Consider the following 57209-nt stretch of genomic DNA (forward strand, 5'->3'; position numbering starts at 1 on the left):
CCGCGCCGGCGTTTTACATCAGCGTGGTGCCGGACATGGTCGGTGGCCGCTTGAGCAGCCACGACCGTGACCTGCTGGGCCTGGCCCATCAACTGGCCGGCAAGGACGGCGCAGTGCTGGCCGTGGTGTTCGGCGAACACAAGGAAAACGCCTTCGCCACGGCAGGCGTCGACCGCCTGTTGGTGCTGGAAGGCGAAGAATTCAGCGGTTATGCACCGGAACAACGGGTCCAGGGGCTGCGGGCTGTGGATAACCAGTTCAGTCCGCGTCACTGGTTGCTGCCGGACAGCCGCAGCGGTGGTGGCGAACTTGGTCGCCGCTTTGCCGCCGCACTGGGCGAACGCCCGGCCACGCGGGTTTGGCAGGTCAAGGATCAGGAATGCATCGGCCGCGCCGGTGCTGGTTTGCAGGATCTTGCACGTCCGCTGGCGCGATTGATTCTGGCGGCTGTCGAGTGCGCCGAACCGGTCAGTGAAACCCGTCACGAAGCCTTGCCCGTGGAGTTATCCACAACCGTGGCGCGCAGCCTGTCGCGGATCGAAGATCTGGGCGCGGTGGCCGTCGATCCGGCGGCAATTCCCATGGCGGAAGCCGAGTTCATCTTCTCCGGCGGCAACGGGGTCAAGGACTGGGGCCTTTTCCACAGGACCGCCGAAGCCCTCGGCGCGACCGAAGGCGCATCGCGGGTGGCGGTGGACGACGGCTTCATGGCCCGCGACCGCCAAGTCGGCGCATCCGGTACCTGGGTCACCGCACGGGTCTATGTGGCGGTGGGGATTTCCGGGGCGATCCAGCACCTGCAAGGCATTGGTGCCTGCGACAAGGTGGTGGCGATCAACCTCGACCCCGGCTGCGACATGATCAAGCGCGCGGACCTCTCGGTGATCGGCGAGAGCGCGGAGATTCTTCAAGCATTGATCGAGGCGGTAGAGGCTTACCGCAACGACGCAAAGCGCGATGCGGCTTAAGGGAAGGAAAGGGTTATGAGCACGAAAATCATCAGCCTGGTGTCCATCGGTGCCCACCCGACATCCGGTCGGCCGCGTCGCGCGGAGCAGGATGCGCGGGCGGTGGAACTGGGCCTGCAACTGGCTGGGGATAACTTGCAGGTGCTGCATGCCGGCGATATTGCCGAGCCTGCCTTGCGCGCCTACCTGGGCATGGGGCTTGAGCAACTGCATGTGCTGGAGCAACCCCAAGGCGCCGACGCGCTACCGGCGCTGACCGACTATTTGCGTGATGCCGGGGCGCAGGTGGTGTTGACCGGCAGCCAGGCGGAAACCGGTGAAGGCTCGGGCATGTTGCCCTTCCTGCTGGCCGAAAGCCTGGGCTGGCCGCTGGTGGTGGGGCTGGCGCAGGTCGAGTCCATCGATGGCGGTTCGGCGCTGGTGCTGCAAGCCTTGCCCCGTGGTCAACGCCGTCGCCTGAAGGTACGCCTGCCGTTTCTGGCGACGGTGGATAACGCCGCCCCCAAGCCTCGGCAAAGCGCTTACGGCCCGGCTCGACGCGGTGTGCTGCAAGCACAGGACGTCGAGGTCATCGACGATGAACTGCTCGCGGTCGCCACTCTGCAACCGGCCAAGCCACGGCCCAAGCGCCTGAAGGTGATCAAGGCCAAGAGCGGCGCCGACCGCATGAAAGCCGCGACGGCCAAGGCCAGTGGTGGAGGCGGGCAGGTGCTTAAAGGCGTAACGGCCCAGGCCGGTGCCGAGGCCATCCTCAAATTGCTGATTGAAGAAGGTGTGGTCCGCTAACGCTTTCCTTCATGTGGACTGGATAAATCTGGCAGAGAAAAAACAATGGCAGTTGAATTTCGTTCGGCAGTGCGTGCGGACGCGCGCGCGATTGCGCGTCTGTTCCAGATTTCCTCAGAGGGCGCTTCGGATTACATCTGGAGCCAGTTGGCCGAGCCCGGTCAGGATTTGCTGGATGTAGGTGCCATTCGATACGCCCGGGACGACGTGGATTTCTCCTACCAGAACTGCCTGATTGCCGAGGCCGATGGTCAGGTCATTGGCATGATGCACAGCTACGCGATGCGCCACGATCCACTGGCTGTGCCGACGACCGACCCGGTACTGGCGCCTTACGCCGACATGGAGGTACCCGATACCCTGTACATCTCCAGCCTGGTCCTGCATGAAGGCTGGCGCAACCGGGGACTGGGCGTGCAGTTTCTCGCCCATGCTCAAGAACGCGCCGACCAACTGGGGCTCAATGGCCTGAGCCTGATCGACTACGCCGCCAACGCTGGCGCCCGGCGTTTTTACGAGCGGCACGGTTTCGGGATCATCAAGACCTGCCAGATCACCCCTCATCCCATGATCCGCGTCAGCGGTGACGCCTATCTTATGCACAGGCCTTGAGCTTGCTCGAGGGGGCGACCGGCGGCGGTTATCCACAACGCCACGAACCCTTGCTCTCGCTCCACGGGGACGAGGGCAGTGAGCTACAGTTTTCAATGCGCTGATCAGGGGTGCGGTACGCTTTCGGGAGCTTTCAGACATTCAGCGCTGACTCATAAAAACCGGTTTTTATGACTGGCCTGAATATGAAGACTTTCGCTCTTCTGGTGCTCTGTGCATCAGCCATGTGGTTATCCACAGGTGTGATCTCTGCCGCCCAGACAAATGCGCCTGTGGCTGACCAGGATTTTTACCGCTGGATAGACTCCGAACAGGGGCGCAGCGCGTCCCTGGCGCAACTGCGGCAACAGTGCGACAAGGTGCTGGATGCCGATAGACACCTCAGTTGCTCGGTAACTGTCTTCGCCAGATTGCTCGAAGCCAAGGCCGCCAACCAACTCCCTGAATACTACCTCGCGATCAAGGCCAGGCATGCCCGGGCGATTGCCGCCAGCGCCGATCTGAAGCCTCTGTTCTCCACGTTTGGCAGCAAATCACTGGCTATGCTGGCGGCGACTGGCGATTTCACGGTCAAGGGTTCGACGCCGCATGAGGTGCTGCCGCTCTATCCGTATGTCGGCGACTTTTACATCGCTGAACAAGTGCTGCCATTTATCGAGGTCGGCGCGGCCAATGGTGCCTCGGCGCGTTTTGTACTGGACACGGGGGCACCGCAAACCCGGGTCAACATCGACACCGCGAAACAGATGGGCATCAGGTTGTTGCCCGATGCTTTTTATCGCTACAGCACGTTTTATGGCGAAAAAGGCCTGGCTGCGAGGCTGGGCATTCTCCGGTCGCTGAAAGTCGGCACCCGTGAATTCAGGAACGTCCTGGTCTTTGTCAGCGACCGCGATAATCTGTTGGGGCTGGATCTGATCAGCAAGCTGGGGCGCTTGAAGATCACCAGCAGAACACTGGAGCTGAATCCGCCGCCTGCCACACGCTGTGATGCACCGATTGCCATTAGCCGCCTGGATCTCAATCAACGGTTGGTGGTGGCCGCACAGCTGGATCGCCGGGCAACGCAGGCCATCATCGATACGGGAAATGTCGACTACCTGACGGCCTCGTCACCTGGCAGGCAACTCAGCGATGCGCAGGCGCTGACACCGGGAAGCTCGAGCGTTTCCACCAACGACAACAAGCGTTTCCAACGCTTCGACGGCGTATTGGCCCTGCAGGGCAACACCATGGCGGTTACCTACAAATACTACCCGGGCTTTACCATCCCGCCGGCGCTGATAGCAGGGCAATACGTCCCGTCGATATTGCTCGGATGGCGCGCGTTCAAAGACTTTGAATTGAACCTGGACCTGGATTCAGGTCATTCATGCCTCAATAAAGTCTGAACAACTCGGTGTTTACCCACAATCCCTGTTGGTGGTTCTGTGGATAACATGTTCGCCCCTCGCTACACCCCATACAAATCAAGCCTTGCGAGGCGTCGTTCAAAAAACAACCAGCCTTGTTCGTGTTTTTTCCAAGCTTTTTCAAGGGGATAAGTGCTGCTGTGGATGCAAACTTGCCCCCAATCTCTGTTGGTGCTTCTGTGGATAAGATGTTTGCTATCGGCTGTAGGCCTTACAAATAGCGGCTTTCATGGTCGCGATCAAAAAATGATCAATTGACGGTTGTGAGCCGTGGAATTGCACGTAAACGCCGGTTTATTGCGGGTTATGGCAGTTTTCCACAGCGTCTTCGAAGTTAACCCCAAAGTCTGTTGGCGCTTCTGTGGATAAGGTGTTTGCCATCCTCTGAAAGCCTTGTAATACGTGGCTTTCAGGTTGTCGATCAAAAAATGATCAGTCCGTCCGTGGAAGCATGCTTCTGGATAAGTCACGATTTTTCTTTGGATTTTGTGAAGAAAATTTGCGGTCTTTCCACAGTTGTCCCCAATAGCTGTGGGTGGAGATGTGGATAACTTGTTTGCGGAAGGCTGGGAGGTGCGGCGGGCATAGGCCTGAACGAGATAGATCATATTTCGTTCAGTTCTAAATGATCGGGGAAAGTGAGGCCGCTTTCGCGAGCAAGCCCGCTCCCACAATGACCGAGGCGTTCACAGGGTTTGTGTGCGCCACCGATCCACTGTGGGAGCGGGCTTGCTCGCGAAGCTTTTTGCGTTTGATGTTTAGCCGCTAACCGGAACCCCTTTCAGATACGGCGCAGGCTCGGCCCCCAGGTTGCTCAGCAGACGCTCGCTGTACCAGTCCACGAAGTTCACCACGCCAAACTCATAGGTCTTGGAGTATGGCCCAGGCTGGTACGCGGTGGAGTTGATGCCGCGCTGGTTCTCTTCGGCCAGGCGGCGGTCCTGGTCGTTGGTGGCGTCCCAGACCTGGCGCATGCGCTCCACGTCGTAGTCCACGCCTTCGACCGCGTCCTTGTGCACGATCCACTTGGTGGTGACCATGGTTTCCTGGGCGCTGATCGGCCACACGGTGAACACGATGATGTGGTCACCCATGCAGTGGTTCCAGGAGTGCGGCAGGTGCAGGATGCGCATCGAGCCCAGGTCCGGGTTCTTGATGCGGCCCATCAGCTTGGCGCAGCCCTGTTTGCCGTCCATGGTCATCGACACGGTGCCCTTGAGCAGCGGCATGCGCACAATGCGGTTGCGCAGGCCGAAGCTGGCGTGGGCGTAAGGGATCTTCTCGGCTTCCCAGGCAGCGGCGGAGGCGGCGACGTGGTCCTTGAACGCCTGGTCGGCGCGCGGGTCGGTGACGTCGTCCCATTCCAGCAGGGTTTTGAGCAGTTCCGGGTGCGACGCGTTGCAGTGGTAGCACTCGCGGTTGTTTTCCAGCACCAGTTTCCAGTTGGCCTTTTCCATCAAGGTGGTTTGCACCGCCACCTTGGTGTTCTCCATGTCGTACGGTTCCATGTAGTGGTTGAGCGTCGACAGGAAGTCATCGATGGCCGGCGGGTTCTCCGCCAGGCTGATGAAGATGTAGCCGCCGGCGGTCTTCACGTTCACTGGCTTGAGGCCGTACTGGTTCATGTCGAAGTCGGCGCCCATTTCGGTGCCGGCGAACAGCAGGCGGCCGTCCAGTTCGTAGGTCCACTGGTGGTAGTGGCAGACCAGCTTGGCGACCTTGCCCTTGTCGCTGGTGCACAGGCGCGAGCCACGGTGGCGGCAGACGTTGTGGAACGCATGCACCACGCCTTCGGCGCCACGGATCACGATGATCGGGTTCTTGCCGATCTGCAGGGTCAGGTAGTTGCCCTTGGCGGGGATCTCGCAGGTCATGCCCGCGATCAACCACTCTTTCTGAAAGATTTCCTGCATGTCGATATCAAACAGGCGCTCGTCGGAGTAAAACGGCTGCGGCAGCGAGAACGTGCGCTCGCGCTCTTGCAGCATCTGTGCAGTGGCCTTGCGTGCGGGTTCCAGCGGATCGCCCAGGCTGATTTTTGCGGTGACGTCCATCGATTTGATCCTCAAGGCCATTCTGTGTGGCCGGCGAAAGTGACTTGGCTACGGTTTGCTACGCAAGGTGTAAAAGGTTGTGTCTTGGTATGGGGCGAGTGTGGGGCCGGCGCGGGGCAGAACCTTATCCATGGGCGACATGGTGCAATCTGTTCCCGACGCGCAAGCCCCGGTAGCCGGGGGCTGGTCGCGATAAGCATGTCAATGTCGCAGATAGGTAAATGGATGGTTCGCGCTATACGCAGAATCGCCAACATGAAGGCCGGCAGTCGGCCGTGGAGATCAGCATGTCCAATAGTTTCCTGAATCCGGTAACCACCCAGACCTGGGCCAATGGTCGACACATCGTCCGTTGCGTCAAAGTCATCCAGGAAACCTGGGATGTGCGCACCTTTTGCTTCATGGCCGACCAACCGATCATGTTCTTCTTCAAGCCGGGGCAGTTCGTCACCCTTGAGCTGGAGATCGAAGGGCAGCCGATCATGCGCTCGTACACCATTTCCAGCTCGCCGTCGGTGCCGTACAGCTTTTCGGTAACCATCAAGCGCGTGCCGGGTGGCAAGGTGTCCAACTGGTTGCACGACACCCTGCACGAAGGCCAGGAGCTGGCGGTGCACGGGCCGGTCGGGCTGTTCAACGCCATGGACTTCCCGAGCCCGAAAGTCCTGTACCTGAGCGGCGGCGTGGGGATCACCCCGTGCATGTCCATGGCGCGCTGGTTCTATGACACCAACGCCAACGTCGACATGACGTTTATCCACAGCGCCCGCTCGCCCAAAGACATCATCTATCACCGCGAGCTGGAACACATGGCGTCGCGGATCGATAACTTCAGCCTGCACCTGATCTGCGAGAAGCACGGACTGGGCGAGCCATGGGCCGGTTATCGCGGTTACCTCAATCACAAGATGCTGGAACTGATGGTTCCTGACTTCCTCGAGCGCGAAGTGTTCTGCTGCGGCCCGACGCCATACATGAACGCGGTCAAACGCTTGCTCGAAGCCGCTGGCTTCGACATGTCGCGTTACCATGAAGAGTCCTTCGGAGCGACCCCGCCAGAGGCGCGCGCCGACGCCGTGGAGCACGCCGAGCAAGCGGCCGACGCACCGGAACTCGACGCGGCAGACCTGCATCAAGTGGAATTCACCGCCTCCGGCAAGAGCATCCGCGTGGCCCCGGGCGAGACCGTGCATGCGGCAGCGGCCAAGGTCGGCCTGCTGATTCCGAAAGCGTGCGGCATGGGGATTTGCGGGACGTGCAAGGTGTTGAAGCTGGGCGGCGAAGTGGAGATGGAGCACAACGGCGGGATCACCGAGGAAGACGAAGCCGAAGGGTTCATCCTGTCGTGCTGCAGCGTGCCGAAGGGGGATGTGCGGATCGAGTTCTAAACAGCGCCGATCTTCGCCCTGTAGGAGCAGCCGAAGGCTGCGATCTTTTGACTTTTTTACAATCAAGATCAAAAGATCGCAGCCTTCGGCAGCTCCTACGGGGCATGTGTAGAAAATCAGTCGACAAACAGATCCGTCATCAGCTTGTCGCTGCTGTCGGGCGCGAACCGATAGTGTTCGAACTCCGTCACACCGTTCTCCCGCAGTATCTCCTCATCAATCAGCAAGCGCCCGGTGATGCTGCGCCCGCTGCTGCCCAGAATCACATGCGCCGCATCCGCCATGATCGCTGGCAGGCGCGCATGCTTGAACGATTCCCTCGACCCCAGCTGAAACTCGATGGCGGCGGTGGCAATCATCGTCTGTGGCCACAGCGAGTTGACGCTGATCCCGTAGTTCTTGAATTCCTCACTCATGCCAAGCGTCAGCATGCTCATGCCGTACTTGGTGACGGTATAGGGGCTGTATTGGGCGAACCACTTGGTGGCCAGGTTCAGCGGAGGGGACAGGTTGAGGATGTGGCCACCGGACTTCTTCAGGTACGGCAACGCAGCCTGGCTGCACAGCAAGACGGCGCGGGTGTTGATCTGGTGCATCAGGTCGAAGCGCTTGAGTTCGAGGTGCTGGACCCCGGTGAGCTTGATCGCCCCGGCGTTGTTGATCAGTGCATCGATACCACCGAAATGTTCGTTGGCCTGGGCCAGGGCCTCACGTACGGCATCCTCCTCCCGCACATCCACTTGCAAGGCCAGCGCCTTGCCGCCTGCGGCTTCCACTTCCTTGGCCACACTGAAAATCGTGCCCGGCAGCTTGGCGTGGGGTTCGGCGCTTTTGGCGGCTATGACGATGTTGGCCCCGTCGCGTGCGGCCCGCAGCGCGATCTCGCGGCCAATGCCGCGGCTGGCGCCGGTGATGAACAGGGTTTTGCCTTGCAATGACATGCTGACGCTCCTGATTGTTGTTATGTGAGCGGTTCGGCTCGACAAACAATGTAGACGAGGAGCAAGCAACAGGGGGAGATGGTGTTGGCTTTTGTGGGAGCGAGCTTGCTCGCGATAGCGGAGTGTCAGTCGACATCAATGTTGGATGTGCTGGCCTCATCGCGAGCAAGCTCGCTCCCACAGGGGAGCGGTGTAAACCAATGTTTTAGTGGGACATGACTTCCCGGATATCCCGCGCCAGTTCCCGCACCCGCTCTTCCTCGGTGTCCCACGAGCACATGAAGCGTGCGCCGCCGTTGCCGATGAAGGTGTAGAAGCGCCAGCCCTTGGCGGTCAGTGCGGCGATGGCCGGTTCCGACAGTTGCAGGAACACGCCGTTGGCCTGTACCGGGAACATCAGCTCAACGCCGGGAATGTCGCTGACCAGTTCGGCGAGCAATTGTGCGCAGTGGTTGGCGTGGTTGGCGTATTTGAGCCAGGCGTCGTTTTCCAGGATCCCGACCCACGGTGCCGACAGGAAGCGCATTTTCGAGGCCAGTTGCCCGGCCTGCTTGCAGCGGTAATCGAAGTCTTCGGCCAGTTTGTGGTTGAAGAACAGTATTGCCTCGCCCACCGCCATGCCGTTTTTCGTGCCGCCAAAGCACAGCACGTCGACACCGGCCTTCCAGGTCAGGTCAGCCGGGGTGCAGCCGAGGAATGCGCAGGCGTTGGAGAAGCGCGCGCCGTCCATGTGCAGGTTCAAGCCAAGCTCTTTGCAGGTGGCGCTGATGGCGCGGATTTCGTCCGGCGTGTAGACGCTGCCGACTTCGGTGGCTTGGGTCAGGGTCACGACGCGGGGTTTCGGGTAATGGATGTCCTGGCGCTTGAGCGCGACCTCGCGGATCGATTCCGGGGTCAGCTTGCCGTTTTCAGTGCGGGCGATCAGCAGTTTGGAGCCGTTGGAGAAGAATTCCGGGGCGCCGCATTCGTCAGTTTCGACGTGGGCGGTTTCCGAGCAGATCACGCTGTGGTAACTCTGGCACAACGACGACAACGCCAGCGAGTTGGCGGCGGTGCCATTGAAGGCGAAAAACACTTCGCAGTCGGTTTCGAACAGCTTGCGGAATCCGTCAGAGGCGCGGGCGGTCCACTCGTCGTCGCCGTATGCGCGTTGGTGGCCGTGGTTGGCCTGTTCCATGGCCGCCCAGGCTTCAGGGCAGATGCCGGAATAGTTGTCGCTGGCGAATTGTTGGCTCTTGTCGGTCATGGCCTGCTTCCGTGGTCGAGATGCCTATGGTGAAGCGTCCCGTGGTCAATGAGGGTGCGCACCGTACCCAAGATCGTCAGGTGGAGCACACTGGATGTCGCTGTCGGGAACATACACAGTCGAAGGGCAATTATGCACGTGACTATGTACAAGAGCATGTACAAGAGCATGCACGAGGCCATGCACTTAAAGCCGCGCGATGGGGCACTGGATCTGCTCAAGTGGCTGGCGCTTTTGAGCATGGTGCTCGATCACCTGCGATATGTCGGTTATTCCGCCGATTTGTTGTATGTGCCGGGGCGCCTGGCGTTTCCGTGGTTCTGCCTGGCGATGGCGGTCAATCTGGCGCGAAAGCCTGTTGTGGTGAACGCCGGGCAATGGCGTTATCTGGGCTGGTTGTTGCTGTTTAGTGCGGTGAGTGAAATTCCTTACCGGATGTACATTCCCAATCCCGACACCTTGAATGTGCTGCCCACCCTTGCCCTGGGCTTGCTGGTGGTTCGTGGCTGGCAGCAGCCGGTGCTTGCGTCGCGCCTGCTGGCGGTGGGCGCGTTGCTGTTGGCAGGTTTTTTCTCCCAGCGATTGATGTTCGGGTTCTTTGGCGTGCTGTTGCCACTGGCGATGTTGCTGGTGCTGCAACGGCCCTGGTATTTCGCGCTGTTGGCGGGGTTGGTATGCCTGGCGGCCAATCAGTGGCAGGTGCTGTATTACGCCGCTCGTCTGGGCAATTTCACGGCGATTCCGGCCATCGTCGCGTGTCTGATTGCGCCATGGCTCGGGCTGTTCTTGTTGCGACATGCAAAGGACGTAAAACCACCACCGATGCGGCGCTGGGCGTATGCGCTCTATCCATTGCATTTCCTGGTGTTGCTTGCAGTGCGTCAGGTTATCGCCTGACCCTGTGGGAGCGGGTTTGCTCGCGAAGCAGGCACTGCGGTATTTCAGACAGACTGCGTTATCGTTCTTCGCGAGCAAGCCCGCTCCCACAGGGGTTGCATGCTGATTTGAGGTTTGTGTTTGGCCCGCCATTTCTCCCCATGTCGTAAACGCACCTTTGCGTGGCGCCCGTAGGCATTTGACCCTTTGAAGCCAGTCATACCATCGCTACCAAAGGGCACTGCCGAAATGCCAGTGCCTTACCGAGACGAATGGCGCAAAGATGCCGCTGGGAGAGACGCGATGTTCAGCAAGCAAGACCAGATCCAGGGTTACGACGATGCACTGCTGGCGGCGATGAATGCCGAGGAGCAACGCCAGGAAGATCACATCGAGCTGATCGCGTCGGAGAACTACACCAGCAAGCGCGTGATGGAAGCGCAAGGCAGCGGTCTGACCAACAAATATGCCGAAGGCTACCCGGGCAAGCGCTACTACGGTGGCTGCGAGCACGTCGACAAGGTTGAGGCGCTGGCCATCGAGCGCGCCAAGCAACTGTTCGGCGCCGATTACGCCAACGTGCAGCCGCACTCCGGTTCCTCGGCCAACAGCGCCGTGTACCTGGCCCTGCTGCAAGCCGGCGACACCATCCTCGGCATGAGCCTGGCCCACGGCGGTCACCTGACCCACGGCGCCAAAGTGTCGTCCTCGGGCAAGCTGTACAACGCCGTGCAGTACGGCATCGACACCAAGACCGGTCTGATCGATTACGACGAAGTCGAGCGCCTGGCCGTCGAGTGCAAGCCGAAGATGATCGTTGCCGGCTTCTCGGCCTACTCCAAGACCCTCGACTTCCCACGCTTCCGCCAGATTGCCGACAAGGTTGGTGCACTGCTGTTCGTCGACATGGCCCACGTGGCCGGTCTGGTCGCTGCCGGCCTGTACCCGAACCCGCTGCCGTACGCCGATGTGGTCACCACCACTACCCACAAGACCCTGCGCGGTCCACGTGGCGGCCTGATCCTGGCCAAGTCCAACGAAGAAATCGAGAAGAAGCTCAACGCGGCAGTTTTCCCGGGTGCCCAGGGCGGCCCGCTGATGCACGTGATCGCCGGTAAGGCGGTGTGCTTCAAGGAAGCGCTGGAGCCTGGCTTCAAGGTTTACCAGCAGCAAGTGATCGACAACGCCCAGGCCATGGCCGGCGTGTTTATCAAACGCGGCTACGATGTAGTGTCCGGCGGTACCGACAACCATCTGTTCCTGGTCAGCCTGATCCGTCAGGGCCTCACCGGTAAAGAGGCAGATGCCGCTCTCGGTCGCGCCCACATCACTGTGAACAAGAACGCTGTCCCGAACGATCCACAGTCGCCGTTCGTGACCTCGGGCCTGCGCATCGGTACCCCGGCGGTCACCACTCGCGGCTTCAAGGTGACCCAGTGCGTCACGCTGGCCGGCTGGATCTGCGACATCCTCGACAACCTCGGCGACGCCGATGTCGAGGCCAATGTCGCCGAGCAAGTGGCAGCCCTGTGCGCGGACTTCCCGGTTTATCGCTGAGTGCGGTTTTGGAGTAAATGACTATGCAACGCTACTCGGGCTTCGGCCTCTTCAAACACTCTCTCAGCCATCATGAAAACTGGCAGAAAATGTGGCGCACGCCGACCCCTAAAAAGGTCTATGACGTGGTCATCGTCGGCGGTGGCGGGCATGGTCTCGCCACGGCCTACTACCTGGCCAAGGAGCACGGCATCACCAACGTGGCCGTGGTCGAGAAAGGCTGGCTGGGCGGTGGTAACACTGCGCGCAACACCACCATCGTTCGCTCCAACTACCTGTGGGACGAGTCGGCGCACCTGTACGAACACGCGATGAAACTGTGGGAAGGCTTGTCCCAGGACCTGAACTACAACGTGATGTTCTCCCAGCGTGGCGTCTACAACCTGTGCCACACCCTGCAGGACATCCGTGATTCCGAGCGTCGGGTCAGCGCCAACCGCCTCAACGGCGTGGACGGTGAGCTGCTCGATGCCAAACAGGTGGCCGACGAGATTCCGTACCTCGACTGCTCCAAGAACACCCGCTACCCGGTGATGGGCGCTACCGTCCAGCGTCGCGGCGGCGTGGCCCGGCACGATGCCGTGGCCTGGGGCTTTGCCCGTGCCGCTGATGCCTTGGGCGTGGACCTGATTCAACAAACCGAAGTGATCGGGTTCCGCAAGGAAAACGGCGTGTGCATCGGCGTTGAAACCAACAAAGGCTTTATCGGCGCCAAGCGCGTCGGCGTAGTGACCGCCGGTAACTCCGGGCACATGGCCAAGCTCGCCGGTTTCCGCCTGCCGATCGAATCGCACCCGCTGCAGGCGCTGGTGTCCGAGCCGATCAAGCCGATTATCGACAGCGTGATCATGTCCAACGCCGTACACGGCTACATCAGTCAGTCCGACAAGGGCGACCTGGTGATCGGCGCCGGTATCGACGGCTACAACGGCTACGGCCAGCGTGGTTCGTACCCGGTGATCGAGCACACCGTCCAGGCCATCGTCGAGATGTTCCCGGTGCTGTCGCGGGTACGCATGAACCGTCAGTGGGGCGGCATCGTCGACACCACGCCGGACGCATGCCCGATCATCTCGAAAACCCCGGTACCGAACATGTTCTTCAACTGCGGTTGGGGCACCGGCGGCTTCAAAGCCACACCTGGTTCGGGCAACGTGTTTGCCGCGAGCCTGGCCAAGGGTGAAATGCACCCACTGGCCGCACCTTTCTCCATCGACCGTTTCCACAACGGTGCGTTGATCGATGAACACGGCGCTGCTGCGGTTGCCCACTAACAGGAGAAATCCCCATGTTGCATATCTTCTGTCCTCACTGCGGCGAGTTGCGCTCCGAAGAGGAATTCCACGCATCCGGCCAGGCGCACATCCCGCGTCCACTGGATCCGAACACCTGCACCGACGAGGAGTGGGGCGACTACATGTTCTTCCGCGATAACCCGCGCGGTCTGCACCACGAGCTGTGGGATCACGTCGCCGGTTGCCGTCAGTACTTCAACGTCACCCGTGACACCGTGACCTACGAGATTCTCGAAACCTACAAGATCGGCGCCAAGCCACAATTCACCGACAAGACCGATAGCCCGAAAGCGGCCAGCACGGCTCTGGGAGAGAAGGTATGAGCCAGATCAATCGCCTGTCCAATGGCGGACGGATCGACCGCAACAAAGTCTTGACCTTCACCTTCAACGGCCAGAACTACAAAGGCTTCGAAGGCGATTCCCTGGCCGCTGCTCTGCTGGCCAACGGCGTCGACATCATCGGTCGCAGCTTCAAGTATTCCCGTCCGCGCGGCATCTTCGCTGCCGGCGCTGAAGAGCCGAACGCGGTACTGCAGATCGGCGCCACCGAAGCCACGCAGATCCCGAACGTGCGCGCCACGCAACAGGCGCTGTACCAAGGCCTGGTCGCCACCAGCACCAACGGCTGGCCGAGCGTCAACAACGACATGATGGGGATTCTCGGCAAGGTCGGCGGCAAGCTGATGCCACCGGGTTTCTACTACAAAACCTTCATGTACCCGCAATCGTTCTGGATGACTTACGAGAAGTACATTCGTAAGGCTGCCGGTCTTGGCCGCTCGCCGACCGAGAACGATCCGGACACCTACGACTACATGAACCAGCACTGCGACGTGCTGATCGTCGGCGCCGGCCCTGCTGGCCTGGCCGCTGCACTGGCCGCTGCGCGCAGCGGTGCCCGCGTGATCCTCGCCGATGAGCAGGAAGAGTTCGGCGGCAGCCTGCTCGACTCCCGCGAAAGCCTCGACGGCAAACCGGCGATGGAGTGGGTGGCCAGCGTTATCGACGAACTGAAGAACACCCCGGACGTGCTGCTCTTGCCGCGCGCCACCGTAAACGGCTATCACGATCACAACTTCCTGACCATTCACGAGCGTTTGACCGATCACCTCGGCGACCGCGCACCGATTGGCCAGGTGCGTCAGCGCATCCACCGGGTCCGCGCCAATCGCGTGGTACTGGCGACCGGCGCTCACGAGCGTCCACTGGTCTACGGTAACAACGACGTGCCGGGCAACATGCTCGCCGGCGCCATCTCGACTTACGTGCGTCGTTACGGCGTGGCACCGGGCAAGAAGCTGGTGCTGTCGACCAACAACGACCACGCCTACCGCGTTGCCCTGGATTGGCTCGATGCCAGCCTGCAAGTGGTGGCTATCGCCGATGCCCGCAGCAATCCGCGTGGTGCGCTGGTGGAAGAAGCCCGCGCCAAAGGCATCCGCATCCTCACCGGCAGCGCCGTGATCGAGGCCCGTGGCAGCAAGCGCGTGACCGCTGCCCGTGTGGCCGCCATCGACGTCAAAGCCCACACCGTGACCAGCCCGGGCGAATGGCTCGACTGCGATGTGGTCGCCAGCTCCGGTGGCTACAGCCCGGTGGTTCACCTGGCTTCGCACCTGGGCGGCAAGCCGACCTGGCGCGAAGACATCCTCGGTTTCGTACCGGGCGAAGCACCGCAGAAACGCGTGTGTGTCGGTGGCATCAACGGCGTCTACGGCCTTGGCGATTCCCTGGCCGATGGTTTTGAAGGTGGCGTTCGCGCTGCTGCCGAAGCCGGCTTCCAGTCGGTCGAAGGCGTGTTGCCAAAAGCCCTGAGCCGTCTCGAAGAGCCGACCCTGGCGCTGTTCCAGGTGCCCCATGAAAAGAACACCGCCCGGGCGCCGAAGCAATTCGTCGACCTGCAAAACGACGTCACCGCCGCCGCCATCGAACTGGCGACCCGCGAGGGCTTCGAGTCGGTCGAGCACGTCAAGCGCTACACCGCGCTGGGCTTCGGTACCGATCAGGGCAAGCTTGGCAACGTCAACGGCCTCGCCATCGCTGCCCGCTCGCTGAACGTGACCATCCCGCAGATGGGCACCACCATGTTCCGCCCGAACTACACGCCGGTGACTTTCGGCGCCGTGGCCGGTCGTCACTGTGGGCACATCTTCGAGCCGGTGCGTTACACCGCACTGCATCAATGGCACCTGAAAAACGGCGCCGAGTTCGAAGACGTCGGCCAGTGGAAACGTCCTTGGTACTTCCCGAAATCCGGTGAAGACCTGCATGCCGCCGTGAAGCGCGAATGCAAAGCCGTGCGCGACAGCGTCGGCCTGCTGGATGCTTCGACCCTCGGCAAGATCGACATCCAGGGCCCGGATGCGCGTGAGTTCCTCAACCGCGTCTACACCAACGCCTGGACCAAGCTCGATGTGGGCAAGGCGCGTTACGGCCTGATGTGCAAAGAAGACGGCATGGTCTTCGACGACGGAGTGACGGCTTGCCTGGCCGACAACCACTTCGTCATGACCACCACCACCGGCGGCGCGGCTCGTGTTCTGCAGTGGCTGGAGCTGTACCACCAGACCGAATGGCCGGACATGAAGGTGTACTTCACCTCCGTCACCGACCACTGGGCGACCATGACCCTGTCCGGGCCGAACAGCCGCAAGCTGCTCGCTGAAGTCACCGACATCGACCTGAGCAGCGAAGCCTTCCCGTTCATGACCTGGAAAGAAGGCCTGGTGGGTGGTGTGCCGGCGCGGGTATTCCGGATTTCGTTTACCGGTGAGCTGTCGTACGAAGTCAACGTGCAAGCCGACTACGCCATGGGCGTGCTGGAAAAAATCGTCGACGCCGGCAAGAAGTACAACCTGACCCCGTACGGCACTGAAACCATGCACGTGCTGCGGGCGGAGAAGGGCTTCATCATCGTCGGCCAGGACACTGACAGCTCGATGACCCCGGACGACCTGAACATGGGCTGGTGTGTCGGTCGCACCAAACCGTTCTCGTGGATCGGTTGGCGTGGCATGAACCGTGAAGACTGCGTGCGTGATCAGCGCAAGCAACTGGTTGGGCTGAAGCCGATCGATCCGAACAAATGGCTGCCGGAAGGCGCGCAACTGGTGTTCAACACCAAGCAAGCCATCCCGATGACCATGGTGGGTCACGTGACTTCCAGTTACCTGCACAACTCCCTGGGCTATTCGTTCGCCATGGGCGTGGTCAAGGGCGGGTTGCAGCGGATGGGCGAGCGAGTGTTCGCACCGCTGGCCGACGGCAGCGTGATCGAGGCGGAAATCGTTTCTTCGGTGTTCTTTGATCCGAAGGGCGAACGCCAGAACGTTTGATGGCTTCAAGGCTTGTGAGTGGGCATTGACACCGAGTCGGCCCATTCGCGAGCAAGCCCGCTCCCACAGGGGAATGCGGTCAAATGTGGGAGCGGCGGTGCGACGATTCGCCTTGCTCGCGAAGGCGGTAGTGCAGCCACCACAAGGCCGGAACCAACAGAATTCAGGAAAGGTGCTTTATGACCGCAGCCAATGTTTACCAACAACGCCCAACCTCCGGGGCCAAGGCCGAGTCGTCGTTGCATCACGCCGACCTCGCCAGCCTGGTGGGCAAGGGTCGCAAGAACGCCGGCGTGATCGTGCGTGAAAAGAAACTCCTCGGCCACCTGACCATCCGTGGCGATGGCCACGATGCAGCATTCGCCGCAGGCGTGCACAAGGCCCTGGGCATTGAGTTGCCAGGCGCACTGAGCGTCATTGTCAAAGGCGAAACCAGTCTGCAATGGATGGGGCCGGATGAGTGGCTGCTGATCGTGCCGACCGGTGAAGAACTGGTCGCCGAGCAAAAACTGCGCAAAGCGCTGGGCGATTTGCACATTGCGATCGTCAACGTCAGCGGCGGCCAACAACTCCTCGAACTGAGCGGCCCGAACGTGCGCCAGGTGCTGATGAAGTCCACCAGCTACGACGTGCACCCGAACAACTTCCCGGTGGGCAAGGCCGTCGGCACGGTGTTCGCCAAATCGCAACTGATGATCCGTCACACCGCCGAAGACACCTGGGAACTGCTGATTCGTCGCAGCTTCTCGGATTACTGGTGGTTGTGGTTGCAGGACGCTTCTGCCGAGTATGGCCTGAGCGTGCAGGCCTGATCACCACCTTTACCGATTTCTCAGGAGTCACCGCATTATGAGCCGCGCCCCAGACACATGGATTCTGACCGCCGACTGCCCCAGCGTACTCGGCACCGTGGACGCGGTGACCCGCTTTCTGTTCGAGCAGGGCTGCTACGTTACCGAGCACCATTCCTTCGATGACCGGCTCTCGGGCCGTTTTTTCATTCGTGTGGAATTCCGCCAGCCTGACGGTTTCGACGAGCAGTCCTTTCGCGCGGGCCTGGCCGAGCGCGGTGAAGCCTTCGGCATGATCTTCGAACTGACCGCGCCGAACTACCGGCCGAAAGTGGTGATCATGGTTTCCAAGGCCGATCACTGCCTCAACGACTTGCTCTATCGCCAGCGCATCGGCCAGTTGTCGATGGACGTGGCCGCCGTGGTCTCCAACCACCCGGACCTCAAGCCGTTGGCCGACTGGCACCAGATTCCGTACTACCACTTCCCGCTGGACCCGAACGACAAACCGTCGCAAGAGCGCCAGGTGTGGCAGGTGATCGAAGAGTCCGGTGCGGAACTGGTGATCCTTGCGCGCTACATGCAAGTGCTGTCGCCGGAGCTGTGCCGCAAGCTCGATGGCAAGGCGATCAACATTCACCACTCCCTGCTGCCCGGGTTCAAGGGCGCCAAGCCCTACCACCAGGCCTACAACAAGGGCGTGAAACTGGTGGGCGCCACCGCGCATTACATCAACAACGACCTGGATGAAGGCCCGATCATTGCCCAGGGTGTCGAGGCAGTGGACCACAGCCATTACCCGGAAGACCTGATCGCCAAGGGGCGGGATATCGAAGGGCTGACGCTGGCGCGGGCGGTGGGGTATCACATTGAAAGACGCGTGTTTTTGAACGCCAACCGTACGGTCGTTCTCTAGATTGCTATCGCGAGCAAGTCGAATTGTCGCACCGTCGCTCCCACAGGGTTTTGTGTCGTTCACAAATCTTAAGTTCAACCCGAATCACTGTGGGAGCGGGCTTGCCCGCGAAGAGGCCCTTACAGGCAACACAAGAAACAGCATCTGTACCCAAGCACTTAACGCGCTGCCTGCCTGGGCAACGCGGTTCCATAAAAACAACAGCGAGGTGAAAGCATGTCTGGTAATCGTGGTGTGGTGTATCTCGGCGCTGGCAAGGTCGAAGTGCAAAGTATTGACTATCCGAAAATGCAGGACCCGCGCGGCAGGAAGATTAACCACGCTGTCATCCTGCGTGTGGTGTCCACCAACATCTGTGGTTCCGACCAGCACATGGTGCGCGGGCGTACCACAGCGCAAACCGGCCTGGTGCTGGGCCATGAGATCACCGGTGAAGTGATCGAGAAGGGCAGCGACGTCGAGAACCTGCAAATCGGCGACCTGGTATCCGTACCGTTCAACGTGGCTTGCGGGCGCTGCCGTTCCTGCAAGGAAATGCATACCGGCGTGTGCCTGAGCGTCAACCCTGCGCGTCCGGGCGGTGCTTATGGTTACGTCGACATGGGCGACTGGACCGGCGGCCAGGCCGAATACGCCATGGTGCCGTACGCCGACTTCAACCTGCTGAAACTGCCGGATCGCGACCGTGCGATGGAAAAAATCCGCGACCTGACCTGCCTCTCCGACATCCTGCCGACCGGCTATCACGGTGCCGTGACCGCTGGCGTCGGCCCGGGCAGCACTGTGTACATCGCCGGTGCCGGTCCGGTCGGCCTGGCGGCGGCCGCATCCGCTCGCCTGCTGGGCGCGGCGGTGGTGATCGTTGGTGACGTCAACACCGTGCGCCTGGCCCATGCCAAGGCCCAGGGCTTCGAGATCGCCGACCTGTCACTCGATACCCCGCTGCACGAACAGATCGCCGCACTGCTGGGCGAACCGGAAGTGGATTGCGCCATCGACGCTGTAGGCTTCGAGGCCCGTGGCCATGGCCATGACGGCGTGAAACACGAAGCCCCGGCCACCGTGCTCAACTCGCTGATGGGCGTGGTGCGCGTGGCCGGCAAGATCGGTATCCCCGGCCTCTACGTGACCGAAGACCCGGGCGCCGTCGACGCTGCCGCGAAAATGGGCAGCCTGAGCATCCGCTTCGGCCTGGGCTGGGCCAAATCCCACAGCTTCCACACCGGCCAGACCCCGGTGATGAAGTACAACCGCGCGCTCATGCAAGCGATCATGTGGGACCGCATCAACATCGCCGAAGTGGTGGGGGTGCAGGTGATCAGCCTGGATCAGGCGCCGCAGGGTTATGGCGAGTTCGATGCGGGTGTGCCGAAGAAGTTTGTGATTGATCCGCATAAGATGTTTAGTGCGGCGTAATCACATTGAAAATAATAGGGCGGCGTTGAGTCGCCCTATTACATTCAGTTTTGATTGGCCTATGGGGTGTATCGAATGGCAGTTCCTATATCCGAAAGATTTCTAGCAAAATTTTTACCCTTGAATACCATGTCCAATGAAGTTGCCACTTCGTTAGTTGATTTACGAGACTCATGTTCACGTAATGGACTTCGACTCCTGGATATACGGACTTGTCCACGGTAAGCGTCTACTGGTGTTTCAGTGATTTTTGCGAGGCGTCCTGCAAATGAACTTCCTCCATTGCTCCCAGCATGACATGCGATGAGGTGGATGTTTCCATAGTCTGTAATGTTTACTTCTGAGTGCTTTAGTTGTTCGAAAAGCTGTTTTGGATCTAAGGGGTTTCTATTGCTTGCAATGCTTGATTTGTTGAGGATTGTTGCTTTGATTCCGTGGGCTTCTATGTTCAGTTGTTTTTTACCTTCGTAAACAGTATCGAAGCGGACTACTCCATCGGACAATACTCTGACGTTTTCAATAGGTCCGTTTTGAATGACTGGTTTCGCCGCCCGACTCGATGATCTGAGTCCAATACTTCTGAAAATGGACTTGAAAGCGCCCTTCACCGACCAATGTCCATCTACCTCCGCTCGGTTTGTCGGGTCGCCCATACAATACGCATACGCATTCAACCCGCCCTCCCCAAACGGGCTCCAACTATCCGGGCTGTTAAACCGCATCAACACCGGGTTAAACGCCCGATAACCATTCCCCAACAAATAACACCCCGTCACTGGATCCGGTCTTTCGCCGTTGAAGCCGAGCAAGCTGAGCAAACCGTTCTCCACCGGGCGATGGCCATAAGGCGTGTAGGCCATGGAGTGTGGCCGAGCGACATCAAGTACATTCAACACCGAACGCTGTTGATCAGTGGCAAGCAAGTGCGCTTCCATGGCCCCACTCTGACGCTGCTGCTGAGCCAGCAGTTGATCCTCATGCTGCATGATCGAACGCTGCACAGCGTCTTGAATCTCGGTGGCCAGACGATCTTTCAGGTAAAAGCGTCGGGTGGGGGCCTGCGTAGAGGGAGTGCAATCAACCAGACGATCCAGCGGGTCGTAGTGGTAGCGGCAGAGCAGCGTTTCTCGATTGGGGAGCATGGCCGGGGTTCCTGAATGAGTTTGTCGATTCAGGGTTTTACTGTGGCGCATTCGAACAGAGCCGCCTACTAGCAGAACTGATAGTGCTGCAGGCTTCAGGGCTGCTTTGTGACGAGCGGATGGGAAATGGGTGGAAGCCTGAGGAACATGCCGGCGTTTGCTCGGTCAAATCGGCAGCTTTGCGCCCGTAAGCCGGGCGTTTTTCATGAAACAAGAGGATGTCTGAATGAAGATTTCACGCGGTTTTGCATTGGCATCACTCCTGACCCTGTCCGCCAGCCCGGCCTTTGCACAGTTCAGCCTGGGCGATGCGGCCAATGCCATTGCCGGCATGAAGGGCGGTGACGCAGCTGCGACCGCCGCACCGACGCCGCAGACAGCCGATCTGTTGAGCACTCTCAGTGAACTGGACATCACCCCAGAGCAAGCCATTGGCGGTGCCGGGGCGATGCTGGGGCTGGCGAAGAACCAGTTGAGTTCGACCGACTACTCGCAACTGGCCAAAAGCGTGCCGGGCATCGACATGCTCTCGGGCGGCGGTGAGTTGGGCGCACTGGCCGGTCTGCTTGGCTCCAGCGGCAAAGCGGCAGGGCTGGATAACGCCCTGGGCAACGTCAAGGACACCAACGACCTGAACAATGCCTTCAGCGCCTTGGGCATGGACAGCGGCATGATTGGCCAGTTTGCCCCGGTGCTCCTGCAATACTTCGGTCAGCAGGGCGTCGGCGGTACGCTGCTGAGCAGTCTGGGCAGCATCTGGGGCGCTGGCGCCGGTAGCTGATTCAGCGGCATCCGGCGCGCAAGGCGTCGATGCGCCGGTCCTTCTCGATCCAGAGCTGGTTGACCCAGTTCTGGACCTTCTCGCGAAATACAGGATCGTTTTCGTAATCGCCCTGCCACAGCGCCGGGTCGAGTTCGCGGGTCTGGATATCGATGATGACCCTCGGCACATTGCCGCTGATCAAGTCCCAGAACCCCGGAATCTTCTGCTGCGGGTAAACCACCGTCACTTCGAGAATCGCGTCCAGCTGCTCACCCATCGCCGCCAGCACAAAGGCCACCCCGCCGGCCTTGGGCTTGAGCAGGTGATTGAACGGTGACTGCTGCTGGGCACTTTTGGCCGCCGTGAAGCGGGTGCCTTCCAGATAATTGACCACTGTTACCGGTTGGCGCTTGAACAGTTCGCAAGCCTGTCTGGTGATTTCCAGATCCTTGCCGGCCAGTTCCGGGTACTTGGCCAGGAACGCCTTGCTGTAGCGCTTCATGAACGGGTAATCCAGCGCCCACCACGCCAGGCCCAGGAAGGGTACCCAGATCAGTTCTTTCTTGAGGAAGAATTTGAAGAACGGCGTGCGCCGGTTCAGCGTCTGGATCAGCGCCGGGATGTCGACCCAGGATTGATGGTTGCTGATCACCAGATATGAAGTGTCGCGACGCAGATCGTCACCGCCACGGATGTCCCATTGGGTGGGGATACACAGGCGGAAGATCAGCTTGTCGATCTCCGACCAGGTTTCGGCGATCCACATCACCGACCAGGAGGCGTAATCGCGAAAACGGCCGGGCAGGACCAGCTTGAGCAGGGCAAACACCATCAACGGCCCGATCAGGACCAGGGTGTTGAGCACAAGCAGCAGGGTCACGAAACAGCCGGTGAGCAGGCGGCGCATAAGTCACTCGTGGAAGCGGTTGGGCGCGCCATGATAAGCAGCTTCGGGCGACAGGCCAAATCGGTGCTGACGAATGTTTCACTTTTGGGTCGGTAGGCTTGTGGGAACGTTCAAGCGCACGACGGTCTAAAATCCGACTGTTCACTCTCATGGAAACCCATTACGTGAAATCCCTCCTTGCAGTGCTCTCCCTCATCGCCCTGCCGGTCATGGCCGCCGAGCCGACCCTCTATGGTCGTTACGAATACATCGCCCTGCCGGAAATCGGCGGAAAGGTCCTCAAGGCGAAAATGGACACCGGCGCCCTGACCGCGTCGCTGTCGGCCAAGGACATCGAAACCTTCAAGCGTGACGGCGAAGACTGGGTGCGTTTCCGCCTAGCCACCAAGGATGCGGGCAATCAGGTCTATGAACACAAGGTCGCACGGGTAAGCAAGATCAAGACCCGTTCCGAAGAGGACGAGGATGACAGCGAAGTGATCGCACCCACCAAGCGTCCGGTGGTCGATCTGGAACTGTGCCTGGGTAACGTCAAGCGCACGGTCGAGGTCAATTTGACGGATCGCAGCAGCTTTAACTACCCATTGCTGATTGGGGCCAAGGCGCTGCGTGAATTTGGGGCTGCGGTGAATCCAGCTCGGCGTTTTACGGCGGATAAGCCGGATTGTTGATTATATGAACGGGGCACCTTCGCCGGAAGGTGCCAAGCTAGATATGATCCGTGTTTGGTTCAGCTTGAAAAATACCCCGGCTCCCCCCGACGTATACCCCTATTACTAATGGGTTGCGCACTAAAGAAATTCAGCTCTCTGATTGTTGTTTCACTGTCTACGGTTCTTAAAATGTTGTTCCTTTCGGTGCCGACATTTTGCCATGCGCTTACAGTCTTCCGAAATTGAGTAAACTCTTGTGTTGGCATGTGTTCAACTGAGTCTGAAAGAGCAGAATGACTTGAAGTGATGGTGCCGCTGTTCGGCGCGCTGTTAGGTGAGGTTGCTGAATTACCGCTTCTACTGTTTGCATTGTTCAAACGAAGCTTCCGGTCCATGTTATTACCGTCGACATATGCTTGGTTGAGCTCCTTTTGGAACTGTTTCTCCTCCTTTTTCGTCAGTTTTGTCTGCTTTTGTTTTGAGGGGATTTTGGAGGGGAGTTGTACGCGATCTGGGTTGCCCGGAACTTGTTGCCATGCACCAATTTGTACAACGGTTTCGGGTTTGGATGTTTTTTTCATCACACCGATTTTTCTTAGAAAAATTTTAAGCGGACGCCAGGTGTGCCCCGTTGGATCATTGCGATTTACTGGTTCTCCTCCACAGTACGCATAAGCATTAACCCCACCCACCCCAAACGGACTCCAACTATCCGGGCTGTTAAACCGCATCAACACCGGATTGAACTGGCGATAACCATTGCCCAAATGATAATGCCCGGTCACCGGGTCCGGCCGTTCGCCGTTGAAGCCGAGCAGGCTGAGCAATCCGTTTTCCGCCGGGCGATGACCGTAGGGTGAATAGGTGAGGGGGTTGGGCTGAGTGGCATCGAGAGCGTTGAGCACCGAGAGTTGTTGGTCGGTTGCCAGCAGTGTGGTGGTCGCTTTGGTATCGAGTTGTTTTAGCTCAGCCAGTGGTTGGCCGTCATGCTGAAGGATGCTTGACCGAACGGCACCCTGAATCTCGGTGGCCAGTCGATTTTTGCAATGAAAGTGCTGAATAGCAGGTTGCTGAAGTACTGTGCAGCCATTTTGGCGATCCAATGGATCGTAGTGATAGCGACACAGTTCGGTGTCACGTGATGTGTTGGACATGGGTTGAACTCCATTCAAGATCCGGATCGCTCAACCTTGAGCATCGGAGTTTTTTCAGCCATTGCCTACTATCAGAACTGCTAGGTACTACAGACCTGACCGCCAATCAGTTCAGCCGGATTGACGCCGATCCCCCCTTGAGTCACCGTTCGCCCACTCAACCAGCGGGCTCGGACGCCATGCCTCATATCCTGATTGTCGAAGACGAAGCGGCCATTGCCGACACCCTGGTTTTCGCCCTGCAAGGCGAGGGCTTCACCACTACATGGCTTAGCCTCGGCGCGGCGGCGCTGGAGCACCAGCGCCAGACTCCGGCGGATCTGATCATTCTCGATATCGGCCTGCCGGACATCAGCGGCTTCGAAACCTGCAAGCAACTGCGGCGCTTCAGCGAAGTGCCGGTGATGTTTCTCAGTGCCCGGGATGGCGAGATCGATCGCGTCGTGGGCCTGGAAATCGGCGCCGACGATTATGTGGTCAAACCGTTCAGCCCTCGGGAAGTAGCGGCGCGGGTCCGGGCGATTCTCAAGCGCATGGCGCCCCGCACAGTGAGCGAACCGTCGACGCCGCTGTTTCGCATCGATAGCGAGCGTGTGCAAATCAGTTATCGCGGTCAACCGCTGACTCTGACCCGCCATGAATTCCGTCTGTTGCAATGCCTGCTGGAGCAGCCCGGGCGCGTCTTCAGTCGCGAACAGTTGCTCGATGCCCTGGGCGTGGCCGCCGACGCCGGTTACGAGCGCAGCATCGACAGCCACATCAAGAGCGTGCGCGCCAAGTTGCGACTGGTGAAGGCTGACGCCGAGCCGATCCAGACCCACCGCGGCCTCGGCTATAGCTACAACCCGGGACAAAGCTGATGCCGTTGGGAATCCGGATTTTCCTGGTCTATGCACTGTTCATCGGCTTGACTGGCTACTTTGTGCTCAACACGGTCATGCAAGAGATCCGCCCCGGCGTTCGCCAGTCCACCGAAGAAACCCTGGTCGATAATGCCAACCTGATGGCCGAGATCCTGCGCGACGATTTCAAGGCCGGCAGCCTCAATCAGAACCGCTGGCCGGAACTGCTCAAGGCCTATGGTGAACGACAGCCCGGAGCGAAAATCTGGGGTTTGCCAAAGAATCAGGTCAATCACCGCATCTACGTCACAGATGCCAAAGGTATCGTCGTGCTGGACTCCAGCGGGGTGGCGGTGGGGCAGGATTACTCGCGCTGGAATGACGTCTACCTGACCCTGCGCGGCGAATACGGCGCTCGCTCCACGCGCAATGACCCGAACGATCCGGGGTCTTCGGTGATGCACGTCGGCGCGCCGATTCGCGACAACGGCCAGATCATCGGCGTGGTCACCGTGGCCAAGCCCAACAGCTCGTTGCAGCCTTATGTGGATCGCACCGAACGCCGGTTGCTGGCGTATGGAGCCGGGCTGATCGGCCTCGGTCTGCTGTTCGGCGCATTGTTGTCCTGGTGGCTGAGCCGTGCCCTGCGAAGATTGACGGCCTACGCCCAAGGCGTCAGTAAAGGCCGGCGGGTTGAAGTGCCGCATTATCGCGGCGGTGAACTCGAGCAGTTGGCCACGGCGGTGGAGCAGATGCGCACGCAGCTTGAAGGCAAGGCCTACGTCGAGCGTTACGTGCACACATTGACCCATGAGCTGAAGAGTCCGCTGGCGGCGATTCGTGGTGCGGCGGAGCTGTTGCAGGGCGAGATGCCTCCGGGACAGCGGCAACGGTTCGTCGGCAACATCGACAGCGAAAGTGCGCGCATGCAGCAGTTGATCGAGCGGCTTTTGAACCTGGCACAGGTCGAGCAGCGCCAAGGGTTGGAGGAGCGGGTGGCGGTGCCATTGGCGGCATTGGTGGATGGCCTGCTGAACGCGCAATCTGCGCAGATCGAAGGTAAACAGTTGCGCGTAGAGCAAACGATTCCATCGGACCTGGTGCTAATCGGCGAGCCATTTCTGCTGCGTCAGGCGTTGGGCAATCTGCTGGACAACGCGCTGGATTTCACCCCTGTTGAAGGCGTGCTGCGATTTACCGCCGAACGGGCAGGCGAGCAGGTCGAGTTCAAGCTTTTCAATCAGGCAGAGCCTATTCCCGACTACGCGCTGCCGCGTTTGAGCGAGCGTTTCTACTCGTTGCCGCGTCCCGACAGTGGGCGCAAAAGTACCGGGCTCGGGCTCAATTTTGTCGAGGAGGTGGTCAAGCTGCATGGCGGCACCCTGAGCATCGGCAATGTCGATGGCGGTGTGCAAGTGACAGTGCACCTGCCATAGGGCCGGGTCCAGTCTCCACAAAGTCTCCACACTCCCTCCATTCATTCCTCACACAGCCAACCCAGACTTTCCCCATCCAAAACAGGGAGAGTCCCATGAACCGTAGCCTGACCCTAAAACTCGGGGCAATTGCCCTGCTGATTCTGTTGTTGCTGGTTCCACTGCTGATGATCAACGGCGTGATTCAGGACCGCCAGCAACTGCGTGACGGTGTGCTCGAAGACATTGCCCGCAGTTCCAGTTACAGCCAGCAATTGAGCGGGCCGCTGATGGTGGTGCCGTATCGCAAGGTGGTGCGTACCTGGAAGACCCGTGAAAAAACCAACGAGCGTTATCAGGAGATCGGCGAAGAGCGCGGTCGACTGTATTTCCTGCCGGAACGCTTCGAACTCGACGGCCAGGTGCAGACTGAGTTGCGCTCCCGGGGGATTTACCAGGCGCGGCTGTTTCATGCCGACAATCGCATCAGTGGGCATTTTTCGCTGCCGGCGCAGCTCGGTATCAAGGAAGACTTTGCCGATTACCGGTTCGACCAGCCGTTTCTCGCCATTGGCATCAGCGACATCCGTGGTATCGAAAATGCCTTGAAACTCGAACTCGACGGCCAGAGTCTGGACTTCATTCCCGGAAGTCAGGTCGGATGGCTGGGGGAGGGCGTGCATGTGGCGCTACCGACGCTCAACACAGAGAAGGCCACGGAGCTGGATTTCGGTTTTGACCTGCGCCTGCAAGGCACGGGTGTGTTACAGGTTTTACCGGTGGGTAAAACCAGCACAGTCTCGCTGAGCGCCGACTGGCCTCACCCAAGCTTCATCGGCAACTATCTGCCGGCCCAGCGTAAAGTCACCGATCAGGGATTCTCCGCCAACTGGCAGGCGTCATTCTTCTCTACCAATTTGCAGGAGGCCTTGAACAGTTGCGTCACCGGCGGTGACTGCACAGCCTTTAGCGGCCGCAGCTTCGGCGTGAGCTTCATCGACCCGGTGGACCAGTACCTGAAAAGCGATCGGGCGATCAAATATGCGTTGTTGTTCATCGTCCTGACTTTCGCCGGGTTCTTCCTGTTCGAAGTGCTGAAAAGCCTTGCGGTACACCCGGTGCAATATGCACTGGTAGGTGTGGCGCTGGCATTCTTCTACCTGTTGTTGCTGTCGTTGTCCGAGCACATCGGCTTTGCCCTGGCGTACCTGTTGTCAGCCAGCGGTTGTGTGTTGTTGATCGGGTTCTACGTTTGCCACGTGTTGCGCAGCGTGCGACACGGGCTGAGCTTTTCCGCGGGATTGGCGGCGTTGTATGGACTGCTCTACGGGTTGTTGAGTGCAGAGGACTACGCGCTATTGATGGGCTCGTTGCTGCTGTTTGGTTTGTTGGGTGTGTTCATGGTGCTGACCCGCAAGCTGGACTGGTATGGGGTTGGGCAAAAAACGCCAAAACCATTGGACTTCGATATTGGAGCGGTGCAATGAGCCGGTCGGTGGGGCTGCGCGAGGACCAGCGCTGGAGCGAGGTGCTGGCGACGCGGATTTTGCAGTGGTTGCCGGATGAACCGCGTTGGTATTTTCGCGAGCAGGCTCGCTCCCACATGGGACCGCAGTCAAAGGTGGGAGCGAGCCTGCTCGCGAAGGGGGCGACGCAGTCAGCGAAGATCTAAACCTTCGGTATCGTCGCAATCATCGAAGGCCGCTGGCTCACCTCGAAATACCACGCTGCAAGTTGAGGATTCACTGTGCGCCAGTCCAGATCCGGATGGCGCAGGTCCAGGTAACCCAGTGCACAGGCCACGCTGATCGCGGCCACGTCGAAGTGGCAGGTCAGCTCGGCAATCGCGTCCTTTTCCAGCAATGCCAGGGCGCGACGGATTTTGTCGCGCTGGCCGTCGAGCCATTCGTCCCAGTGTTTTTCCGGGGCGCGCAGGGCGGTTTCGTAGCGCACCAGCACGGCCGCGTCCATGACCCCGTCGGCCAGTGAGGCGAGGGTAAGACGACGCCAACGGGCTGAACCTTCACGGGGGATCAGCGGGTTGCCGACGTGCTGGTGGTCGAGGTAGTCGAGGATGACCCGGCTGTCGTGGATGATGTTGCCGTCGGCCAGGCGCAGGGCCGGGATTTTGCTCAGGGGGTTGTCTTCGATCAGGGTCAGGTCCGGGTTGACCGGTGTGAGTACGCTGGATTGCAACGCCACGCGGTTCTGCTGGCCGGTTTCGTGGAGCAGCACCATGACTTTGCGAACGAAGGGAGAGAGCGGGTTGTGGTACAGGGTCATGCTCGGGGCGGACATGGCTGTGTCTCGATCGGTGGCAGTGTCGGGCAGCATAGCGTGTTGGGGGGATAGCTCAAGATGGCAAACACCTTTGTAGGAGCGAGCAGGCTCGCTCCTACAGGTTTTGTGTTTTAGCTCGCAGGTTGCAGCGTTTGATCAGCGGCAGGCCCCGAAACTATTTTCGGCTTGATCTCACGGGCAACGGTCCAGACGATGAACGCGGCAACGATGTCGAAAATCGCCAGTACCACGAACAGCGGGCTGTAGCCGATCCTGGTCACCATCACGCCAAACACCAGGGTGAACGCAGCTGCGCCCAGGTAGCCGAACATGCCGCCCATGCCGGTGGCGGTGGCCACTTCGTTTTTGCCGAAGGAGTCGGAGGTGATCGCATACAGCGCACCGGACAGGGTCTGGTGCGCGAAGCCGCCGATGCACAACAACGCGATGGCTGTGTACGGGCTGGCCACCAGGCCAATGCACGCAGGGCCGATCATGCACGAGGCGCCGAACAGCAGGACCATTTTGCGCGAGGTGAACAACGACACGTTGCAGTACTTGTGGAAGAACGGGCTCAGGTAACCGCCGAGCACGCAGCCGAGGTCGGCGGCGAGGAACGGCAGCCAGGCGAGCATTGCGATCTCTTTGATGTTCATGTGCCGCTCGGTCATCAGGTACAGCGGAATCCATGCGTTGAAGGTCTGCCAGGCTGGCTCGGAGAGCATGCGCGCGCTGGCGATGGCGTAGAAGTTGCGGTTGCCGATGATCTTTTTCCAGCTGCCTTTTTTCGTCGCCGGGTCTTTGAAGTGTGCTTCCTGACCGCTGAGGATGTAGTCGCGCTCTTCGTCGCTCAGGCGCTTCTGGTCCCGTGGGTGCTTGTAGAGAACCATCCACAGGAAGGTCCAGGCCACGCCCAGGCCGCCCACGATCAGGAACGCCAGTTCCCAGCCGCTGTGCAGGATCGCCCAGACCACCAGCGGCGGCGCCAGCACGGCACCAATCGACGAGCCAATGTTGAACCAGCCAATGGCCACCGAGCGTTCTTTGGCCGGGAACCATTCAGTGGAAGTCTTGACCGCCGCCGGTAACCCCGCCGCTTCGGTCAGGCCAAGCAGGCCGCGGACAAAGGCCAGGCCCTGCCAGCCGGTCGCCAGGGCCGCCAGTGCGCAGGCAATCGACCAGGCGAAGGCGAAAATCGCGAAGCCCATTTTGGTGCCGATGGCATCGATGATGTAGCCCGCCACCGGTTGCATCAGCGCATAGCACACCTGCCATGCGACGACGATGTGCGAGTACTGCTCGGTGGAGATGTTCATTTCGCTCATCAGGGTCGGAGCGGCCACTGACAGGGTATTGCGAGCCAGGTAGTTGACCATCAGGCCGGCCGTCACCAGACCGACCATCCACCAGCGGATGCCTTTGACTTTCATCACTTCACCATCATTTTTTTGGATTTATTTTTGGTGCTGCATCTGTTGTAGGTTGTCGTACAACGTGCGTCTTTATAGGAGCGCAAGGGTAAAACTGTCAACAGATATGTCAGAGGATTTGCAGGGGGAGGCGACGGATGGGGGAAGTGTTGTCGTATGACTGTCAGGGTTTTAGGTTTTCGCAGAACCTGTGGGAGCGAGCTTGCTCGCGATGGCGGTGTGTCAGATACGACAATGGCGACTGACATGGCCCCATCGCGAGCAAGCTCGCTCCCACAGGGATCAGCGGCGTTGCAGGAGGCCACGCAGGGCTAGCACAGCAGGGATACCCAAACCCACCCAGCTCAACGAATCCCAAACACCATCCCCGAGCAACGCGGCAAACAACCCTGCCGCGCTGAGCACCGCGATGACGGTCGGAATGGCAAACACTTTCCAGAAGTTCGACTGCCGGGGTTTCATGCCACGCTCTCCGCTTTTTCCAGCACCGGCCTGGCGACCTTGCGCCGAACCACCCACAGGTAGACCCCGCTGCCGAGCACGATGATGGTCAGCACATCGAGGGTCGCCCAGAGTATCTGCATCGGCATGCCGCCGTAGTCACCGAAGTGCAGCGGTTGTGACATGCCCATGACGTCCATGTACCACGGGCGTTCGACCACCGCGGTGACTTGCAGGGTGCTGGCATCGATCAGTACCGGCGTCAGCAGGTGCGAGGTCAGGTGCGTGCTGCCCTTCATGAACACTGCGTAATGATGCTCACTGGAAAAGCGCGTGCCGGGGAAGGCGATGAAGTCCGGTTGCATGCCCGGTGCGGCTTCCCTGGCGATATCGAGCAAACGGTTGGCGGGCGCCAGTTGTGTCAGCGGTGGTGCATCCCGATAGGGCGCGATCATCGCGGTCAGCGTGTCGTTGCGCCATGCGGCAATCAGCAGGTCCGCGCAGGCACTGACGACGCCCGTCACGCCGACCACCAGCGCCCAGGTCAGGGTCACGACGCCGATCAGGTTATGCAGGTCAAGCCAGCGCAGGCGGGTGGATTTGTCCTGGCGCACGGTGGCGAATTTCAAGCGGCGCATGAACGGCAGGTACAGCACCGTACCGGAGACAATCGCTATCACGAACAGAATCCCCATGAACGCCAGCAACAACTTGCCAGGCAGCCCGGCGAACATGTCCACGTGCAGGCGCAGCATGACCATCATGAAACCGCCGTTGGCCGATGGCGTCTCCAGCGCTTCGCCGGTACGGGCGTCGAGCATGAAGGTGTGGGACGAGTTCGGCTCGGTGCCCGCCGTCGCGGCCATGATGGTCAGCACCGCGTTGGGCTCATCGTCCTCGAAGCCGAAATACTGCATGACTTCACCGGGGCGATGCTTCTCGGCGGTCTCCACCAGCTGCTGCAAATTCAGGTGCGGGGTGTCCGCCGGCATTTCCTTCACTTCAGGCGCATCGCCCAGCAAGTGGTCGATCTCGTGGTGAAAGATCAACGGCAGGCCGGTCAGTGCCAGCAGTAACAGGAACACCGTACAAATCAGGCTGGTCCAGGTATGAACAGCGGACCAGCGGCGAATCGTTTTACTTTTCATTTCAAAGCCTTCAGAAAAACCAAAGCCGCCCACGAAGGACGGCCTGGTCATTGGGCGTGTCAGCTCAAAGCGTTACCACTTGTAGGTTGCACTTGCGACGACACTGCGCTGGTCGCCGTAGTAGCAGTAGTAGCTGTCGCAAGTCGAGATGTAGTCCTTGTCGAACAGGTTGGTCGCGTTAACGGCCAGCGAAGCGCCTTTGAGGCTGTTGTCCAGGCGACCGAGGTCGTAGTGAACCACTGCGTCGAACACCGTGTAGGCGTCGGCCTTGCCCAGCCAGGTGTTGGCCTGGTCTCCATAGGTATTGCCGGTATAGCGCGCACCGGCACCGATGCCGAAGCCGTCCAGCACGCCGTTGTGCCAGGTGTAGTCGCCCCACACCGACGCTTGCTGGTTAGGCATCAGTTGCAGGCGATTGCCCTTGTAGATGCCCTCTTGCACTTCGGATTTGGCCAGGGTGTAGGCAGCGGTGACCTTGAGGTTTTCGGTCACGTCGGAAACGGCTTCCAGCTCCAGGCCTTTGACTTTCACTTCGCCGGTCTGGCTGGTGACTGTCACGTTGCCCACGTTGTTGGTGACGGAAACGTTTTTCTGGGTCAGGTCATACACAGCCGCCGTCAGCAGGGTGTTGCTGCCCGGTGGCTGGTACTTGATCCCCAGTTCCCATTGCTTGCCCTCGGTCGGCTTGAACGACTCGGTCGGCGAGGCGACGGCATTGCTGGTCGGCTGGAACGATTCAGCGTAGGACAGGTAGGGTACGAAGCCCGAGTCGAACACGTAGCTGATCGCCGCGTTGCCGCTGAAGTTCTTGTCGCGCTCAGTGTTGGTGGCATCGCCCTTGTTGAAGAACGTGGTTCCGGTGTGGACCCAGTCTTCACGACCGCCGAGGGTCAGGCGCCATTGGCCGAGGGCCATCTGGTCCTGGATGTACAGGCCGGTCTGCTGGGTCTTTTGTTCGTAGTCGTAGAACGCCGTGGAGCGTGGCGGACGGGTTATCGGCAAACCATAGATCGGGTCGTTGACGTTGATGCCCGGCGCGGTGCCGAAGATCGAGAGGTAGTTGGTGGTGTTGCGCTGGTGATCCAGGCCGATCAGCAAGGTGTGACTGACGTCGCCGGTGACGAAGTCGCCCTGGAGGTTGTTGTCCACGGCGAACTGTGCGATGTCTTCGTCGACATTGGTGGTGCCGCGGCCGGTGTTGCCTTGATCGTCAACGACAAACCCGAGATCGGCAAAGTCGGGGTTGTAGCTATTGACGGTCACGGCCTGGAACGATAGCTCTGACTTGGTGTAGCGCAGGTTCTGCCGGAACTGCCAGACATCGTTCAGGCGGTGTTCGAAGGCATAACCCAGCGCGTAGTAGGTGCGGTCGTAGTAGTCGTAGTCCGGGTCACCCAGGTTCTTGTGGTGGGAGATATCGCCGAACGGCATGTCGATCTTGGTGCCCTGGATCGGATAGAACTGACTGGTGATACCGGTATCGTCACGGGTGAACTGCGTAAGCAGGGTGAACCTGGTGTCTTCGTCGATGTTCCAGGTCAGGCTGGGCGCGATGTTGTAGCGCTTGTCATCGATGTGGTCGATGGGCGTGCCGCCGTCGCGCAGCACGCCGCTGAGGCTGTACAGGAACTGGCCTTCCTCATCGATCTTGCCAGTGCTGGCGAAGTTGATCTGGCGATGATTGTCGCTGCCGTATTGCAGCTGGATCTCGCTGCTGGCTTCAGCGCTTGGGCGACGGCTGACCATGTCCAGCAGGCCGCCCGGCGGGGTCTGTCCGTACACCGAGGAAGCCGGGCCGCGCAGCAGCGCCAGTCGGTCGAGGTTCCAGGTTTCCTGTTTCGGGTTGGAGTACACACCTTTTGGCAGTGGCAGGCCGTCGAGGAATTGAGTCGGCTCGAACCCCCGCACGCGCAACCAGTCGGCGCGGGTGTCGCTGCCGAAGCTGCTGGAGGTGATGCCCGGCAAGTAGCGCACGGCATCGTCGAGGGTGTGCGCGTTGCGGTCGTCCATCTGCTCTCGAGTGACGACCGAAATCGAACGCGGCGCCTCGACCAGCGCGGTGTCGGTCTTGGTGCCGGCGGCGGTGCGCTTGGCCAGGTAGCCCTGTACCGGGCCCCAGGCGCTTTCAGTGTCTTGCACGCCGATCACGCTGGTGGCCGGCAGGTCCATCACCCCTTCTGGCACGGCCACCAGGGTATAGGTGCCCGCACTGCTCTGCTCCAGTTGCAGGCCGGTGCCACGCAGGGCTTCGCGCAGGGCGTCGGGTGCGTCGAACTGGCCTTTGACCGGCGCCGAGGTCTTGCCCGCCGCGAGGGATGGATTCAATGACAGGGCCAGACCGGCCTGGCTGGCAATCTGGTTCAGAGTGTTGACCAGTGGCGCGGCCGGCAGGTTGTAGGCGCGGACGCTGGACGTCTGTTCAGCGGCGACCAGTTGGCTGCTGGCCAACGGGGTACAAAGGGCAATGGCGACCGCCAGCAAACTGCGGCGCAACAGGGAGTCTAGCGAACGAGGCATACAGCGGCTCCTGAATGGAAACATTTCTCAATTGCCTGTGTGCCGAACGAAAATAAAAAAGTGATAGGGCTGGATGAAAATAATTTCGATTCAGAAGTCGGTTGCGGCTGGTATTGGGTCAAAACGGTTTTTGCGGGGAGTCGAACGCCGCCATCGCGAGCAAGCTCGCTCGCGATGACGGTTGATCAGACAAAAAGCTTTTCAGGGCTTGGTATCAGCCTTGGCCACGACCTTCACCCACCATTGCGTGTGCTGTTCGATCTGCACCGGCAGGGTCGGCAACAGGGCGTTGAGTGCCAGGTCGGTGTCGCGTAGCGGGAAGCTGCCGGTGATGCGCAGGTCGGCCACTTCAGGGGCGACCCCGACGTAACCGTTTCGATAGCGGCCGATTTCATGCACCAAATCTTCCAGCCGCGTGTTGTCCACCACCAGCATGCCGCGGGCCCAGGCATCCGCGCCGAGGTTGACGGCCAGAATCGGGCCCAGGCCGTTGTTGCGGATCAGCACCTGCTGGCCTTCGTGCAGAATCTGTTCGTCAGGATTGGACTCAGGGTGAACCGCCACCGCCGACTGCAATACGCTCAAGCGCGTTCCGTCTTCCTCGCGCTTGACCAGAAACCGCGTTCCCAGCGCACGCATGCTGCCTTCACGGGTTTCGACGATGAACGGCCGGGGATCGCCATGGCCGGTTTCGACCAGGATTTCGCCTTCCTGAAGCACAACGCGCCGCTGTTTTTCATCGAAACGCACATCCAGTGCGCTGTGGGTGTTGAGATTGATCAGCGTGCCGTCAGCCAGACGCAGGGTGCGCTGCTCGCCAACGGCGGTGCGCTGGTCGGCCAGCCAATAGTCGATCGGCAGGTAACGATCCCCGGCGAACAGGGCCAGGCCGATCATGGCAACGATACTGGCGAAACCGTTGCCAAGCTTGCGCACTCGCCGGCGGATGCCTTCGCGCGATTGCAGCAAGGCCGTGCGGGCCGGGCCGCTGGCCACGCTGAAACGCTGGTCGAGCATACCCAACTGGCGCCAGGCGCGGGCGTGCTCTTCGTGGGCCGCGTGCCACTTGGCGAACTCTTCACGTTCTATCGGGTTGGCGCAGTCCATGGACAACTGCCAGGCAATCGCCGCGTCCAGCACGTTGGCCGATACCGGTTTGGAACCGAGCGGATTCATGTCGGCTCACCATACAGCGCGATGTAGCACTGGCGAATGCCTTGAGCGAGGTACTGGCGCACCCGCGGCACCGATACACCGAGGCGCTCGGCGATTTCTGCATGGCTGAGGCCGTCGAGACGGTTGTAGAGGAACGCCGCCCGGGCCTTGCTGGAAAGCTTGCCGAGCAGGCGGTCGATGTTTTTCAGGTCTTCGAGGATCATTTGCTGTTCTTCCACCGACGGTTGTTCGGCTTCGGGAATCAGCATCAGCTCGGTGAGGTAGGCCTGTTCCAGCGCGGCACGGCGGAAATAATCGAACAGCAGGCCCTTGGCGATCGCCACCAGGAACGCCCGGGGCTCGCGCGGTACCTTCAGTTCTTCACGGCCCAGCAAACGCACGAAAGTGTCCTGGCTCAGGTCTTCGGCCCGCTGCGGGCAGGCGACGTTGCGTCGAAGCCAGGCCAATAGCCAACCGCGATGGTCGCGATATAACGCACCGACGAGCTCACTTTGGGGGCTTGGGACTGACGACACGCCGCATCACCGATTGGGAAGTATTAACTAACGAGAATTGTTCGCGATTGTGGCAGAGGCGAGGGAGGTAAGCAATTGGCGTTGGTCGGGCGGGACATTTGCGACGGCCCCTGTAGGCGCGAGGAGGCTCGCTCCTACAGGGATGGCGTATGGGTCAGAAGGACGGCGCCTGCTGCCGGCGTTTCCACTGATTCAAGCGCTGTTGCAGGTTCAACGGGCTGTGAATCTGCTGCTGTCGCGCACGGCTGAACAGGATCATCATCAGTTCGGCGGTGGCCAGGGCGTCGGCGCTGGCGTGGTGGCGCTCGAAGACTTCGAGCTTGAACCAGTCGATCCAGTCGTCCAGCCCGGCCTCGCGAATGTGCGCCTGGGGACATAGCAGCGGCGCAATATCCGCCACATCCAGAAACGGATGCTGCAATTTGAAACCCAGGTGATCTTTCAATGCACGGCCGAGCATGTGCTGGTCAAACGGCGCGTGGAAGGCCAGTACCGGACTGTCCCCGATGTACTCCATCAGGTCGAGCAGTGCTTCTGCCGGTTCGCTGCCCGCCGCAATGGCGCTGGGGCCAATGCCATGGATCAGCACGCTGGGGCCGAGTTTCACTTGCGGATATTGCAGGGTGCGTTCGAACATTTGGCGAAAGTCGATGGCCCCGTCCTCGATCACCACCGCGCCGATGGACACCACGTGGTCCTTGTTCAGGTTCAAGCCGGTGGTTTCCAGATCGAGCACCACCCAGCGCTGTTCGCGCAGGCTGGACTCAGTCAGGTCGGCCGCCGTCGGTAATTGCTCCAGCCGATATTGCAGGTGGGCGGGCAGGGTGAGGCTCGGCGGGCGCAGCCACCAAAACAGGCTCATAACTGATACCGCAAGGCCAGGCTGCTTTGCAGGCGTTGTGCCTGGCGCAGGGACTCACGCAGGATGCGTCGGTCCAGATGATTGAGGCTGTCGGGATCGACCCGATTCGAGTAAGGAAAATTCTCCCGGGTCTGTAGTTGGTGTTGCTGCATGCGGGTTTGCTGGATGAAGTGATAGGCCTCTTCGTACGCGGCGCCGTCCAGGGGATCGATGATCTCCTTGTCGACCAACTGGCGAAAGCGCTCCAGCGTGTTGTTCGCTTCGATACCGTGGACCAGGGCCAGCAACCGGGCGCCGTCGACAAAGGGTGCCAGGCCCTGGGTCTTCAGGTCCAGGGTGGCCTTCTCGCCATTTTTGCGCGCCAGCACGAAGTCGCGGAAACGTCCTACGGGCGGTCGATTGCGCAGCGCATTCTCGGCCATCATGCGCTGGAACAAGCGGTTGTCGCCGACCTGGTCGAGAATGCCCCGGCGCAACTGCTCACAGCCTTGCTCGCTGCCCCAGACCACGCGCAAATCGAAATAAATGCTCGAACCCAGCAGGTTTTCCGGGGTTGCCTCGCGGATAAACGCCGCAAAGCGCCGTGCCCATTCGGCGCGGGACAGGCACAGTTCGGGGTTACTGGCCATGATATTGCCCTTGCACAGGGTGAAACCGCACAGCGCCAGGCTCTGATTGATCTGCTGGGCAATGGGCAACAGCTTGCCGCGAATCTCGGCGGCTTGTGCCGCGTCGCTGGCTTCGAACAGAATGCCGTTGTCCTGATCGGTGTGCAGGGTCTGCTCGCGACGGCCTTCGCTGCCGAAACACAGCCAGCTGAACGGCACACCGGGGTCGCCTTTTTCGGCGAGGGTCAGTTCGATCACCCGGCACACGGTGTGGTCGTTGAGCAAGGTGATGATGTGGGTGATCTGCGTCGAAGACGCGCCGTGGGCCAGCATGCGCTCGACCAGTTGACCGATTTCGCCCCGCAGCGCCACCAGGTTTTCCACTTTCTGGGCATTGCGGATAGTGCGCGCCAGGTGCACCAGGTCGACCCGTTGCAGGGAAAACAGGTCGCGCTCGGAAACCACGCCGCACAAGCGCTGGTCCTTGACCAGGCAGACATGGGCGATGTGACGCTCGGTCATGGCAATCGCCGCGTCGAATGCACTGTGATCCGGCGACAGGAAGAACGGCGCCCGGGTCATGTGCCCTTCGATGGCTTCGTTGAAATCACTGCTGCCGTTGGCTACGGTCTGACGCAGGTCGCGCAGGGTGAAAATCCCCAGTGGCGCCTTGTGTTCGTCGACCACCACGATGCTGCCGACCTGTTGTTCGTGCATCAACGTCACGGCTTCGCGCAATGGTGTCTGCGGGGTGCATGTCACCGGGTGGCGCATAGCCAACTCGCCCAGACGGGTATTGAGCGAATATTGGGTGCCGAGGGTTTCCACGGCTTTTTGCTGCACTTGTTGGTTGACCTGATCCAGCAGACTGCTGACGCAGCGCAGGGCGAAGTTGCGGAAAGTGTCCGATAGCGAAAACAGGCGGATGAACGCCGGCTTGTTCAGTTGCAGGCAGAAGGTGTCTTCGCCGGCCAGGTGCTCGGTGCGGGTCGCCCGTTCACCCAGCAACGCCGCGAGGGGGAAACACTCGCCGGTGGTGATCTCGAAGACCGTTTCGGTGCCACCTTTTGCCGTATGCGGACGCTCGCCCACGACCCGGCCTTGCTTGACGATATAGAAGTGCTCGACCGGCCCGTCGGCGGGTTTGATGATGCTCTCGCCGGGGGCATAAAAACGCAGTTGACATTGCTCGACCAGATACGCCAGGTGAGCGTGCTCCATCTGGTTGAAGGGCGGGAAGCGCTGAAGGAATTGCAACGTGCCCTGGATGTTCTGCAACACCGCGGTTTTCCCTGCCTGTGTGAAGGCGTCCGCTTTACTCATAACCATTACCGCAGTCTTTTTTGAATTGTTGTGGTCGGGTGACATGGACATGGTCGACCCCTACGGTCGGGGTGCCCATTGGACGTAAGTCTAGGTAGGCGGTTAGCGCCCTGAAATGTCGGAAGAAGCCTACGCAAGTGTGCGAAAAACCTCTCTGCTCCCCTATTGGAAAATTATCTGCCGGAGTGCACATTGGTGGTCAGCTTAGCGATGTCTCTTAACTGTGCTAGGGAATTGAATTGAACATGTAGAGAACGCCATGTCCGACCACGATATTTTGAGCGACGCCGAGCGCGAAGCGCTGAGTGCCGTCATGCTGGAGCCTGACCTGCCGCTGCAACGAGTGCTGATCGTCGACGACGATAAAGACGCCCGGGAACTGCTGTCAGAGATCCTCGCGTTGGAGGGCATCAACTGCATAACGGCGGCCAGCGGAGAAGCGGCACTCAAGATGCTGGTGACCGAGGCTGAGATCAAAAAAACCTCGATCGGTTTAATGATCACCGACTTGCGAATGGGCCACATTGACGGTCTGGAACTGATTCGTCAGGTACGCGAATCGGTAAGGGCGGCATTGCCGATCATCATTGTCTCGGGTGACGCCGACGTGAAGGATGCGATCGCCGCGATGCATATGAGCGTGGTGGATTTTTTGCTCAAGCCGATTGATGCCAGCCATCTGGTGACACTGGTAAAACGCGAGCTGGGCATTAAGTAACTCAAGCCTGTAGTTATTAATTACAGGCTTGAGTTGTTTTGTTGGTTTTTATTTGTAATTTAACTTATCTAACTGGCCCGCGAAAAAGCTACTCACAAATAGCTTGTTTTTTCTTCCTGTGTTTCAGTTATCGTTCAGTTCTTGAGGGCTAATGCAGGCATTTATTTGATGTCGCGCTTGGTTCAATAAAATCTGTCGTAGCACTATCCAGGTTGCCAGTTTGACTCTTAAATATTAGCGGCTTGAGTATGCCGATGGCAGTCGTGTATTCAGGCTTCGGCTAATTCCTGTGGATAAAACTCCGGTAAAGGTCAGGTCATTACTCTTCCTGGATTGTGTGGCTGTGTATCACAATGAGGACGATATGATAAAGAAAATGGAGTTTCGCGATCTTGTACTTGTTATCGGTGTGACAGTGATGTGGGGTAGCAATTTTACGGTAATTGGTATCAGTCTTGACGGTATCGATCCTTTCATATTGACAGCATTGCGTTTTACTTTCTGTGCATTACCGTTGGTGTTTTTCCTCCCCAAACCCAAGGGTATCAGTACATTTGTAACTATCGTCTACGGTTTGTTGTTTGGTGTCGGAATGTGCTGGTTGATGAACTATGGCATGTTTCTTGGTGTCAGTGCCGGCGTGACATCTTTGCTCTTGCAATTCAGTGCTTTTTTCACAGTCATCTGGGGAGTACTTCTGTTTGGCGAGAAAATGACGGCAATACAGGTGGCTGGCATTCTCATGGCGTTGGTTGGACTGATGTTTATAATTCATGTAACGGACGGCGATGCCGAAAGCTTTGGACTTTTTCTGGTATTGCTCGGCGCATTGTTCTGGAGTCTTTGCAATGTGTTGGTCAAGAGAAGCAAAGTTGTTGATATATTTTCCTTTGTCGTTTGGTCGAGTCTGTATGCAACACCTCCTCTATATCTGATGACTTACTGGGTCAAAGGCGCAGCCCCTTTCCAGTCGTTGCTAACGGACATGACCGCTCCGGTGCTGGCATCTGTCCTGTTTCAGGCCTATGTGGCGACGGTATTCGGGTATTGGGTGTGGAACCGAATGATTGAGAAGTATCCGGCGAGCCAGGTTGCACCGTTGTCAGTGATTGTTCCGATATCGGGCATCTTGACCTCGTGGTATGTACTCGACGAACCCATTGGTGGCGAAAAACTGTTTGCTCTCGTAATCACGGTCCTCGGAATTGCCTTGTTCATGAATGCGTCGAGAATAGGCCATTGCATCGCTGCAAACGCGTTGCGTTACAGGAGGTAGCCCTGCATTTGCTGGAAGCTGAAACAAAAATCCCCCGGTTTTTCAACCGGGGGATTGCTGTGAAGACAGCTGGTTACAACCCGTTCTTCGCCTTGAACTCGCGACGACGACGGTGCAGGACCGGCTCGGTGTAGCCGTTCGGCTGCTTCGTGCCTTCGACCACCAGTTCAACCGCCGCCTGGAAGGCAATGTTGCTGTCGAAGTTCGGGGCCAGCGGACGGTACAGCGCATCGCCGGCGTTCTGACGGTCAACCACCGGCGCCATGCGCTTGAGGCTTTCCATGACCTGGTCTTCGGTGACGATGCCATGGCGCAGCCAGTTGGCGATGTGCTGGCTGGAAATACGCAGCGTGGCACGGTCTTCCATCAGGCCGACGTCGTTGATGTCCGGCACTTTCGAACAGCCGACGCCCTGGTCGATCCAGCGCACTACGTAACCGAGAATGCCCTGGGAGTTGTTGTCCAGTTCGTTCTTGATCTGTTCGGCGGTCCACTGCGGGTTCACCGCCAGCGGGATGGTCAGGATGTCGTCCACCGAAGCGTGGGCACGCTTGGCCAGTTCGGCCTGACGGGCGAACACGTCAACTTTGTGGTAGTGCAGCGCGTGCAGCGCAGCAGCGGTCGGCGATGGTACCCAGGCGGTGTTGGCACCGGCCATCGGGTGAGCGATTTTCTGTTCGAGCATCGCCGCCATCAGGTCAGGCATGGCCCACATGCCTTTACCGATCTGTGCGCGACCTTGCAGGCCGGTGCTCAGACCGATATCGACGTTGGAGTTCTCGTAGGCACCGATCCATTTTTCCGCCTTCATGTCCGCCTTGCGCACCATCGGGCCGGCTTCCATGGAGGTGTGGATTTCATCGCCGGTGCGGTCGAGGAAACCGGTGTTGATGAACACCACACGCTCGCTCGCCGCCTTGATGCAGGCCTTGAGGTTGATCGTGGTACGACGCTCCTCGTCCATGATCCCGACTTTGAGGGTGTTGCGTGGCAGGCCCAGCACGTCTTCGATGCGACCGAACAGCTCGTTGGTGAACGCCGCTTCTTCCGGGCCGTGCATCTTCGGCTTGACGATGTAGATCGAGCCGGTGCGGGTGTTTTTGCGCGAAGTGTTGCCGTTCAGGTTGTGCATCGATGCCAGGCAAGTCACCAAGCCATCGAGAATGCCTTCCGGCACTTCGTTACCGTCTTTGTCCAGGATCGCATCGATGGTCATCAGGTGACCGACGTTGCGCACGAACAGCAACGAACGACCGTGCAGGCTCAGTTCACTGCCATCGACAGCGGTGTAGGTACGGTCGGCGTTCATGGTACGGGTAAAGGTCTGACCGCCCTTGGCGACGTTTTCCGACAGATCGCCCTTCATCAGGCCGAGCCAGTTGCGGTAGATCACCACTTTGTCATCGGCGTCGACGGCGGCAACCGAGTCTTCGCAGTCCATGATGGTGGTCAGCGCGGCTTCCATCAGGATGTCTTTGACGCCGGCCGCGTCGGTCTGGCCGACCGGGGTGTTGGCGTCGACCTGGATTTCGAAATGCAGGCCGTTGTTTTTCAGCAGGATCGCGGTCGGTGCAGAGGCATTGCCCTGGAAACCGATCAGTTGTGCGTCGTTGCGCAGGCCGGTGTTGCTGCCGCCTTTAAGGGCGACCACCAGTTTGCCGTCAACGATCTTGTAGCCGGTGGAATCGACGTGGGAGCCGGCCGCCAATGGCGCCGCTTCGTCGAGGAAGGCACGGGCGAAGGCGATGACCTTGTCGCCGCGAACTTTGTTGTAGCCTTTGCCTTTTTCCGCGCCGTCAGCTTCGCTGATGGCGTCGGTGCCGTAGAGCGCGTCATACAGCGAACCCCAACGGGCGTTCGAGGCATTGAGGGCGAAACGGGCATTCATCACCGGCACCACGAGCTGCGGGCCGGCCATGCGGGCGATTTCTTCGTCGACGTTTTGCGTCGTTGCCTGGAAATCGGCCGCTTCTGGCAGCAGATAACCGATCTCTTGCAGGAAGGCTTTATAGGCCACGGCGTCATGCGCTTGACCGGCACGGGATTGGTGCCAGCCATCGATGCGAGCCTGGAAATCATCGCGTTTGGCGAGTAGGGCTTTGTTCTTCGGCGCCAGGTCATGAATGACCTTGTCGGCACCGGCCCAGAACTGATCGGCGGTGAGGCCGGTTCCGGGAATGGCTTCGTTGTTCACGAAGTCGAACAGGACTTTGGCGACCTGCAGGCCACCGACTTGAACGTGTTCAGTCATTGCTTGCCTCACTCTGCTCAGCTATTTCGCTTTTCAGCTCTTCAATTTAACAATGAAGCCTTTGGCCATTTAAACCACAAACCCCTCTACCAGTACATGCCCATGACAGGCGGCTGGGTTGGGACCAATCAACGGCTTGGGGCCTTGCTGACAGGGCTTTCAGGGTTGCGAACGTGCCTGCGGCAGACATCGATCCAACGTTATGTAGTGCGCGCTGCGGCATACTACATGATGAATTGCGGTTGTGAAAATTAGACTAATTACGTCGTTCTGCGACCCCATGACGCATTGCGGTCACGTCGGGGAGCGTGATGTTCTCAAAAAACTATTGGATTGTTCCAGCTAAATATCAAAAGTTGTACACGATTTGTTGGGTCAGTCAGATCGGCGGTGCCTTCATTCGCGAGCAAGCCCGCTCCCACAAGGACAGCGCATGACTCTGTGGGAGCGGGCTTGCCCGCGAAGAGGCCAGTCGATACACCTTTGATTTCGGATCTGCCCAGGCACCATCCAACCCTTGCCTATACTTGGTTCTCTATAACAAAAGTCATGACAAGAGGGCTGTGCCATGGACCACCTCGTACTCACTGTTTTTGCTCCGGACAAACCCGGGCAAGTCGAGCGCATTGCCCAATGCATTGCCGAGCACGGCGGCAACTGGCTGGAAAGCCGCATGTCGCGTATGGCGGGACAATTCGCCGGGATTCTTCGGGTGGGGGTGCCGGCCGAGGCCTACGACGAACTGGTCGATGCCTTGCAGAGCTTGTCCGCTCATGGCATTCGCGTATTGATCGCAGAAAGCGGTATCGAACAATCCTGCACCTGGAAACCGATTGCCATGGAACTGGTGGGCAATGATCGCCCGGGGATCGTGCGTGACATTACGCGCTTGCTGAGCGAGCAGGGGGTGAATCTGGAACGGCTGGTCACCGAAGTGCGTCCGGCACCGATGAGCAGCGAGCCGCTGTTCCATGCCGAAGCGATTCTCGCGGTCCCGCTGACGCTGTCGCTGGACGTACTGCAATCGCGCCTGGAAACCCTGGCTGACGACCTGATGGTCGAGTTGGTGCTGCGCAGTGAACCCTGATCAGGTTATCCAAGTTAAACGTGCACCGGCCTGTGGATAACCTGTAGAGACACATCGCCAGGCCACGCCGACCGGGGGTTTTCAGGTTCTGATCAAAAAACCAGCAGTTTCAGATACTTGCGCACAAACGGCGGGGATCACGCTGTGGATAACCTTGGGAAGGAATGATGCAGGCCACGGAAGACGTGGCCTGCAGGCTTTTGTGCGTTTTTTGATCAGCTGCGGCGGCGCAAACTTATCCACGCATCGATGCTGTAAACCGCCAGGCCGGCCCAGATAAACATGAACGCTACCAAGGTGCTGGACGACAGGTGTTCGCCAAACAGCAGGACTGCTTGCAGTAGCACCAGTGTCGGGGCCAGATACTGGAGAAAGCCCAGTGTCGTGTAGGGCAAATGCCTTGCAGCAGCGTTGAAACAGACCAGCGGCACCAGCGTGATCGGGCCGGCGGCGACCAGCCACCAGGCCTGGGACGTGGTCCAGAATTCGGCCTGGGCGCTGCTGGCCGTCGGATTGAGCAGCAACCAGCCAAGTGCAATCGGCACTAGCATCCAGGTTTCCACCACCAGCCCCGGCAGCGCCTTGACGGGCGCCTGCTTGCGAATCAGGCCATAGAAACCGAAGGTCAGTGCCAGCACCAGCGACACCCATGGCAGGCTGCCGACTTGCCAGACCTGTTGCGCCACACCGACAGCCGCCAGACCGACGGCAATCCATTGCATGCGCCGCAGCCGTTCGCCAAGAATCAGCATGCCCAGCAACACGTTCACCAAGGGGTTAATGTAGTAACCCAGGCTGGCCTCCAGCATGCGTCCGTTGTTCACCGACCAGACGTAGGTCAGCCAGTTGGCTGCGATCAGCGCACCGCTCAGGGCCAGGATCGCCAGCCGCTGCGGGTTTTCTCGCAGTTCGCGCCACCAGCCGGGATGCTTCCAGACCATCAGCAACAAGGCGCCGAACAGCGCCGACCACAGTACCCGGTGAATGATGATTTCCACGGCGGGCACACTGGCGATGGCTTTGAAGTAGAGGGGGAAAAGTCCCCAGATGATGTAGGCACTCAGGCCTAGAATGTACCCGCGACGCGGGTTGGCGGCTTGCATGCAGAATCCTTGCTTAGGCAGCTAACAAAGAAGGGATTGTAAGGTGGTTGTATAGATGTGTCGTGTCAGAAAAAAGATCGCAGCCTTCGGCAGCTCCTACAGAGAAAACATATTCGCCCTGTAGGAGCTGCCGAAGGCTCGGGCCGCGTTCGGACGATCTTTTGATTTTCGATTAAAACAGCTTCAACGGCTCTTCATTGAGCGCCGCCAATTGCTCGCGCAACGCCAACACCTGATCCCCCCAATACCGTTCGGTACCGAACCAAGGGAAACTGCGGGGGAAGGCCGGGTCTTCCCAGCGGCGGGCGAGCCAGGCGCTGTAGTGCATCAGGCGCAAGGCGCGCAGCGGTTCGATCAAGGCCAGTTCACGGGGGTTGAAGTCGTGGAACTCGTTGTAGCCGTCCATCAGTTCCGACAACTGGCTCAGGCAATCCTGACGGTCGCCGGCGAGCATCATCCAGATGTCCTGCACCGCTGGGCCCATGCGGCAGTCGTCGAGGTCGACGATATGGAACATCTCGTCACGGCACATCATGTTGCCGGGGTGGCAGTCACCGTGCATGCGGATGTTCTGGTGCGGCGTGTTGCTGTAGGCATCTTCCACACGCTTGAGCAAATCGCGGGCCACCGATTCGTAGGCCGGTAGCAGGCTGCGGGGGATGAAGTTGCCATCGAGCAACGTGGCCAGCGAGTCATGGCCGAAGTTCTTTACCGCCAGCGCTTCACGGTGCTCGAACGGCCGAGTCGAGCCGACCGCATGCAGGCGTCCGAGCAACTGGCCCAGGCGATACAACTGGTCGAGGTTGCCCGGTTCCGGTGCGCGGCCGCCACGGCGGGGGAACAGGGTGAAGCGGAATCCTTTGTGTTCGTGCAGGGTTTCACCGTTGTGGATCAACGGCGCCACGACCGGCACCTCGCAGTCGGCGAGTTCGGCGGTGAACTGGTGCTCTTCCAGAATCGCTTCGTTGCTCCAGCGTTGCGGCCGGTAGAACTTGGCGATCAGCGGCTCGGCGTCTTCGATACCGACCTGATAGACGCGGTTCTCGTAGCTGTTGAGGGCCAGGATGCGCGCGTCGCTGAGAAAGCCGATGCTTTCAACGGCATCGAGCACGAGGTCTGGGGTGAGGGTTTCAAACGGGTGGGCCATGCTGACTCCTGCGCGCAGCAGGCTGCTGCGTCCGGCCAGGCATGGTAGCGCAGACGGCGCGGTTTTAGTGGTTGGACTGAGATGTGTGGTGTCTGGGCTGACGCCATCGCGAGCAAGCTCGCTCCCACAGGAGATCTCTGGTGTGCCGCCGATCGCATGCACGCCGACAATCCAAAGTGGGAGCGAGCTTGCCCGCGAAGAGGCCCTGTCAGGCGCCGACGATCCCGCCATCTTCCCGAGAAATCGCCATCACCGAAGACCGCGGCTTGCCATTGGGCAGATGCTCGGGAAAGGTCGAACCACCGTTTTCACCCGGATGCTGGATCCCGACAAACAGGGTCTTCTGGTCCGGCGAGAAGCTGATCCCTGTCACTTCACAACCTACCGGGCCAACCATGAAGCGGCGAATCTCGCCGGTTACCGGGTCGGCACAGAGCATCTGGTTGTTGCCCATGCCGGCAAAGTCTCCGGCGTTGCTCGAATCGCCATCGGTGAGAATCCACAAGCGTCCGGCCTTGTCGAAGCCCAGACCGTCCGGGCTGTTGAACATGTTCTGTGGCGTGATATTCGACGATCCGCCTTTGGGTGTGCCGGCGTGAACCCCCGGATTACCGGCGACGACGAACAGGTCCCAGGCAAAGGTTTTCGAGCCGTGATCGTCACGCTCGGTGCGCCAGCGCAGGATCTGCCCGTAGACGTTCTTCTCGCGCGGGTTCGGCCCGCCCACCGGTTGCCCGTCTTCGCCGCGTTTGGCGTTGTTGGTCAGCGTGCAGTAAACCTGGCCATCCTTGGGGCTGACCACGATCCATTCCGGGCGGTCCATGCGGGTGGCTTTCACCACACTGGCAGCCAGGCGGGCGTGGATCAGCACTTCGGCCTGATCGGCAAAGCCGCTGCTGGCATCGATGCCGTTTTTGCCATGGGTCAGTTCGATCCATTCGCCCTGGCCTTTCGGGTGATCGACGTTGCCGTCGCCGGCATCGAAACGCGCTACGTACAGGGTGCCGTGGTCGAGGATGTCGCGGTTGGCCTTGGGGTTCTTGTGGTCGATCTTGTCGCGGCTGACGAATTTGTAGATGAACTCACCGCGCTCATCGTCGCCCATGTACACCACGGCATGACCGTCGGCGGTTTCGGCCAGGGCGGCGTTTTCGTGTTTGAAGCGGCCCAGGGCCGTGCGTTTGACCGGCGTCGACTTCGGATCGAACGGATCGATCTCCACCACCCAGCCGTGACGGTTCAGCTCGTTGGGGTTCTTGGCCATGTCGAAGCGCTCGTCGTACTGGTGCCAGTTGATCTCTTTGCTGGTGGCCACCACGCCGTAGCGTTTTTGCGCCGGGTCGAATTTCTGCTCGGCGTTGCTGCTGCCGAAGCAGTCGGTGAAGTTCTCTTCACAGGTCAGATAGGTGCCCCACGGTGTCTTGCCGTTGGCGCAGTTCTGGAAGGTGCCCAGGACATTCTTGCCCTGTGGATCGGCGCTGGTTTTGAGCAGGGCATGTCCGGCGGCCGGGCCGCTCAGGGTGATGGGTGCGTTGCCGTGAATGCGGCGGTTGTAGCGCGAGCCCTGGACGAAATGCCATTGGCCGTTCTTGCGCTGCACTTCAATCACCGACACACCTTCACAGGCCAGCGCCTTGCGCACTTCTTCGGCCGATTGCGGCATGCCGCCGTGGGCGTAGAGGTAACGGTAGTTGGTGTATTCGTTGTTGATCGCCATCAGCGCCCGGTCTTTTTCGCCCGGAAATTCGAACAGGCTCATGCCGTCGTTGTTGTCGCCGAACTGGACTTCCTGATGTTCGGCGCTGCCGTTGCCGCTCGGGTCGAACGCCGGACCGTCCTTGTGCAGAGGCTGGCCCCAGCTGATCAGTACCGAGGACTTGTAGCCAGGTGGCAAGGTGATGGAGTCGCTGGTGGCGGCGGCAATGCTGTCGAAGCCCAACAACTGGCTGTTACCGGCGCTGACACTGGCGGCCATTACGCTGCGGCTCAGCAGATTGCCGCCGAGGAACATCGCAGCGCCGCACAGGGCACCTGCGCTGATGAAGCCGCGACGGCTGAGGCCGACCATGTTTTCGAGGTCGGTGGACTGGTTTTCTTCTAATAGGCTCATTTCAGGCTCCCTGCGGATTTTGCAGACACCTTAAAGATGAGTAATGAACCTTTTGTTGCAGTTTGCTTAAAGCGGCGTGCCCAGTAGAACCCGGGACGGCGAGAACTCCACGCGCACCGGCTTGCCGCAGGTCAACTCCGATGCTTGCAGAAGACTCGGTTCGACCAGGGCGCATAGGGTCAGACCGTTGGCCAGGGTGATGCGCACTTCGCTGGGGCCGTCGTCGGCGTCGAGGACTTTTTCGATGATGCCCCTGAGGCAATTGTTTCCAGGCGTTTCGACGGTGTCAGTTTGCAGTACGTCGAGCCAGCCGGCCTTGATCAATGCCACGACATCGGTGCCGATTTGCAGCTCCAGGCGCTCGGTGCTGTCGTGGGTGATTTGCGCGGTGACGATCAGGCCTTCGGCGACTTCAAGGCGAATCAGGTCGTTGCGCCCCTGAGGTTCAATCGCCACCACCTTGCCGTGTAACTGGTTGCGTGCGCTCGTGCGCAGCATCAGGCGCCCGAGCAGGTCCAGATCGCTCGCGTCTTCAGCGGCTTCCAGCACCTGGGTCTGCAAGGCTTGCAGCTTCTGGTACAGGCGCAACACCCGCTCGCCTTCGTTGGACAATCGCGCACCGCCGCCGCCCTTGCCGCCGACAATCCGCTCCACCAGCGGTTTCTGCGCCAGGTTGTTCAGCTCATCGATCGCATCCCAGGCGGCCTTGTAGCTCATGCCCGCGCTTTTGGCCGCCCGGGTGATCGAGCCTTGTTCGGCGATGTGCTGCAACAGGGCGATGCGCTGCGGACGGCGGACGATGTGCTGGGACAGCAAGGTGGGCAAAGACATGACAAGTCGCTTTGAGTGGTGACGATGGTCAGGAAGTTGGCCGCTTGGGTCGCGCGAGTCAAGTCAGGGTGTTTCGCCGGGTTTGGGCGTACGGGCCAGGCAATAGACGTCGACCCTCGCCGCACCGGCGTCCATCAGCAGGCGAGCCAGGGCCTGGGCCGTGGCGCCGGTGGTCAGTACATCGTCGACCAGCGCCAGGTGCAAGCCTTTGACGACGGCGCCGGGTGCCAGGGAGAAAGCGTTGCACAGGTTCTTTCGGCGGGCTTGGGCGTTCAAGGCCTGTTGGGCGTCGGTGTCCTGGTGGCGTAGCAGCAACCGTTCGTCGCAAGGGATATCGAGACTCGCACTCAGCCAGTTAGCCAGCATCGCCGCCTGATTGAACCCGCGCTGGCGCAGGCGTCGGATGGCCAACGGGACCGGAATCAGCGCATGGGGGCGCGGCAGGTCGTCTTCGAAGCGATGTTGCAGGTATTGAGCAAGAAGTTCGCCGAGCAGGCGGCCAAACGGCCACTTGGCGTTGTGTTTGAAGCGGGTGATCAGGCTGTCTACCGGAAAGCTGTAGGTCCAAGGCGCAATCACCTGTTCAAAGGCCGGTGGCTGCTTCAGGCAATGGCCGCAGGTGAGGCCCGGGGCCGGGAGCGGCAGGGCGCAGGCCAGACAGTGATCGCCGAGCCAGGGCAGCTCGATTTCGCAGGCTGTGCAGACAGGAGGGATACCGTCGGCCGGTTCATCGCACAAAAGGCACGATTGTTTGTTTTTTGACCAGATGTAAACCTGCCCTTCGTATCGTGGTTGACAGCGCATCGCTCTTCCTTAAATATGCCGAAACATCTGTGAAGCGGCTGTGACATTCCATTACCCAGCCGCATGCCAAAGCATAATTCAAAGGAAACGCCCATGAGCGCCAGCACCACTGCAACCCTGCGTCATGACTGGACTTTGGCCGAAGTCAAAGCACTCTTCGTTCAGCCATTCAATGACCTGTTGTTCCAGGCGCAGACGGTGCACCGTGCGCATTTCGACGCCAACCGCGTCCAGGTGTCGACCCTGCTGTCGATCAAAACCGGCGCCTGCCCGGAAGATTGCAAATATTGTCCGCAGTCCGGTCACTACAACACCGGCCTGGAAAAAGAAAAACTGATGGAAGTGCAGAAGGTCCTCGAAGAGGCCGCTCGCGCCAAGGCCATCGGTTCGACCCGCTTCTGCATGGGCGCGGCGTGGAAGCACCCGTCGGCCAAGGACATGCCTTATGTTCTGAAGATGGTTGAAGGCGTGAAAGCCCTGGGCCTGGAAACCTGCATGACCCTCGGTCGCCTGGATCAGGATCAGACCGAAGCGCTGGCCAAGGCCGGCCTTGACTACTACAACCACAACCTCGATACGTCGCCGGAGTTCTACGGCAGCATCATCACCACCCGCACCTATAGCGAGCGCCTGCAAACCCTGGCCTATGTGCGTGAGTCGGGGATGAAGATCTGTTCCGGTGGCATCCTCGGCATGGGCGAGTCGCTGGACGACCGCGCCAACCTGCTGATCCAGCTGGCCAACCTGCCGGAGCATCCGGAGTCGGTGCCGATCAACATGCTGGTGAAAGTCGCCGGTACGCCGCTGGAAAATGCCGATGACGTCGACCCGTTCGACTTCATCCGCATGCTCGCCGTCGCGCGCATCCTGATGCCGCAATCCCACGTGCGCCTGTCCGCCGGCCGCGAAGCCATGAACGAGCAGATGCAGGCCCTGGCGTTCTTTGCCGGCGCCAACTCGATTTTCTACGGCGAAAAACTGCTGACCACCGCCAACCCGCAGGCTGACAAGGACATGCAACTGTTCTCTCGCCTGGGCATCCTGCCGGAAGCCCGCGAAGAGCACGCCGACGAGGTGCATCAGGCGGCGATCGAGCAGGCCCTGGTGGAGCAGAAGAGCAGCGAGCAGTTCTATAACGCGGCCATCTGAAATTCGCTCCGGTTCCTCTGAAGGAGTGCGAAACCCCCTGTGGGAGCGGGCTTGCTCGCGAAGGCGTCAGTCCAGTCGACATCAATGTTGAATGTCAGTCCGTATTCGTCGGATCGCCGCCCGGAGCAAGCCCGCTCCCACAGGGGACATGTGTCATTTGATAGTCGAGGCCTGCATGTCTTTCGATCTCGCCGCACGCCTTGCCGCCCGTCGTGCCGAAAACCTCTACCGCCAGCGCCCGCTGCTCGAAAGCCCGCAGGGGCCGCAAGTAGTGGTCGATGGCCAGCCGTTGCTGGCGTTCTGTAACAACGACTACCTGGGCCTGGCCAATCATCCGCAAGTGATCGAAGCCTGGCGTGCCGGTGCGTCGAAGTGGGGGGTGGGCGGAGGGGCATCCCATCTGGTCATCGGCCATAGCTCCCCGCACCATGCCCTGGAAGAAGCGTTGGCCGACCTGACCGGTCGCCCGCGCGCGTTGCTGTTCACCACCGGCTATATGGCCAACCTCGGCGCGGTCACGGCGCTGGTGGGGCAGGGTGATACGGTGCTCGAAGACCGGCTCAATCATGCTTCGCTGCTCGACGCGGGGCTGTTGTCCGGCGCGCGGTTCAATCGTTACCTGCACAACGACCCGGTGAGTTTGGCCAAGCGCCTGGAAAAAGCCGCTGGCAATACGCTGGTGGTCACCGACGGCGTGTTCAGCATGGACGGTGATATCGCCGACTTGCCAGCGCTGGCCCGAGAGGCCAAGGCCAAAGGCGCCTGGTTGATGGTCGACGATGCCCATGGTTTTGGACCGCTGGGCGCCAACGGTGGCGGCATCGTCGAACACTTCGGCTTGAGCCAGGATGACGTTCCGGTGCTGGTCGGCACCCTTGGCAAGGCGTTCGGTACGGCGGGTGCCTTTGTGGCTGGCAGCGAAGAACTGATCGAAAGCCTGATCCAGTTCGCCCGTCCCTACATCTACACCACCAGTCAGCCACCTGCGCTGGCCTGCGCCACGTTGAAAAGCCTGGAACTGCTGCGCAGCGAACACTGGCGCCGCGAGCATTTGCAGACGCTGATCCGCCAGTTCCGCAAAGGTGCCGAGCAGATTGGCCTGGAACTCATGGACAGCTTCACGCCGATCCAGCCGATCATGATCGGTGACGCCGGGCGCGCGGTGCGCCTTTCGCAGATGTTGCGTGAACGCGGGTTGATGGTGACCGCGATTCGCCCGCCGACCGTACCCGCCGGCAGCGCCCGGCTGCGGGTCACGCTGACGGCTGCCCACAGCGAAGCCCAGGTACAGCTATTGTTAAATGGACTGGCCGATTGTTTTCAGCAACTGAAGCCGGAGCCAAGCCATGCGTGATCGTTTGATTCTGCTGCCCGGCTGGGGCCTTGGCGTTTCACCGCTGGAGCCTCTGGCGGCGGCCTTGCGTGGCCTGGATGAGCACCTGCATGTCGAGATAGAGCCGTTGCCGGAGCTGGAGTCGAGCGATCTTGAAGAGTGGCTCGATGAGCTTGATTCGACTTTGCCGCAAGACGTCTGGCTAGGTGGTTGGTCATTGGGCGGCATGCTCGCTTGCGAGTTGGCGGCCCGGCGTGGCGATCGCTGCTGTGGCGTGTTCACCCTGGCCAGCAACGCTTCTTTTGTCGCCCATGATCAATGGTCAAGCGCGATGCCCGGAGAAACCTTCGACGCGTTTCTGGCGGGATGCGAAGCCGATCCGCGCGCGACCTTGAAACGCTTTTCACTACTCTGCGCCCAAGGCGCCGAAGACTCCCGCGGACTGTCGCGGTTGTTGCTCGGCGGCGCCCCGAATACCGCCGCGCCAGTGCTGCTCAGTGGCCTGCAGGTGCTCGCACAACTGGATACACGACAGGCTCTGCAATCGTTCCGCGGTCCGCAACTGCATCTGTTCGCCGGCCTCGACGGGCTGGTGCCGGTGGAAGCGGCGGGCGAGTTACTGGCATTGCTGCCGGATGTCGAAATCGGTCTGATTGAACAGGCCAGCCACGCGTTTCTCCTGGAGGATCCCCACGGTGTGGCGGGGGCGATCCAGGCCTTTTTGCATGAGTCCGGCGATGACTGATTTATCCCTTCCCAACCTGCCCGGCGCCTTGCCTGACAAACGTCAGGTAGCCGCTTCATTCTCCCGCGCGGCGGCCAGCTACGACAGCGTGGCCGAGTTGCAGCGGGATGTGGGCAGACAATTGCTCGGGCGCATGCCGCAAGACTTCGTACCGCAGCGCTGGCTGGACCTTGGCTGTGGCACTGGGCATTTCAGTCGTGCCCTGGATGAGCAATTTCCGGGCAGTCACGGTGTGGCGCTGGACATCGCCGAGGGCATGCTCAACCACGCCCGGCCATTGGGCGGCGCCACACACTTCGTGGCCGGCGATGCCGAGCGCTTACCACTGCAGGATTCGACCTGCGACCTGATCTTCTCCAGCCTGGCGGTGCAGTGGTGCGCGGACTTCGACTCGGTGCTCAGTGAAGCCTTTCGAGTACTGAAACCGGGTGGCATTTTCGCGTTTGCTAGTCTGTGTGTAGGGACGTTGTTTGAATTGCGCGACAGCTGGCGCGAAGTCGACGGCATGGTGCACGTCAACCGCTTCCGGGAGTTTGGTGTTTATCAGCAGTTGTGTGCGGCCAGCGCCTTGAATGTGGTCAGTCTGCAAAACCTTGCGCATGTGCTGCATTACCCGGATGTGCGCAGCCTGACCCATGAACTCAAGGCGTTGGGTGCGCACAATCTCAATCCCGGGCGGCCGGGTGGCTTGACCGGCCGGGCACGGATTTTGGGTCTGATTGAAGCTTACGAACAGTTTCGTCAGGCCCAGGGCCTGCCGGCGACTTATCAAGTGGTGTACGCCGTTTTGGAGAAGCCCTTATGAGCGCAGCCTATTTCATCGCCGGCACGGATACCGATGTCGGTAAAACAACGGTCGCTGCGGGGCTGCTGCATGCGGCGCGTTCGGCGGGATTGAGCACGGCGGCGGGCAAGCCGGTCGCGTCCGGTTGCGATGTGACGCCCAAGGGCCTGCGCAACGCCGATGCGCTGGCCTTGCTGGCGGAGTGTTCGCTGCCGCTGACCTACACGCAGGTCAATCCGATGGCCTTCGAACCGGCCATTGCCCCGCATCTGGCGGCGCGAGAGGCGGGCGTGGCGCTGACGGTGCAGTCGTTGCTGACGCCGATGCGGCAGATCCTGGGCATGCAGGCGGACTTCACCCTGATCGAAGGCGCTGGCGGCTGGCGCGTACCCTTGGCGGATCAGGACAATCTGTCGGACCTGGCCATCGCTTTGAAGCTGCCGGTGATCCTGGTGGTCGGCGTGCGGCTGGGGTGCATCAGCCATGCCTTGCTGACCGCTGAGGCGATTGCCCGGGACGGTTTGCAACTGGCGGGCTGGGTGGCCAACATTATCGACCCCAAGACCTCGCGGCTGGAAGAAAACCTGGCCACCCTTGCCGAGCGTATCCCGGCACCGTGCCTGGGGCGTGTGCCTAAACTCAAGGTCGTCACGGCCGAGGCAGTGGCCGAGCACTTGCAACTGGACCTGTTGGACTGAGGTTTGTCGCATGGGGGCTTTGCCTATGGCAAGGCACTGTGCCATTAGTGTTTTTGACGGGTGTTTTGCCAGCCACTCTGCTTCAATGGCCGCTGTTGATCCTTTGAAAGGACGAGTTCTCCCATGGAAATCTCAGGAAACACCGCTTTTTATGCCGGTCTGAGCACTCTTCAGACGGGGCAGAACCGTGTCGATCAAGCCGTCGGGCAGATCGCCAACACGACGATCGAGCGTTCAGTCACCAGCCAGTCCTCCGAGGTGCAGGTCGATCGTCTGCGATCGGTTGATCGCAGCCGGCAATCGGACCTGGCCAGCAATGTGGTCGAAATGGTCCAAGGCAAGATTCAGGCGGAGCTGGGCGTGAAAATCGCCAAGGCAGCCGACGAAGTGCTCGGGACGTTGATCGATACCTACGCCTGATTCTTTAAAGAAATTTGCACCCTCCAGCGCCGCGCCTGTTCGCGGCGTTTTTCTGCGTAAGTCTTTCTTGTTCAACTAATCTTTTCGGTGCGGCGGGCTGCTTCGCAAGCGCGGCTGCGTTGTCGCGTGCCTGTGTGTCCAATCCTGCGATGACGAACGGCAAAAGATCGACGCTTGACAAGATTTGGGCGTAAACGTATGTTTCAAACAACTGTTTGATCGCAACAACAAATCAATGCGGTCGTTCATTCCCGGTTACATCAGCAGAGGTTTATCGCTATGCCTGACTACAAGGCCCCCTTGCGTGATATTCGCTTCGTTCGTGACGAGTTGCTCGGCTACGAAGCGCACTATCAGAGCCTTCCGGCTTGTGCCGACGCAACTCCGGACATGGTTGACGCCATTCTTGAGGAAGGCGCCAAGTTTTGTGAGCAGGTACTGGCTCCGCTGAACCGCGTGGGCGACCTCGAAGGCTGCACCTGGAGCGAGTCCGGCGTTAAGACCCCGACTGGCTTCAAGGAAGCCTACAAGCAATTCGTCGAAGGTGGCTGGCCGAGCCTGGCTCACGACGTAGAGCACGGTGGCCAAGGTCTGCCGGAGTCCCTGGGTCTGGCCATCAGCGAAATGGTTGGCGAGTCCAACTGGTCGTGGGGCATGTACCCAGGCCTGTCGCACGGTGCGATGAACACCATCTCCGAGCACGGCACCCCTGAACAGCAAGAGGCTTACCTGACCAAGCTGGTTTCCGGCGAGTGGACCGGCACCATGTGCCTGACCGAGCCGCACTGCGGCACCGACCTGGGCATGCTGCGCACCAAGGCCGAGCCTCAGGCCGACGGTTCCTACAAGGTTTCCGGCACCAAGATCTTCATCTCGGCCGGTGAACACGACATGGCCGACAACATCGTCCACATCGTTCTGGCCCGCCTGCCGGATGCACCGGCTGGCACCAAAGGCATCTCCCTGTTCATCGTGCCGAAGTTCATGCCGAACGCCGATGGTTCGGTTGGCGCGCGTAACGCTGTGTCCTGCGGTTCCCTGGAACACAAGATGGGCATCCACGGCAACGCTACCTGCGTGATGAACTTCGACGGCGCTACCGGTTTCCTGATCGGCCCGGCGAACAAAGGCCTGAACTGCATGTTCACCTTTATGAACACCGCACGCCTGGGTACTGCGCTGCAAGGCCTGGCCCACGCTGAAGTCGGTTTCCAGGGCGGCCTGAAATACGCTCGCGACCGTCTGCAGATGCGCTCGCTGACTGGCCCGAAAGCGCCGGACAAAGCCGCTGACCCGATCATCGTGCACCCTGACGTACGCCGCATGCTGTTGACCATGAAGGCATTCGCCGAAGGCAACCGTGCAATGGTTTACTTCACCGCCAAGCAGGTCGACATCGTCAAGTACGGTGTGGACGAAGAAGAGAAGAAGAAAGCCGACGCACTGTTGGCGTTCATGACGCCAATCGCCAAAGCCTTCATGACCGAAGTCGGTTTCGAATCGGCCAACCACGGCGTGCAGATCTACGGTGGCCACGGCTTCATCGCCGAGTGGGGCATGGAGCAGAACGTCCGCGACAGCCGCATCTCGATGCTGTACGAAGGCACCACCGGTATCCAGGCACTCGACCTGCTGGGCCGTAAAGTGCTGATGACCCAAGGCGAGGCCCTCAAAAGTTTCACCAAGATCGTCCACAAGTTCTGCCAGACCAACGAAGGCAACGAAGCGGTCCAGGAGTTCGTCGCTCCGCTGGCCGCACTGAACAAGGAGTGGGGCGAGCTGACCATGAAGGTCGGTATGGCCGCCATGAAAGACCGCGAAGAAGTCGGCGCGGCCTCCGTGGATTACCTGATGTACTCCGGTTACGCCTGCCTGGCCTACTTCTGGGCTGACATGGCGCGTCTGGCTGCCGAGAAACTGGCTGCCGGCACTTCCGAAGAGGCGTTCTACACCGCCAAGCTGCAGACTGCGCGTTTCTACTT

General features: G+C 60.0%; 51 protein-coding genes (2 of these 51 running past the window's edge). 29 read left to right on the plus strand and 22 right to left on the minus strand.

Annotated features, from left to right (window positions below; genetic code table 11):
• The 4 genes from etfA to ASD95_RS02665 all read left to right on the plus strand — a co-directional run.
• Window positions 1–968 carry the 3' portion of an electron transfer flavoprotein subunit alpha gene (gene etfA, locus ASD95_RS02650; RefSeq protein WP_056726572.1) on the plus strand. The gene continues 253 nt to the left of window position 1, outside the view, so the window shows 968 of its 1221 coding nt (coding positions 254–1221); its start codon lies beyond the left edge, outside the window; the stop codon is at window positions 966–968.
• Window positions 969–983: 15 nt separating this feature from the next.
• Window positions 984–1754, plus strand: a complete 771-nt coding sequence (gene etfB, locus ASD95_RS02655; protein WP_056726573.1) for an electron transfer flavoprotein subunit beta — start codon at window positions 984–986, stop codon at window positions 1752–1754.
• Window positions 1755–1799: 45 nt separating this feature from the next.
• A complete protein-coding gene (locus ASD95_RS02660) occupies window positions 1800–2366 on the plus strand; it encodes a GNAT family N-acetyltransferase (protein WP_056726574.1) in 567 nt (188 codons plus the stop codon).
• Between the two features lie 224 nt (window positions 2367–2590).
• Window positions 2591–3757 (plus strand): retropepsin-like aspartic protease, encoded by a 1167-nt coding sequence (locus ASD95_RS02665; RefSeq protein ID WP_056726575.1) that lies wholly within the window; start codon window positions 2591–2593, stop codon window positions 3755–3757.
• 260 nt (window positions 3758–4017) lie between these two features.
• Here ASD95_RS02665 and ASD95_RS29035 read toward each other — a convergent pair whose 3' ends face one another.
• Complete coding sequence (locus ASD95_RS29035) at window positions 4018–4386, minus strand: hypothetical protein (RefSeq protein ID WP_156385818.1); 369 nt, start codon at window positions 4384–4386, stop codon at window positions 4018–4020.
• Between the two features lie 150 nt (window positions 4387–4536).
• Window positions 4537–5832 (minus strand): glycine-betaine demethylase subunit GbcA, encoded by a 1296-nt coding sequence (gbcA, locus tag ASD95_RS02670; RefSeq protein WP_056726576.1) that lies wholly within the window; start codon window positions 5830–5832, stop codon window positions 4537–4539.
• A gap of 287 nt (window positions 5833–6119) precedes the next feature.
• On the opposite strand from gbcA, the gene gbcB reads away from it, so the two are divergent.
• On the plus strand, window positions 6120–7220 hold the full coding sequence (gene gbcB, locus ASD95_RS02675) for a glycine-betaine demethylase subunit GbcB (protein WP_056726680.1): 1101 nt from the start codon (window positions 6120–6122) through the stop codon (window positions 7218–7220).
• 116 nt (window positions 7221–7336) lie between these two features.
• Here the strand turns inward: gbcB and ASD95_RS02680 are convergent, their stop codons facing one another.
• A complete protein-coding gene (locus ASD95_RS02680) occupies window positions 7337–8161 on the minus strand; it encodes an SDR family oxidoreductase (protein ID WP_056726577.1) in 825 nt (274 codons plus the stop codon).
• Between the two features lie 205 nt (window positions 8162–8366).
• Window positions 8367–9407: a threonine aldolase family protein gene (locus tag ASD95_RS02685; protein WP_056726578.1), complete on the minus strand. Its 1041-nt coding sequence runs from the start codon at window positions 9405–9407 to the stop codon at window positions 8367–8369.
• A gap of 132 nt (window positions 9408–9539) precedes the next feature.
• Here ASD95_RS02685 and ASD95_RS02690 point away from each other — a divergent pair, with 132 nt between their 5' ends.
• From ASD95_RS02690 to fdhA, 8 genes are all read left to right on the plus strand, one after another.
• A complete protein-coding gene (locus ASD95_RS02690) occupies window positions 9540–10304 on the plus strand; it encodes a TraX family protein (protein ID WP_056726579.1) in 765 nt (254 codons plus the stop codon).
• Between the two features lie 282 nt (window positions 10305–10586).
• Window positions 10587–11840 (plus strand): serine hydroxymethyltransferase, encoded by a 1254-nt coding sequence (gene glyA / locus ASD95_RS02695; protein ID WP_046039380.1) that lies wholly within the window; start codon window positions 10587–10589, stop codon window positions 11838–11840.
• A gap of 23 nt (window positions 11841–11863) precedes the next feature.
• Window positions 11864–13114 carry a sarcosine oxidase subunit beta gene (locus tag ASD95_RS02700; protein ID WP_038981138.1) on the plus strand — a complete coding sequence of 417 codons (1251 nt, stop codon included), beginning with the start codon at window positions 11864–11866 and terminating at the stop codon, window positions 13112–13114.
• Window positions 13115–13128: 14 nt separating this feature from the next.
• Window positions 13129–13458, plus strand: coding sequence for a sarcosine oxidase subunit delta (locus ASD95_RS02705; protein ID WP_056726580.1), 330 nt, complete (start codon window positions 13129–13131; stop codon window positions 13456–13458).
• A complete protein-coding gene (locus tag ASD95_RS02710; RefSeq protein ID WP_056726581.1) occupies window positions 13455–16472 on the plus strand; it encodes a sarcosine oxidase subunit alpha in 3018 nt (1005 codons plus the stop codon). The genes ASD95_RS02705 and ASD95_RS02710 overlap by 4 nt, the downstream gene beginning before the upstream one ends.
• A 179-nt stretch (window positions 16473–16651) precedes the next feature.
• Entirely contained in the window at window positions 16652–17284 is a 633-nt protein-coding gene (locus ASD95_RS02715; RefSeq protein ID WP_056726582.1) for a sarcosine oxidase subunit gamma, read from the plus strand.
• 37 nt (window positions 17285–17321) lie between these two features.
• Window positions 17322–18179 carry a formyltetrahydrofolate deformylase gene (gene purU / locus ASD95_RS02720; RefSeq protein ID WP_007981374.1) on the plus strand — a complete coding sequence of 286 codons (858 nt, stop codon included), beginning with the start codon at window positions 17322–17324 and terminating at the stop codon, window positions 18177–18179.
• Between the two features lie 216 nt (window positions 18180–18395).
• Window positions 18396–19595, plus strand: a complete 1200-nt coding sequence (gene fdhA, locus ASD95_RS02725; protein ID WP_056726583.1) for a formaldehyde dehydrogenase, glutathione-independent — start codon at window positions 18396–18398, stop codon at window positions 19593–19595.
• 59 nt (window positions 19596–19654) lie between these two features.
• On the opposite strand, the gene ASD95_RS29530 is transcribed toward fdhA, so the two are convergent.
• Window positions 19655–20737, minus strand: a complete 1083-nt coding sequence (locus ASD95_RS29530) for an RHS repeat-associated core domain-containing protein (protein ID WP_082562999.1) — start codon at window positions 20735–20737, stop codon at window positions 19655–19657.
• 226 nt (window positions 20738–20963) lie between these two features.
• On the opposite strand from ASD95_RS29530, the gene ASD95_RS02735 reads away from it, so the two are divergent.
• A complete protein-coding gene (locus ASD95_RS02735) occupies window positions 20964–21518 on the plus strand; it encodes a DUF2780 domain-containing protein (RefSeq protein WP_056726585.1) in 555 nt (184 codons plus the stop codon).
• A 1-nt stretch (window position 21519) separates the two neighbouring features.
• On the opposite strand, the gene ASD95_RS02740 is transcribed toward ASD95_RS02735, so the two are convergent.
• On the minus strand, window positions 21520–22407 hold the full coding sequence (locus tag ASD95_RS02740; protein ID WP_056726586.1) for an acyltransferase: 888 nt from the start codon (window positions 22405–22407) through the stop codon (window positions 21520–21522).
• 164 nt (window positions 22408–22571) lie between these two features.
• Here ASD95_RS02740 and rloA2 point away from each other — a divergent pair, with 164 nt between their 5' ends.
• Complete coding sequence (gene rloA2 / locus ASD95_RS02745; RefSeq protein ID WP_056726681.1) at window positions 22572–23078, plus strand: retropepsin-like aspartic peptidase RloA2; 507 nt, start codon at window positions 22572–22574, stop codon at window positions 23076–23078.
• A 59-nt stretch (window positions 23079–23137) separates the two neighbouring features.
• Here the strand turns inward: rloA2 and ASD95_RS28255 are convergent, their stop codons facing one another.
• The gene (locus ASD95_RS28255; protein ID WP_082563000.1) at window positions 23138–24214 is read right to left on the minus strand and encodes an RHS repeat-associated core domain-containing protein; all 1077 of its coding nucleotides are present in this window, start codon (window positions 24212–24214) and stop codon (window positions 23138–23140) included.
• A 179-nt stretch (window positions 24215–24393) separates the two neighbouring features.
• On the opposite strand from ASD95_RS28255, the gene creB reads away from it, so the two are divergent.
• The 4 genes from creB to ASD95_RS02765 all read left to right on the plus strand — a co-directional run bounded on the left by creB (window position 24394) and on the right by ASD95_RS02765 (window position 28143).
• Window positions 24394–25074 (plus strand): two-component system response regulator CreB, encoded by a 681-nt coding sequence (gene creB / locus ASD95_RS02750; protein ID WP_056726587.1) that lies wholly within the window; start codon window positions 24394–24396, stop codon window positions 25072–25074.
• Window positions 25074–26492, plus strand: coding sequence for a two-component system sensor histidine kinase CreC (gene creC / locus ASD95_RS02755; protein WP_056726588.1), 1419 nt, complete (start codon window positions 25074–25076; stop codon window positions 26490–26492). Before creB ends, creC begins: the two co-directional genes overlap by 1 nt.
• Before the next feature lie 95 nt (window positions 26493–26587).
• A complete protein-coding gene (creD, locus tag ASD95_RS02760) occupies window positions 26588–27958 on the plus strand; it encodes a cell envelope integrity protein CreD (RefSeq protein ID WP_056726589.1) in 1371 nt (456 codons plus the stop codon).
• Entirely contained in the window at window positions 27955–28143 is a 189-nt protein-coding gene (locus tag ASD95_RS02765; RefSeq protein WP_056726590.1) for a hypothetical protein, read from the plus strand. Before creD ends, ASD95_RS02765 begins: the two co-directional genes overlap by 4 nt.
• Here ASD95_RS02765 and ASD95_RS02770 read toward each other — a convergent pair.
• From ASD95_RS02770 to ASD95_RS02810, 9 genes are all read right to left on the minus strand, one after another.
• Window positions 28140–28769: a glutathione S-transferase family protein gene (locus ASD95_RS02770; protein ID WP_056726591.1), complete on the minus strand. Its 630-nt coding sequence runs from the start codon at window positions 28767–28769 to the stop codon at window positions 28140–28142. The genes ASD95_RS02765 and ASD95_RS02770 overlap by 4 nt on opposite strands.
• A 113-nt stretch (window positions 28770–28882) precedes the next feature.
• Window positions 28883–30181, minus strand: a complete 1299-nt coding sequence (locus ASD95_RS02775) for an MFS transporter (protein ID WP_056726592.1) — start codon at window positions 30179–30181, stop codon at window positions 28883–28885.
• 282 nt (window positions 30182–30463) lie between these two features.
• Entirely contained in the window at window positions 30464–30643 is a 180-nt protein-coding gene (locus ASD95_RS02780; RefSeq protein ID WP_056726593.1) for a hypothetical protein, read from the minus strand.
• Window positions 30640–31770: a PepSY-associated TM helix domain-containing protein gene (locus ASD95_RS02785; RefSeq protein ID WP_056726682.1), complete on the minus strand. Its 1131-nt coding sequence runs from the start codon at window positions 31768–31770 to the stop codon at window positions 30640–30642. Before ASD95_RS02785 ends, ASD95_RS02780 begins: the two co-directional genes overlap by 4 nt.
• Window positions 31771–31842: 72 nt before the next feature.
• Window positions 31843–34287: a TonB-dependent siderophore receptor gene (locus ASD95_RS02790; RefSeq protein WP_056726594.1), complete on the minus strand. Its 2445-nt coding sequence runs from the start codon at window positions 34285–34287 to the stop codon at window positions 31843–31845.
• Window positions 34288–34488: 201 nt separating this feature from the next.
• The gene (locus tag ASD95_RS02795) at window positions 34489–35463 is read right to left on the minus strand and encodes a FecR family protein (protein WP_056726595.1); all 975 of its coding nucleotides are present in this window, start codon (window positions 35461–35463) and stop codon (window positions 34489–34491) included.
• Entirely contained in the window at window positions 35460–35978 is a 519-nt protein-coding gene (locus tag ASD95_RS02800) for an RNA polymerase sigma factor (protein ID WP_056726596.1), read from the minus strand. Before ASD95_RS02800 ends, ASD95_RS02795 begins: the two co-directional genes overlap by 4 nt.
• A 154-nt stretch (window positions 35979–36132) precedes the next feature.
• Window positions 36133–36840, minus strand: coding sequence for a 3'-5' exonuclease (locus ASD95_RS02805; RefSeq protein WP_056726597.1), 708 nt, complete (start codon window positions 36838–36840; stop codon window positions 36133–36135).
• Entirely contained in the window at window positions 36837–38777 is a 1941-nt protein-coding gene (locus ASD95_RS02810; protein ID WP_056726598.1) for a putative nucleotidyltransferase substrate binding domain-containing protein, read from the minus strand. The genes ASD95_RS02805 and ASD95_RS02810 overlap by 4 nt, the downstream gene beginning before the upstream one ends.
• Before the next feature lie 253 nt (window positions 38778–39030).
• On the opposite strand from ASD95_RS02810, the gene ASD95_RS02815 reads away from it, so the two are divergent.
• Window positions 39031–39489, plus strand: coding sequence for a response regulator (locus tag ASD95_RS02815; protein ID WP_056726599.1), 459 nt, complete (start codon window positions 39031–39033; stop codon window positions 39487–39489).
• Between the two features lie 364 nt (window positions 39490–39853).
• Window positions 39854–40765, plus strand: a complete 912-nt coding sequence (locus ASD95_RS02820) for an EamA family transporter (RefSeq protein ID WP_056726600.1) — start codon at window positions 39854–39856, stop codon at window positions 40763–40765.
• A 73-nt stretch (window positions 40766–40838) separates the two neighbouring features.
• Here ASD95_RS02820 and ASD95_RS02825 read toward each other — a convergent pair whose 3' ends face one another.
• Window positions 40839–43016 (minus strand): malate synthase G, encoded by a 2178-nt coding sequence (locus ASD95_RS02825; protein WP_056726601.1) that lies wholly within the window; start codon window positions 43014–43016, stop codon window positions 40839–40841.
• 568 nt (window positions 43017–43584) lie between these two features.
• On the opposite strand from ASD95_RS02825, the gene ASD95_RS02830 reads away from it, so the two are divergent.
• Window positions 43585–44103 carry a glycine cleavage system protein R gene (locus tag ASD95_RS02830; RefSeq protein WP_056726602.1) on the plus strand — a complete coding sequence of 173 codons (519 nt, stop codon included), beginning with the start codon at window positions 43585–43587 and terminating at the stop codon, window positions 44101–44103.
• Window positions 44104–44318: 215 nt separating this feature from the next.
• Here the strand turns inward: ASD95_RS02830 and rarD are convergent, their stop codons facing one another.
• The 5 genes from rarD to ASD95_RS02855 form a co-directional block, all read right to left on the minus strand.
• Complete coding sequence (gene rarD / locus ASD95_RS02835; RefSeq protein WP_056726603.1) at window positions 44319–45206, minus strand: EamA family transporter RarD; 888 nt, start codon at window positions 45204–45206, stop codon at window positions 44319–44321.
• A gap of 172 nt (window positions 45207–45378) precedes the next feature.
• Window positions 45379–46353, minus strand: coding sequence for a serine/threonine protein kinase (locus ASD95_RS02840; protein ID WP_056726604.1), 975 nt, complete (start codon window positions 46351–46353; stop codon window positions 45379–45381).
• A 208-nt stretch (window positions 46354–46561) separates the two neighbouring features.
• A complete protein-coding gene (locus ASD95_RS02845; RefSeq protein ID WP_056726605.1) occupies window positions 46562–48463 on the minus strand; it encodes a PhoX family protein in 1902 nt (633 codons plus the stop codon).
• 66 nt (window positions 48464–48529) lie between these two features.
• Window positions 48530–49294, minus strand: a complete 765-nt coding sequence (locus ASD95_RS02850) for a TOBE domain-containing protein (protein ID WP_056726606.1) — start codon at window positions 49292–49294, stop codon at window positions 48530–48532.
• 63 nt (window positions 49295–49357) lie between these two features.
• Complete coding sequence (locus ASD95_RS02855) at window positions 49358–50098, minus strand: ComF family protein (RefSeq protein WP_056726607.1); 741 nt, start codon at window positions 50096–50098, stop codon at window positions 49358–49360.
• Window positions 50099–50191: 93 nt separating this feature from the next.
• On the opposite strand from ASD95_RS02855, the gene bioB reads away from it, so the two are divergent.
• From bioB to ASD95_RS02890, 7 genes are all read left to right on the plus strand, one after another.
• The gene (gene bioB / locus ASD95_RS02860; RefSeq protein WP_056726608.1) at window positions 50192–51247 is read left to right on the plus strand and encodes a biotin synthase BioB; all 1056 of its coding nucleotides are present in this window, start codon (window positions 50192–50194) and stop codon (window positions 51245–51247) included.
• A gap of 175 nt (window positions 51248–51422) precedes the next feature.
• Complete coding sequence (gene bioF, locus ASD95_RS02865; protein ID WP_056726609.1) at window positions 51423–52601, plus strand: 8-amino-7-oxononanoate synthase; 1179 nt, start codon at window positions 51423–51425, stop codon at window positions 52599–52601.
• Window positions 52594–53325 (plus strand): alpha/beta fold hydrolase, encoded by a 732-nt coding sequence (locus ASD95_RS02870; protein ID WP_056726610.1) that lies wholly within the window; start codon window positions 52594–52596, stop codon window positions 53323–53325. Before bioF ends, ASD95_RS02870 begins: the two co-directional genes overlap by 8 nt.
• Entirely contained in the window at window positions 53318–54130 is an 813-nt protein-coding gene (gene bioC / locus ASD95_RS02875) for a malonyl-ACP O-methyltransferase BioC (protein ID WP_056726611.1), read from the plus strand. Before ASD95_RS02870 ends, bioC begins: the two co-directional genes overlap by 8 nt.
• Window positions 54127–54807, plus strand: coding sequence for a dethiobiotin synthase (gene bioD / locus ASD95_RS02880; RefSeq protein ID WP_056726612.1), 681 nt, complete (start codon window positions 54127–54129; stop codon window positions 54805–54807). Before bioC ends, bioD begins: the two co-directional genes overlap by 4 nt.
• Before the next feature lie 123 nt (window positions 54808–54930).
• Window positions 54931–55227 (plus strand): hypothetical protein, encoded by a 297-nt coding sequence (locus tag ASD95_RS02885; protein ID WP_056726613.1) that lies wholly within the window; start codon window positions 54931–54933, stop codon window positions 55225–55227.
• A gap of 279 nt (window positions 55228–55506) precedes the next feature.
• On the plus strand, window positions 55507–57209 hold the 5' portion of the coding sequence (locus ASD95_RS02890; protein WP_056726614.1) for a phenylacyl-CoA dehydrogenase. It continues 103 nt past the right edge of the window; the window shows 1703 of its 1806 coding nt (coding positions 1–1703); the start codon lies at window positions 55507–55509; the stop codon falls past the right edge of the window.

Origin of the sequence: Pseudomonas sp. Root71, assembly GCF_001429045.1 — a bacterium.
Lineage (GTDB): Bacteria > Pseudomonadota > Gammaproteobacteria > Pseudomonadales > Pseudomonadaceae > Aquipseudomonas > Aquipseudomonas monachiensis.

Excerpts from the sequence above, each read along its gene's own strand:
- etfB (WP_056726573.1), top strand. The coding sequence starts at position 984 with ATGAGCACGAAAATCATCAGCCTGGTGTCCATCGGTGCCCACCCGACA.
- ASD95_RS02660 (WP_056726574.1), top strand. The coding sequence starts at position 1,800 with ATGGCAGTTGAATTTCGTTCGGCAGTGCGTGCGGACGCGCGCGCGATT.
- ASD95_RS02665 (WP_056726575.1), top strand. The coding sequence starts at position 2,591 with ATGTGGTTATCCACAGGTGTGATCTCTGCCGCCCAGACAAATGCGCCT.
- ASD95_RS29035 (WP_156385818.1), bottom strand. The coding sequence starts at position 4,386 with ATGATCTATCTCGTTCAGGCCTATGCCCGCCGCACCTCCCAGCCTTCC.
- gbcA (WP_056726576.1), bottom strand. The coding sequence starts at position 5,832 with ATGGACGTCACCGCAAAAATCAGCCTGGGCGATCCGCTGGAACCCGCA.
- gbcB (WP_056726680.1), top strand. The coding sequence starts at position 6,120 with ATGTCCAATAGTTTCCTGAATCCGGTAACCACCCAGACCTGGGCCAAT.
- ASD95_RS02680 (WP_056726577.1), bottom strand. The coding sequence starts at position 8,161 with ATGTCATTGCAAGGCAAAACCCTGTTCATCACCGGCGCCAGCCGCGGC.
- ASD95_RS02685 (WP_056726578.1), bottom strand. The coding sequence starts at position 9,407 with ATGACCGACAAGAGCCAACAATTCGCCAGCGACAACTATTCCGGCATC.
- ASD95_RS02690 (WP_056726579.1), top strand. The coding sequence starts at position 9,540 with ATGCACGTGACTATGTACAAGAGCATGTACAAGAGCATGCACGAGGCC.
- glyA (WP_046039380.1), top strand. The coding sequence starts at position 10,587 with ATGTTCAGCAAGCAAGACCAGATCCAGGGTTACGACGATGCACTGCTG.
- ASD95_RS02700 (WP_038981138.1), top strand. The coding sequence starts at position 11,864 with ATGCAACGCTACTCGGGCTTCGGCCTCTTCAAACACTCTCTCAGCCAT.
- ASD95_RS02705 (WP_056726580.1), top strand. The coding sequence starts at position 13,129 with ATGTTGCATATCTTCTGTCCTCACTGCGGCGAGTTGCGCTCCGAAGAG.
- ASD95_RS02710 (WP_056726581.1), top strand. The coding sequence starts at position 13,455 with ATGAGCCAGATCAATCGCCTGTCCAATGGCGGACGGATCGACCGCAAC.
- ASD95_RS02715 (WP_056726582.1), top strand. The coding sequence starts at position 16,652 with ATGACCGCAGCCAATGTTTACCAACAACGCCCAACCTCCGGGGCCAAG.
- purU (WP_007981374.1), top strand. The coding sequence starts at position 17,322 with ATGAGCCGCGCCCCAGACACATGGATTCTGACCGCCGACTGCCCCAGC.
- fdhA (WP_056726583.1), top strand. The coding sequence starts at position 18,396 with ATGTCTGGTAATCGTGGTGTGGTGTATCTCGGCGCTGGCAAGGTCGAA.
- ASD95_RS29530 (WP_082562999.1), bottom strand. The coding sequence starts at position 20,737 with ATGCTCCCCAATCGAGAAACGCTGCTCTGCCGCTACCACTACGACCCG.
- ASD95_RS02735 (WP_056726585.1), top strand. The coding sequence starts at position 20,964 with ATGAAGATTTCACGCGGTTTTGCATTGGCATCACTCCTGACCCTGTCC.
- ASD95_RS02740 (WP_056726586.1), bottom strand. The coding sequence starts at position 22,407 with ATGCGCCGCCTGCTCACCGGCTGTTTCGTGACCCTGCTGCTTGTGCTC.
- ASD95_RS28255 (WP_082563000.1), bottom strand. The coding sequence starts at position 24,214 with ATGTCCAACACATCACGTGACACCGAACTGTGTCGCTATCACTACGAT.
- creB (WP_056726587.1), top strand. The coding sequence starts at position 24,394 with ATGCCTCATATCCTGATTGTCGAAGACGAAGCGGCCATTGCCGACACC.
- creC (WP_056726588.1), top strand. The coding sequence starts at position 25,074 with ATGCCGTTGGGAATCCGGATTTTCCTGGTCTATGCACTGTTCATCGGC.
- creD (WP_056726589.1), top strand. The coding sequence starts at position 26,588 with ATGAACCGTAGCCTGACCCTAAAACTCGGGGCAATTGCCCTGCTGATT.
- ASD95_RS02765 (WP_056726590.1), top strand. The coding sequence starts at position 27,955 with ATGAGCCGGTCGGTGGGGCTGCGCGAGGACCAGCGCTGGAGCGAGGTG.
- ASD95_RS02770 (WP_056726591.1), bottom strand. The coding sequence starts at position 28,769 with ATGTCCGCCCCGAGCATGACCCTGTACCACAACCCGCTCTCTCCCTTC.
- ASD95_RS02775 (WP_056726592.1), bottom strand. The coding sequence starts at position 30,181 with ATGAAAGTCAAAGGCATCCGCTGGTGGATGGTCGGTCTGGTGACGGCC.
- ASD95_RS02780 (WP_056726593.1), bottom strand. The coding sequence starts at position 30,643 with ATGAAACCCCGGCAGTCGAACTTCTGGAAAGTGTTTGCCATTCCGACC.
- ASD95_RS02785 (WP_056726682.1), bottom strand. The coding sequence starts at position 31,770 with ATGAAAAGTAAAACGATTCGCCGCTGGTCCGCTGTTCATACCTGGACC.
- ASD95_RS02790 (WP_056726594.1), bottom strand. The coding sequence starts at position 34,287 with ATGCCTCGTTCGCTAGACTCCCTGTTGCGCCGCAGTTTGCTGGCGGTC.
- ASD95_RS02795 (WP_056726595.1), bottom strand. The coding sequence starts at position 35,463 with ATGAATCCGCTCGGTTCCAAACCGGTATCGGCCAACGTGCTGGACGCG.
- ASD95_RS02805 (WP_056726597.1), bottom strand. The coding sequence starts at position 36,840 with ATGAGCCTGTTTTGGTGGCTGCGCCCGCCGAGCCTCACCCTGCCCGCC.
- ASD95_RS02810 (WP_056726598.1), bottom strand. The coding sequence starts at position 38,777 with ATGGTTATGAGTAAAGCGGACGCCTTCACACAGGCAGGGAAAACCGCG.
- ASD95_RS02815 (WP_056726599.1), top strand. The coding sequence starts at position 39,031 with ATGTCCGACCACGATATTTTGAGCGACGCCGAGCGCGAAGCGCTGAGT.
- ASD95_RS02820 (WP_056726600.1), top strand. The coding sequence starts at position 39,854 with ATGATAAAGAAAATGGAGTTTCGCGATCTTGTACTTGTTATCGGTGTG.
- ASD95_RS02825 (WP_056726601.1), bottom strand. The coding sequence starts at position 43,016 with ATGACTGAACACGTTCAAGTCGGTGGCCTGCAGGTCGCCAAAGTCCTG.
- ASD95_RS02830 (WP_056726602.1), top strand. The coding sequence starts at position 43,585 with ATGGACCACCTCGTACTCACTGTTTTTGCTCCGGACAAACCCGGGCAA.
- rarD (WP_056726603.1), bottom strand. The coding sequence starts at position 45,206 with ATGCAAGCCGCCAACCCGCGTCGCGGGTACATTCTAGGCCTGAGTGCC.
- ASD95_RS02840 (WP_056726604.1), bottom strand. The coding sequence starts at position 46,353 with ATGGCCCACCCGTTTGAAACCCTCACCCCAGACCTCGTGCTCGATGCC.
- ASD95_RS02845 (WP_056726605.1), bottom strand. The coding sequence starts at position 48,463 with ATGAGCCTATTAGAAGAAAACCAGTCCACCGACCTCGAAAACATGGTC.
- ASD95_RS02850 (WP_056726606.1), bottom strand. The coding sequence starts at position 49,294 with ATGTCTTTGCCCACCTTGCTGTCCCAGCACATCGTCCGCCGTCCGCAG.
- ASD95_RS02855 (WP_056726607.1), bottom strand. The coding sequence starts at position 50,098 with ATGCGCTGTCAACCACGATACGAAGGGCAGGTTTACATCTGGTCAAAA.
- bioB (WP_056726608.1), top strand. The coding sequence starts at position 50,192 with ATGAGCGCCAGCACCACTGCAACCCTGCGTCATGACTGGACTTTGGCC.
- bioF (WP_056726609.1), top strand. The coding sequence starts at position 51,423 with ATGTCTTTCGATCTCGCCGCACGCCTTGCCGCCCGTCGTGCCGAAAAC.
- ASD95_RS02870 (WP_056726610.1), top strand. The coding sequence starts at position 52,594 with ATGCGTGATCGTTTGATTCTGCTGCCCGGCTGGGGCCTTGGCGTTTCA.
- bioC (WP_056726611.1), top strand. The coding sequence starts at position 53,318 with ATGACTGATTTATCCCTTCCCAACCTGCCCGGCGCCTTGCCTGACAAA.
- bioD (WP_056726612.1), top strand. The coding sequence starts at position 54,127 with ATGAGCGCAGCCTATTTCATCGCCGGCACGGATACCGATGTCGGTAAA.
- ASD95_RS02885 (WP_056726613.1), top strand. The coding sequence starts at position 54,931 with ATGGAAATCTCAGGAAACACCGCTTTTTATGCCGGTCTGAGCACTCTT.